Annotated in this window: 65 protein-coding genes and 1 riboswitch (2 of these 66 only partly in view); of the genes, 9 read left to right on the forward strand and 56 right to left on the reverse strand. The window is 33.7% G+C overall.

Annotated features, from left to right (window positions below; all coding sequences use genetic code 11):
* The 6 genes from ACM6F9_RS02155 to ACM6F9_RS02180 form a co-directional block, all read right to left on the reverse strand.
* Positions 1–927 carry the 5' portion of a GEVED domain-containing protein gene (locus ACM6F9_RS02155; RefSeq protein WP_414844195.1) on the reverse strand. 855 nt of this gene lie to the left of the window's left edge, so only the first 927 of its 1782 coding nucleotides appear in the window; the start codon lies at positions 925–927; its stop codon lies beyond the left edge, outside the window.
* 58 nt (positions 928–985) lie between these two features.
* Complete coding sequence (locus tag ACM6F9_RS02160) at positions 986–1600, reverse strand: class I SAM-dependent methyltransferase (protein WP_414844196.1); 615 nt, start codon at positions 1598–1600, stop codon at positions 986–988.
* Positions 1597–2190 carry a hypothetical protein gene (locus tag ACM6F9_RS02165; RefSeq protein ID WP_414844197.1) on the reverse strand — a complete coding sequence of 198 codons (594 nt, stop codon included), beginning with the start codon at positions 2188–2190 and terminating at the stop codon, positions 1597–1599. The genes ACM6F9_RS02160 and ACM6F9_RS02165 overlap by 4 nt, the downstream gene beginning before the upstream one ends.
* Positions 2180–2650: an RNA polymerase sigma factor gene (locus ACM6F9_RS02170; protein WP_414844198.1), complete on the reverse strand. Its 471-nt coding sequence runs from the start codon at positions 2648–2650 to the stop codon at positions 2180–2182. Before ACM6F9_RS02170 ends, ACM6F9_RS02165 begins: the two co-directional genes overlap by 11 nt.
* A complete protein-coding gene (locus ACM6F9_RS02175; RefSeq protein ID WP_414844199.1) occupies positions 2650–3501 on the reverse strand; it encodes an alpha/beta fold hydrolase in 852 nt (283 codons plus the stop codon). Before ACM6F9_RS02175 ends, ACM6F9_RS02170 begins: the two co-directional genes overlap by 1 nt.
* Positions 3502–3682: 181 nt before the next feature.
* Positions 3683–4357 carry a DUF4919 domain-containing protein gene (locus ACM6F9_RS02180; RefSeq protein WP_414844200.1) on the reverse strand — a complete coding sequence of 225 codons (675 nt, stop codon included), beginning with the start codon at positions 4355–4357 and terminating at the stop codon, positions 3683–3685.
* A 218-nt stretch (positions 4358–4575) separates the two neighbouring features.
* Between ACM6F9_RS02180 and ACM6F9_RS02185 the strand changes: the two genes are divergently transcribed.
* Positions 4576–4791 carry a hypothetical protein gene (locus tag ACM6F9_RS02185; RefSeq protein ID WP_034696179.1) on the forward strand — a complete coding sequence of 72 codons (216 nt, stop codon included), beginning with the start codon at positions 4576–4578 and terminating at the stop codon, positions 4789–4791.
* A 60-nt stretch (positions 4792–4851) separates the two neighbouring features.
* Here the strand turns inward: ACM6F9_RS02185 and ACM6F9_RS02190 are convergent, their stop codons facing one another.
* Both ACM6F9_RS02190 and ACM6F9_RS02195 read right to left on the reverse strand, forming a co-directional pair.
* Positions 4852–6144, reverse strand: coding sequence for an MFS transporter (locus ACM6F9_RS02190; RefSeq protein WP_414844201.1), 1293 nt, complete (start codon positions 6142–6144; stop codon positions 4852–4854).
* 112 nt (positions 6145–6256) lie between these two features.
* A complete protein-coding gene (locus tag ACM6F9_RS02195) occupies positions 6257–7009 on the reverse strand; it encodes a DUF3575 domain-containing protein (RefSeq protein ID WP_414844202.1) in 753 nt (250 codons plus the stop codon).
* A 167-nt stretch (positions 7010–7176) separates the two neighbouring features.
* On the opposite strand from ACM6F9_RS02195, the gene ACM6F9_RS02200 reads away from it, so the two are divergent.
* Positions 7177–9261: a TonB-dependent receptor domain-containing protein gene (locus ACM6F9_RS02200; protein WP_414844203.1), complete on the forward strand. Its 2085-nt coding sequence runs from the start codon at positions 7177–7179 to the stop codon at positions 9259–9261.
* Between the two features lie 61 nt (positions 9262–9322).
* Here ACM6F9_RS02200 and ACM6F9_RS02205 read toward each other — a convergent pair whose 3' ends face one another.
* From ACM6F9_RS02205 to ACM6F9_RS02385, 37 genes are all read right to left on the reverse strand, one after another.
* Entirely contained in the window at positions 9323–10324 is a 1002-nt protein-coding gene (locus tag ACM6F9_RS02205) for a T9SS type A sorting domain-containing protein (RefSeq protein WP_414844204.1), read from the reverse strand.
* A gap of 132 nt (positions 10325–10456) precedes the next feature.
* Positions 10457–11104: a 3,4-dihydroxy-2-butanone-4-phosphate synthase gene (gene ribB, locus ACM6F9_RS02210; protein ID WP_414844205.1), complete on the reverse strand. Its 648-nt coding sequence runs from the start codon at positions 11102–11104 to the stop codon at positions 10457–10459.
* A 92-nt stretch (positions 11105–11196) separates the two neighbouring features.
* A riboswitch (FMN riboswitch) is annotated at positions 11197–11322 on the reverse strand.
* Positions 11323–11447: 125 nt separating this feature from the next.
* Positions 11448–11888: a DUF1801 domain-containing protein gene (locus ACM6F9_RS02215; RefSeq protein WP_414844206.1), complete on the reverse strand. Its 441-nt coding sequence runs from the start codon at positions 11886–11888 to the stop codon at positions 11448–11450.
* A 43-nt stretch (positions 11889–11931) separates the two neighbouring features.
* Positions 11932–12708 carry an alpha/beta fold hydrolase gene (locus tag ACM6F9_RS02220; protein WP_414844207.1) on the reverse strand — a complete coding sequence of 259 codons (777 nt, stop codon included), beginning with the start codon at positions 12706–12708 and terminating at the stop codon, positions 11932–11934.
* A gap of 389 nt (positions 12709–13097) precedes the next feature.
* A complete protein-coding gene (locus ACM6F9_RS02225) occupies positions 13098–13871 on the reverse strand; it encodes a hypothetical protein (RefSeq protein WP_414844208.1) in 774 nt (257 codons plus the stop codon).
* A gap of 58 nt (positions 13872–13929) precedes the next feature.
* On the reverse strand, positions 13930–14433 hold the full coding sequence (locus ACM6F9_RS02230; protein WP_414844209.1) for a DinB family protein: 504 nt from the start codon (positions 14431–14433) through the stop codon (positions 13930–13932).
* Between the two features lie 32 nt (positions 14434–14465).
* Positions 14466–14849: a 5-carboxymethyl-2-hydroxymuconate Delta-isomerase gene (locus ACM6F9_RS02235; RefSeq protein WP_414844210.1), complete on the reverse strand. Its 384-nt coding sequence runs from the start codon at positions 14847–14849 to the stop codon at positions 14466–14468.
* Positions 14850–14980: 131 nt separating this feature from the next.
* On the reverse strand, positions 14981–16591 hold the full coding sequence (locus tag ACM6F9_RS02240; RefSeq protein ID WP_414844211.1) for a serine hydrolase: 1611 nt from the start codon (positions 16589–16591) through the stop codon (positions 14981–14983).
* An 87-nt stretch (positions 16592–16678) separates the two neighbouring features.
* Positions 16679–17113 carry a hypothetical protein gene (locus tag ACM6F9_RS02245; RefSeq protein WP_414844212.1) on the reverse strand — a complete coding sequence of 145 codons (435 nt, stop codon included), beginning with the start codon at positions 17111–17113 and terminating at the stop codon, positions 16679–16681.
* 1 nt (position 17114) lies between these two features.
* Positions 17115–17618, reverse strand: coding sequence for a hypothetical protein (locus ACM6F9_RS02250; RefSeq protein WP_414844213.1), 504 nt, complete (start codon positions 17616–17618; stop codon positions 17115–17117).
* Between the two features lie 15 nt (positions 17619–17633).
* Positions 17634–18149, reverse strand: coding sequence for a hypothetical protein (locus ACM6F9_RS02255; protein WP_414844214.1), 516 nt, complete (start codon positions 18147–18149; stop codon positions 17634–17636).
* A gap of 12 nt (positions 18150–18161) precedes the next feature.
* Positions 18162–18536 carry a VOC family protein gene (locus ACM6F9_RS02260; RefSeq protein WP_414844215.1) on the reverse strand — a complete coding sequence of 125 codons (375 nt, stop codon included), beginning with the start codon at positions 18534–18536 and terminating at the stop codon, positions 18162–18164.
* An 18-nt stretch (positions 18537–18554) separates the two neighbouring features.
* Entirely contained in the window at positions 18555–19094 is a 540-nt protein-coding gene (locus ACM6F9_RS02265; RefSeq protein WP_414844216.1) for a dihydrofolate reductase family protein, read from the reverse strand.
* A 271-nt stretch (positions 19095–19365) separates the two neighbouring features.
* Positions 19366–20001 carry a hypothetical protein gene (locus ACM6F9_RS02270; RefSeq protein ID WP_414844217.1) on the reverse strand — a complete coding sequence of 212 codons (636 nt, stop codon included), beginning with the start codon at positions 19999–20001 and terminating at the stop codon, positions 19366–19368.
* Between the two features lie 151 nt (positions 20002–20152).
* Entirely contained in the window at positions 20153–20812 is a 660-nt protein-coding gene (locus ACM6F9_RS02275) for a DUF2461 domain-containing protein (RefSeq protein WP_414844218.1), read from the reverse strand.
* Positions 20813–20978: 166 nt separating this feature from the next.
* Positions 20979–21695: a TauD/TfdA family dioxygenase gene (locus ACM6F9_RS02280; protein WP_414844219.1), complete on the reverse strand. Its 717-nt coding sequence runs from the start codon at positions 21693–21695 to the stop codon at positions 20979–20981.
* The gene (locus tag ACM6F9_RS02285; protein WP_414844220.1) at positions 21670–21996 is read right to left on the reverse strand and encodes a hypothetical protein; all 327 of its coding nucleotides are present in this window, start codon (positions 21994–21996) and stop codon (positions 21670–21672) included. The genes ACM6F9_RS02280 and ACM6F9_RS02285 overlap by 26 nt, the downstream gene beginning before the upstream one ends.
* A 190-nt stretch (positions 21997–22186) precedes the next feature.
* Positions 22187–22564 carry a hypothetical protein gene (locus tag ACM6F9_RS02290; protein WP_414844221.1) on the reverse strand — a complete coding sequence of 126 codons (378 nt, stop codon included), beginning with the start codon at positions 22562–22564 and terminating at the stop codon, positions 22187–22189.
* 109 nt (positions 22565–22673) lie between these two features.
* Positions 22674–23327 carry a DUF4919 domain-containing protein gene (locus ACM6F9_RS02295; RefSeq protein ID WP_414844222.1) on the reverse strand — a complete coding sequence of 218 codons (654 nt, stop codon included), beginning with the start codon at positions 23325–23327 and terminating at the stop codon, positions 22674–22676.
* Between the two features lie 51 nt (positions 23328–23378).
* On the reverse strand, positions 23379–24551 hold the full coding sequence (locus ACM6F9_RS02300; RefSeq protein ID WP_414844223.1) for a kelch repeat-containing protein: 1173 nt from the start codon (positions 24549–24551) through the stop codon (positions 23379–23381).
* Positions 24552–26959: 2408 nt separating this feature from the next.
* On the reverse strand, positions 26960–27502 hold the full coding sequence (locus tag ACM6F9_RS02305) for a hypothetical protein (protein WP_414844224.1): 543 nt from the start codon (positions 27500–27502) through the stop codon (positions 26960–26962).
* A gap of 31 nt (positions 27503–27533) precedes the next feature.
* Positions 27534–28250 (reverse strand): hypothetical protein, encoded by a 717-nt coding sequence (locus ACM6F9_RS02310; RefSeq protein WP_414844225.1) that lies wholly within the window; start codon positions 28248–28250, stop codon positions 27534–27536.
* Positions 28251–28372: 122 nt separating this feature from the next.
* The gene (locus tag ACM6F9_RS02315) at positions 28373–29080 is read right to left on the reverse strand and encodes a hypothetical protein (RefSeq protein ID WP_414844226.1); all 708 of its coding nucleotides are present in this window, start codon (positions 29078–29080) and stop codon (positions 28373–28375) included.
* Between the two features lie 62 nt (positions 29081–29142).
* Positions 29143–29550: an XRE family transcriptional regulator gene (locus tag ACM6F9_RS02320; RefSeq protein ID WP_414844227.1), complete on the reverse strand. Its 408-nt coding sequence runs from the start codon at positions 29548–29550 to the stop codon at positions 29143–29145.
* A 197-nt stretch (positions 29551–29747) separates the two neighbouring features.
* Positions 29748–30935 carry a putative phage abortive infection protein gene (locus ACM6F9_RS02325; protein WP_414844228.1) on the reverse strand — a complete coding sequence of 396 codons (1188 nt, stop codon included), beginning with the start codon at positions 30933–30935 and terminating at the stop codon, positions 29748–29750.
* Between the two features lie 322 nt (positions 30936–31257).
* Positions 31258–31908 (reverse strand): hypothetical protein, encoded by a 651-nt coding sequence (locus tag ACM6F9_RS02330; protein ID WP_414844229.1) that lies wholly within the window; start codon positions 31906–31908, stop codon positions 31258–31260.
* Positions 31896–32795, reverse strand: a complete 900-nt coding sequence (locus ACM6F9_RS02335) for a DUF4747 family protein (protein WP_414844230.1) — start codon at positions 32793–32795, stop codon at positions 31896–31898. The genes ACM6F9_RS02330 and ACM6F9_RS02335 overlap by 13 nt, the downstream gene beginning before the upstream one ends.
* 425 nt (positions 32796–33220) lie before the next feature.
* A complete protein-coding gene (locus tag ACM6F9_RS02340; protein ID WP_414844231.1) occupies positions 33221–33928 on the reverse strand; it encodes a hypothetical protein in 708 nt (235 codons plus the stop codon).
* Between the two features lie 80 nt (positions 33929–34008).
* A complete protein-coding gene (locus tag ACM6F9_RS02345; protein ID WP_414844232.1) occupies positions 34009–34209 on the reverse strand; it encodes a hypothetical protein in 201 nt (66 codons plus the stop codon).
* Between the two features lie 275 nt (positions 34210–34484).
* Positions 34485–35054 (reverse strand): hypothetical protein, encoded by a 570-nt coding sequence (locus tag ACM6F9_RS02350; protein ID WP_414844233.1) that lies wholly within the window; start codon positions 35052–35054, stop codon positions 34485–34487.
* Positions 35055–35389: 335 nt separating this feature from the next.
* Positions 35390–36013 carry a DUF6037 family protein gene (locus ACM6F9_RS02355; RefSeq protein WP_414844234.1) on the reverse strand — a complete coding sequence of 208 codons (624 nt, stop codon included), beginning with the start codon at positions 36011–36013 and terminating at the stop codon, positions 35390–35392.
* A gap of 148 nt (positions 36014–36161) precedes the next feature.
* Positions 36162–37787 carry a chaperonin GroEL gene (gene groL / locus ACM6F9_RS02360; RefSeq protein WP_414844235.1) on the reverse strand — a complete coding sequence of 542 codons (1626 nt, stop codon included), beginning with the start codon at positions 37785–37787 and terminating at the stop codon, positions 36162–36164.
* 103 nt (positions 37788–37890) lie between these two features.
* Entirely contained in the window at positions 37891–38169 is a 279-nt protein-coding gene (locus tag ACM6F9_RS02365; RefSeq protein WP_034696138.1) for a co-chaperone GroES, read from the reverse strand.
* A 115-nt stretch (positions 38170–38284) separates the two neighbouring features.
* Positions 38285–39076: a TerC family protein gene (locus ACM6F9_RS02370; protein ID WP_414844236.1), complete on the reverse strand. Its 792-nt coding sequence runs from the start codon at positions 39074–39076 to the stop codon at positions 38285–38287.
* Positions 39063–40271, reverse strand: a complete 1209-nt coding sequence (locus ACM6F9_RS02375; RefSeq protein ID WP_414844237.1) for a cation:dicarboxylate symporter family transporter — start codon at positions 40269–40271, stop codon at positions 39063–39065. The genes ACM6F9_RS02370 and ACM6F9_RS02375 overlap by 14 nt, the downstream gene beginning before the upstream one ends.
* 46 nt (positions 40272–40317) lie before the next feature.
* On the reverse strand, positions 40318–41604 hold the full coding sequence (locus ACM6F9_RS02380; protein ID WP_414844238.1) for a CitMHS family transporter: 1287 nt from the start codon (positions 41602–41604) through the stop codon (positions 40318–40320).
* Positions 41605–41631: 27 nt separating this feature from the next.
* A complete protein-coding gene (locus tag ACM6F9_RS02385; RefSeq protein ID WP_414844239.1) occupies positions 41632–42324 on the reverse strand; it encodes a DUF2490 domain-containing protein in 693 nt (230 codons plus the stop codon).
* A gap of 355 nt (positions 42325–42679) precedes the next feature.
* On the opposite strand from ACM6F9_RS02385, the gene ACM6F9_RS02390 reads away from it, so the two are divergent.
* The gene (locus ACM6F9_RS02390; RefSeq protein WP_414844240.1) at positions 42680–43588 is read left to right on the forward strand and encodes a sensor histidine kinase; all 909 of its coding nucleotides are present in this window, start codon (positions 42680–42682) and stop codon (positions 43586–43588) included.
* On the forward strand, positions 43581–44279 hold the full coding sequence (locus ACM6F9_RS02395) for a LytR/AlgR family response regulator transcription factor (RefSeq protein ID WP_414844241.1): 699 nt from the start codon (positions 43581–43583) through the stop codon (positions 44277–44279). The genes ACM6F9_RS02390 and ACM6F9_RS02395 overlap by 8 nt, the downstream gene beginning before the upstream one ends.
* 53 nt (positions 44280–44332) lie before the next feature.
* On the opposite strand, the gene ACM6F9_RS02400 is transcribed toward ACM6F9_RS02395, so the two are convergent.
* The 5 genes from ACM6F9_RS02400 to ACM6F9_RS02420 form a co-directional block, all read right to left on the reverse strand.
* Positions 44333–44467, reverse strand: coding sequence for a hypothetical protein (locus ACM6F9_RS02400; RefSeq protein ID WP_262484685.1), 135 nt, complete (start codon positions 44465–44467; stop codon positions 44333–44335).
* Positions 44468–44701: 234 nt separating this feature from the next.
* The gene (locus tag ACM6F9_RS02405) at positions 44702–44839 is read right to left on the reverse strand and encodes a hypothetical protein (protein WP_165790518.1); all 138 of its coding nucleotides are present in this window, start codon (positions 44837–44839) and stop codon (positions 44702–44704) included.
* Between the two features lie 156 nt (positions 44840–44995).
* Positions 44996–45718: a hypothetical protein gene (locus ACM6F9_RS02410; protein WP_414844242.1), complete on the reverse strand. Its 723-nt coding sequence runs from the start codon at positions 45716–45718 to the stop codon at positions 44996–44998.
* 56 nt (positions 45719–45774) lie between these two features.
* Positions 45775–48159: a M1 family metallopeptidase gene (locus ACM6F9_RS02415; RefSeq protein ID WP_414844243.1), complete on the reverse strand. Its 2385-nt coding sequence runs from the start codon at positions 48157–48159 to the stop codon at positions 45775–45777.
* Positions 48160–48227: 68 nt separating this feature from the next.
* Positions 48228–48806: a HupE/UreJ family protein gene (locus ACM6F9_RS02420; protein ID WP_414844244.1), complete on the reverse strand. Its 579-nt coding sequence runs from the start codon at positions 48804–48806 to the stop codon at positions 48228–48230.
* A 151-nt stretch (positions 48807–48957) separates the two neighbouring features.
* On the opposite strand from ACM6F9_RS02420, the gene ACM6F9_RS02425 reads away from it, so the two are divergent.
* The 4 genes from ACM6F9_RS02425 (at position 48958) to ACM6F9_RS02440 (ending at position 50138) form a co-directional block, all read left to right on the forward strand.
* Complete coding sequence (locus ACM6F9_RS02425; protein WP_414844245.1) at positions 48958–49086, forward strand: hypothetical protein; 129 nt, start codon at positions 48958–48960, stop codon at positions 49084–49086.
* Between the two features lie 164 nt (positions 49087–49250).
* Entirely contained in the window at positions 49251–49415 is a 165-nt protein-coding gene (locus tag ACM6F9_RS02430) for a hypothetical protein (RefSeq protein WP_414844246.1), read from the forward strand.
* On the forward strand, positions 49409–49540 hold the full coding sequence (locus ACM6F9_RS02435; RefSeq protein WP_414844247.1) for a T9SS type A sorting domain-containing protein: 132 nt from the start codon (positions 49409–49411) through the stop codon (positions 49538–49540). The genes ACM6F9_RS02430 and ACM6F9_RS02435 overlap by 7 nt, the downstream gene beginning before the upstream one ends.
* A gap of 82 nt (positions 49541–49622) precedes the next feature.
* The gene (locus ACM6F9_RS02440; RefSeq protein ID WP_414844248.1) at positions 49623–50138 is read left to right on the forward strand and encodes a DUF6702 family protein; all 516 of its coding nucleotides are present in this window, start codon (positions 49623–49625) and stop codon (positions 50136–50138) included.
* A 5-nt stretch (positions 50139–50143) separates the two neighbouring features.
* On the opposite strand, the gene ACM6F9_RS02445 is transcribed toward ACM6F9_RS02440, so the two are convergent.
* Both ACM6F9_RS02445 and radA read right to left on the reverse strand, forming a co-directional pair.
* Positions 50144–50737: an ACP phosphodiesterase gene (locus tag ACM6F9_RS02445; protein WP_414844249.1), complete on the reverse strand. Its 594-nt coding sequence runs from the start codon at positions 50735–50737 to the stop codon at positions 50144–50146.
* A gap of 126 nt (positions 50738–50863) precedes the next feature.
* Positions 50864–52213 carry a DNA repair protein RadA gene (radA, locus tag ACM6F9_RS02450; protein ID WP_414844250.1) on the reverse strand — a complete coding sequence of 450 codons (1350 nt, stop codon included), beginning with the start codon at positions 52211–52213 and terminating at the stop codon, positions 50864–50866.
* Between the two features lie 139 nt (positions 52214–52352).
* Between radA and ACM6F9_RS02455 the strand changes: the two genes are divergently transcribed.
* Complete coding sequence (locus tag ACM6F9_RS02455) at positions 52353–52922, forward strand: YceI family protein (RefSeq protein ID WP_414844251.1); 570 nt, start codon at positions 52353–52355, stop codon at positions 52920–52922.
* Positions 52923–53009: 87 nt separating this feature from the next.
* On the opposite strand, the gene ACM6F9_RS02460 is transcribed toward ACM6F9_RS02455, so the two are convergent.
* From ACM6F9_RS02460 to ACM6F9_RS02475, 4 genes are all read right to left on the reverse strand, one after another.
* On the reverse strand, positions 53010–54719 hold the full coding sequence (locus ACM6F9_RS02460) for a bifunctional alpha/beta hydrolase/class I SAM-dependent methyltransferase (RefSeq protein WP_414844252.1): 1710 nt from the start codon (positions 54717–54719) through the stop codon (positions 53010–53012).
* A 3-nt stretch (positions 54720–54722) separates the two neighbouring features.
* Positions 54723–56024, reverse strand: a complete 1302-nt coding sequence (locus tag ACM6F9_RS02465) for a phosphatase PAP2 family protein (RefSeq protein WP_414844253.1) — start codon at positions 56022–56024, stop codon at positions 54723–54725.
* Positions 56006–56761: an SDR family NAD(P)-dependent oxidoreductase gene (locus tag ACM6F9_RS02470; protein WP_414844254.1), complete on the reverse strand. Its 756-nt coding sequence runs from the start codon at positions 56759–56761 to the stop codon at positions 56006–56008. The genes ACM6F9_RS02465 and ACM6F9_RS02470 overlap by 19 nt, the downstream gene beginning before the upstream one ends.
* A 245-nt stretch (positions 56762–57006) precedes the next feature.
* A protein-coding gene (locus ACM6F9_RS02475; protein WP_414844255.1) for a patatin-like phospholipase family protein crosses the window boundary here: on the reverse strand, positions 57007–57367 show its 3' portion. It continues 680 nt past the right edge of the window; only the last 361 of its 1041 coding nucleotides appear in the window; its start codon lies beyond the right edge, outside the window; its stop codon occupies positions 57007–57009.

The following is a 57367-nucleotide window of genomic DNA, read 5'->3' on the forward strand; positions in this document are numbered from 1 at the left end:
GCAGTAGGTATACGCCATCACATTTCTTTCACCCCCGCTATATAACTGGTTGGTACAAGGGTTAATCTGTCCAGTCTGGCATGATTGAGGAACTGTTGGGTGGTAAAGACTTTTCATAGGTTCTGTATCACACACAAGATCTCCTTCTAATGTACAATCATTGTTAACAGGGCAGTCTCCTGTAGTTTCATTATATCCTTCATGGGTATGTCTAAGTCCTAAAGCGTGCCCGAATTCATGTGCTAATGTTTGTGCATTCACTGCAGAAGCACTGGTTGCCATAAACGCGTAATCGTTGCTCCCTCCAGGATAATAGGCGAAACCGTTCAGTCCTCCGGCATTGGAAGTCAGTTTTTTAACCACATAAATATTGTAATATTTTGAAGTATCCCACATCCCCATTGCAGTAATCTCAGAAGCAGTTACAGCATTGGTTGTATTATCATTATTAACCCCTCCGCTTACATATTTAGGAAGACCAGAGGCATTGATTCTGTTGATCCCGTTGGTTGCGTTGCAGCTAGGATCTTTAGTGGCAAAAACAAATTTTACAGGCAGAATAGCACTTGTTCCTGACATTCCGCTGGTAGAGTTTCCTGCAAAAACACCGTTGGTATAATTGACCCATGCAATGATATCAGCATCAGACTTATTATTGGTAGTTCCTACGGCACTTCCGTCTCCTACCACATGTACAACAATAGGAATTTCATACACCTGATTGGTAAGCTTGGAAGCCAGCTTTCCGCTTTTGATCATTTTTGATAATTTCAGGTTGAAAGCATCATCCTGAGCTTTCTCTTCCGGATACCTTTCATAATGTTTTTTCATTAATTCATCGGTTCCGCATTCCTGAAATTCCAAACTTTGTGAATGAAAATTGGAGCAAAATGCCCCTGAAATAAGCAGAAATAATAATTTTTTCATAGTATTTTTCATTTAAGAGTTGTGAATCTAAAAATAAATAAAAAATACTTATAAATAATTACTGTTTTTTAAAACTACAAAAAACGAAATTCTGAACCGTTTCAAAGGGCGTTATATGATCTTCTGTAATGCATTGTATTTTTTTGAAACCTCCTTCAAATTTTTCTGATAATGATTTCTCATCATACTGTTGAATATCCAATCCGCTGCATTTTGTAGGTCCGTTTTTAGAAAAAGTTCCGATAATCATAAATTGATTGACATTTTTTTCCGCAATATCTATGTATTTTGAAACCTGTTCTGGTGTGGTAAGAAAATGAAAAGCAGCTCTGTCATGCCAGATATCATAGGTTTCCAGAGGTTCAAAAGCTGTAATATCTGTAGCAATCCATTTTACTTTACTGGCTGTATCTCCAAGTCTTTCCTGTGCTTTTTCCAAAGCTTTGGCAGAAATATCAAGTACCGTAATGTTTTCATAACCTTCTTCAAGAAGAAAATCAACAAGGTTGCTGTCTCCACCGCCAATATCAATGATGCTGGCATTCTTTCCCAATCCTGAAGATCTGATAAAGTCAAGAGAGGTCTGAGGCTTTTTCTGAGTCCAGCTTACCTGATCAGGATTTTTGGTTTCATATACGTTTTCCCAGTAATTTTTGTTGTCAGAAGATATCATGATTCTTTTAATTGATTATTGATCTCTTCAAATTTATTAATTAATTCGTCAAGTTTTCCCTGCTGTTTCTTTATTGCTTTTGGTCTTAGATAAAACCAGTTGAAAGCAATCCAGGCAAATGTTATGGCATAGGCCAGAATACCGGAACTAAAGGTCATTCTTGAAGTATATTCATACATATAAAGAACGATTCCCAAAAACAACATGATGAAATATAGGTTGAGTATCGTTGTCTGCATAAACTTCTGCTTGCTTTTTACGATGTATAAGCTTTGGAGATATTCATTGTTAGACTGTGTCTGGTCTATTTTGTAAAATACCATAAACATTTTGTTATAGGCAAACAGGAAGATAACCATGGCTAGAATAACCAGTACAATGCCTATTTTTGTTGTAATCATTTCAGGCTGATACCAGTACCAGATGAAAAGAATGAATAATGAAGTAGTAATTAATCCAATATTAGTAAAGATCAATCTGCGCAGATTCTGGCTTCTGAATTTTTTCAGTTTTCCGAGAAGCTCTTCCATATTTGGTTTGTTGGAAGTCTGCTGCTTCCATATGTTTTTGAAATCTATATTAGTAGCCATTTTCTTTAAACTTTTGCGTTAGTTTTTCCTTTATCCTGTGAATTTTTACCCTGATGTTGGATTCTGAAAGTCCTACAATGTGAGCTATTTCAGCCTGTTTCACCTCTTCCAGTTCCAATGAAATAATGATTCTGTCTGTTTCAGGGAGCTCCGAAATAAACTGATAGAGCATTTGTATCTGAGGTTCCATAGATTCCTGTTTTTTCTCTTCCAGATTAACGGGCAGATCTGTTTTGGTAAATTTCTTTTCCTTTTCAATCTGTCGGAGGCAGTTATTAGAAGCAATTCTGAAAATCCAGGTTCCTATGCTGGATTCATTCCTGAATTTAGGAAGCTGCTGCCAGACAATAATAAAGGTTTCCTGAGCAAGATCCTGAGCAAGGTCAGCATCGTTCACATATCCCATGCATAAACGGAATATCCTTTGCCAGTAGAGTTCGTATATCTCTTCAAAAACCATTATTTCGCAGATAAAAAGTGAGTAAGCTGATTAAAATACCATTCTTTGTCATCATACATGATGAAATGTAAACCCTTTGAAGCGTACTGCATATTGGTGTTTTTCAGATTTTTATATTGTTCTTCGATCATGGGCTTTAAATTGGCGAAATAGGACTCCAGAAGAATAAGAGAAGGACACTGTATATTTTTTATTTTTTCTCTGAGATCGGTATTGGAAAAATCGCAGTACATTTTAGCAAACGTTTTTCGGTCAGATTTCATGCTCCAGTTAATCACCGTTTTCTGCATAGAAGTATCTGCCAGAAGACGTGGCATAGTCTGAGTCTGCATTTTGCGGAACTGTTCATCATTCATAGCTGTTAATTGAGCAATAGTAGAGGAGCAGTCATTATTTTCTTTGGATGTAAAATTGGGATCAGCCATTGCTGCCAGACAAGGCAATGCATCTACAACTATGATTTTTCCAACAAGTTCAGGATAGTCAGCTGCAATAGCCAGTGCAAGACCACCTCCCATACTGTGTCCAATGATTATAGGTTTGTCAATTTTATTATTCTTGATGTAGGCTGCTATTGCTTTCTCCCAATCTTTAAAACTGGCATCTGCCTGTGGTTTTGTTCCGGCAAATCCGGCCATCGTTAAAGTATAACAGGTGAAGTTTTTTTCAAATTTTTCTGTGGTTTCATTCCATACATCTCCTGAAGAGGCAAATCCCGGAATAAATAGTAGAGACTGATTTCCTTTTCCGGTTTTCTTTACTTCAAAAGGATATGCTGTTTCCTGTCCAAAAATATTACATACTGCTAAAAAGAATAACATGATGATCAAAAGGAATGTGAATTTTTTCATGATTTCTAAAGTTTTAAAGTTTATTTGTCTTTTAGAGACGAACCTTTAAAAAATGTTACACTAAAATTTATTTTTTTTGAAAAAAAATATTTCTCCTTCTCTGAAACCCTCATCATCAGGGCGAAATCATATGAAATTTATTTGAGCAATTAATTGTTAAATAGTAAAAATACCCGAAAAATTAATCTAATATTCTTCCGTAAAATCTGCTGATATCAAAATAAAACCCTGGAATTTTATATTTCCCTTTTTCAAATTCCTGATAATCACATTTTCCAGTGTGGCTTTGTGATTGGGTTTCCATTTGAAACCTGTTTAAAAGTACATATTCATCCGTAACGGAAATAATATGAAAGCCTGTTTCACATTGTAAACCATCACCGGAAGTAAGAATAGCATTTAATAATCCATGAAAATTCCCGGCAATTTTTTCTGCAGTGGCATCATCTTTATTTAAATGATACAAATAAGCCAGATAATTCATAGCCCTCAAATCCAGTGGATTTTCATCCAGAGCATCGAGAAATAACTGGATTCCTTTAGACAGGTCTTTTTGTGAAATACCTTCTCCGCGATAATATTTGGCTACCTCTTCAGCTTTCTTCCCTATTTTATAGGGTTTGTATTCTTTTTGAAAGGTAAAACCGAAGTAAAGATGACGGTATTGATTGCTTGTAAGAAGCGTATCGTTCTGTTTTAATCTTTTTAAAATCTTCGGATAATAGAATTCTGAATTTTTATCTTCAATATTTTTTTGAATCGCAGCATAATCCGGTGCTTTAAATTCCATTTTCTGAGCATGAAGGAAAGTAAGCAGAATTAAAAAGAATAAAGAGAAAAATGCTTTAATATTCATGGTTTGTATAAGGTTGTTACAATTTTTTGACAGGTTAAAAATACGGAATATGTATCAATCGAATAATATTGACTGACTATTTGTAAAAAAAATAATAAAATATTATCAAAGTGTTATTTTGTGTCAATAAATTTACTAACTTTATTCGGAATTTGAGAGATTACCCCTGGTAATTGAAGGGGTAAATGGAATTTTTAACTAAAAAACTAGAAATATTAATGAGCAGTAGTATCCAAGATGAATTTAAAGTCTTCAAAGACGAATTAAGAAAGTTGAATATCGAAGTACAGAAAGTTGTAAAAGTAGGAAACGGTAGTATGGATTTCCACGAGGTTTTCTACAAATCACCGAGGTATGAAGAGGTAAAAAGTATATACGTCCAGCGTCATAATCTGGATAGTATGATTGAAAAATTTAAACAGGCCTATCATTAAAAAATAGAACGCGCGCCGCAGATACTCTGCGGCGCGCGGTTTTTATAAAGTTATAAGAAATTAATCTTTATCCAGTGTAGAGGTCTTTCTTGTATCTTTCATCCCGATATAAACGACCAGGGAGAAAAGGATACAGCCGGTAATGTACCAATAAAAGTATTCTTCGGAACCAATCTTTTTAAACCAAAGAGCAATATATTCTGCCGTTCCTCCAAATACTGCAACCGTAATAGCATATGGCAAACCTACACCAAGCGCCCTGATTTCGGAAGGGAAAAGCTCTGCTTTTACTACGGCATTGATGGAAGTATATCCGCTTACAATAATTAAAGCTGCCATAATCAGAAAAAATGCACCCCAGATCGAAGTAGTTGTACTCAATGCTGTAAGAAGTGGAACAGTACATAAAGTTCCCAAAATACCAAAACCTAAAAGAAGCGGTCTTCTTCCGATCTTGTCAGACAATCCTCCAAATACAGGTTGAAGACAGGCAAAAATAAACAATGAAATAAATGATACCAACGTAGATTCTTCCTTTGTAAGATGTACGGTATTGACCAGGAATTTCTGCATGTAAGTGGTGTATGTATAAAAAGCCAGGGTTCCTCCTAAAGTTAATCCTACAACGGTAAGAAGAGCTCTTGGATGCTTCAGTAGTTCTTTTACGGTTCCTTTTTTCTTTTCATTCACTTCTTTTTTATTTTCAAAAGCTTCCGTTTCATGAAGATTGGCGCGAAGGTATAATGCAATGATGGAAAGCATTGCTCCAATGACAAAAGGAATTCGCCAGCCCCATTCTTCAAGCTGAGCTTCGGTGAGTAATAATTTCTGTAAAATAAGCTGAATTCCTAATGCTATAAGCTGGCCGCCAATCAGGGTGACATATTGAAAACTTGAATAAAATCCTCTTCTGTCCTGTGTGGCCATTTCGCTGAGGTAAGTTGCAGAAACTCCATATTCACCGCCAACACTCAATCCCTGAAGTAATCTTGCCAACAAAAGTAATAATGGTGCTAAAATTCCTATAGATTGGTAAGTGGGGGTAAGGGCAATCAGTAAAGATCCAAAAGACATCAGAAGAACAGAAAGAGTCATCGCTTTTTTTCTTCCGACTTTATCTGCAATACTTCCGAACATCCATCCGCCGATAGGGCGCATCAAAAAACCTACAGCAAAGATTCCTGCAGTATTCATCAATTGGGCATTCAGATCAGAATCCGGAAAAAATGAATGTGAAAAATATATGGCGAAGGCTGCATATGCGTACCAGTCATACCATTCAACAAGATTTCCGATAGATCCGCCAATAATGGCTTTGATTCTTTGGGCGGTAGTAATTGTGGATGAATTCATAATGATTGTTTTCCGGAAAAGTTTTTTAATAATGGCATCCAAGATACAAATTTCAGAAAAAAATAAACCGTTCTGAAAAAGAACGGTTTAATAATATATGAGAGTAATTTTTTTAAAATCTATAGCCTATTGAAAGTCCGCTTCTGAAGCCAGCCCAGGGACCATCCACTTTTATTCTGGCGCCATTGGCATTGGTTTCTACTGTATACTTTACAAAAGGAATATCCAGATTTTCAATTTCTTTTTTAAGCTGAGCCTGCATATCAGGGGTTAGTACATAATCTGAGGTCATGGTAAAATCACCTTTTCCGCTTCCGTAGTGTGCTCCCGCAATCCAGAAATCCAATACAAGATTCTGGCTTCTGGTCAGAAAGAATTGAACTCCGACCATTAATCCTCCACTGTTTCCATTAGTATCTCCCTGACCTCTAAGAGGAATTTGATAAGTAATTGAGTTAGGATCGTTGTAATCATAATAAAAATCAAAAGTATTAGAAGTAACACTTGAATATCTGTAGTATGGTGCAAAATAAAATCCTTTTCCATAGCCCTTCCCGATATAAAATCTTGGTTCTATCGTAAAGTTTGTAGCTTTTACTCTCAAATTCTGGAATCTTTTCTCGTCTTTATCTTTCAAAAAGGCATTGATGAAGGGGACTTTACCTTCCGGCATTGTTCCGAAACCGATGTTCAGTGAAAACCATTGGTTGATAGCCCGTTCATAAGACAGGTTAATGTTTCTGAATGCGTAGGCCGTGACATTAGTTTTGATGATATTCATCTTTTCGGCCGAACTGTTGTCAATCTCCTGAGCTCCCAATACGGAAAACAGGAAGCAGGGAATTAATATGAATGCTTTTTTCATGACTCTATATTTTGTGGTGTAAAAAGATACCAGCAAAAAACGGGCTGAATTTAACATAATAATTATAAATTAAAGAAAAATTATTGATAATCTTCTAATAAGTTGTGATTATAAATGTAATAAACATCGGAGATTGATTGTCCTAATGGTATAATTCATCTTCTGACATGAAAAAAACGATATATACCATCTTTTTCCTTTGTGGTGCTTTAGCATTTTCTCAGGAGAAAAAAAATGATACGGCTGATGTAGCAGCAACCAAGGAGATTCAGGAAGTTATTTTAAAATCCCAACGCAAAAAGCAGTTTGCAGATAAAGCAGTTTATACTTTTGATAAAGAAGCGCTGGAAAAAGCACGCTATGCAAAAGATTTACTTCGTACCCTTCCGGAATTACAGCTGGATCCTGTAGCTAATACAATTACCAGTACCAAAGGAGGAACTACATTATTTCTTATCAATGGTATTGAAGCTACCGATATGCAGATCCGAAGTGTTGCACCCAGTGAGGTCGTGAAAGTAGAGTATTATGATATTCCTCCCGCAAGATGGGCAACGAGAGCAGATACGGTAGTGAATATTCTGACAAGGTCTACAGAAACAGGATATGTTTTTGGGGCTGATGTTTCTACCGCGTTAAATACCGGATTTATAAATGGTTCTGCTTACGCGAATTATACAAAGGGGAAAAATAACTTCGGACTGGAATATTCCCTGAATCTCAGAGATTACAATGACAGAAGGGTCAACAGTATCTATGATTATCATCTGAATGGAAAACATTACCGCTCTGATGAAAACAGAACAGATCATTTCGGATATACTTTTCAGAATGTGGCCTTGCGTTATACCAGACTTGTTCCGGATGATTATGCTTTTCAGGCCAAGCTGAATATGGATATTTTCAGCAGATTTTCAAAAGGAGTGGGGCAGAGTGTCTTTACTGAAGATAATCTGATGGAAGAACATAATATGTTTAAAAATAATGGTTCTGATTATGTGATTCCTAAGCTGGACCTTTATTATTCTAAAAAAATCGGTGAAAAAGATGAGGTGAGTATTAATGTGGTAGGTTCTCATTATACAACAAATACAACGGAAAAAGCTAAAGAATGGATCGTAGGCTCAGGATTGTCAGTATACGATAATGATATGGTTCTGAAAGCGAAACAAACAAGTCTGGTAGGAGAGTTTGCCCATGTTCATGATTTTAAAGCAGGAAAACTTTCATCCGGATATCGCATTTCAAGATCTTCCATTTCTAATGATCTAAACAATCTTTCCGGATATTCTCAATACAGCGTCAATTATCTGGAGCAGTATTTTTATACAGAATTTTCCGGAAAAGTTGATAAGTTCAGTTATCGTATTGGAGTGGGGCTTACCAATATCCACAACAAAAGTGCAGAGAATACTTTTGATGAATGGACTTTCACTCCAAAGGTTATTTTGGCCTATCAGCTTAAAGGAAACCAGAATCTTCGCTTTACGACAAGTTACAGTCCGATAAGTCCGTGGAGTAATGCTTTAAGTAGTAATGTGGTGCAGCTGGCACCTAATATTGTTCAGCGAGGAAATCCTTTTCTGGAATCTCAGCAGGTCTTTTCTAACAACCTGACTTATTCTTTTAATAATAAATACTTTGATTTTAATGCAGGTTTGTTTTACAGATATACCAACAGGGTGATCAATCAGTATTATGTGCAGGATGATATCTTGGGAGGTTATGCACTGACTTATGAAAATGGAAAAAACGGGCAAAGGTATGGAGTGCAGCTCACAGGATCTTACAAACCTTTCGGAAATAGCCTGCTTGTTGTAAAAGCAGTCATCACTCCGACTTCTGAAACGGTAAGGACAAGTAAAGGTGCTCTGATTAAAAATGATTATTTAGGAAATTACTTTTCACTTTCTTCGGAATATAAATCGTTCTCAGTACAGTATCAGTTCAATATTCCTGTTTACAGCCTAAGTGGAGCATTTCTTAATACGAATGAAAACCAGAATAATATTTTTATGAGCTATAAACACAAAAACTGGACATTCTCCACCGGAATGTACTGGATCGGAATGCCTTCGGAGTACAAAACGAAAAGTCTGGATGAAAGTCTAGTAGATTATAAAGTGCATACACAGATTATGAACAATAAATCCATGTTTGTATTGGGGCTGAGTTATGATTTCTCCAAAGGAAAAAAAACAGAGATTCAGCGAAAGCTTAATAACGAAACAGCTCCCGCAGCAACTTTTTAGATACAAATTTGAATGTTAATAGAAATCCCCGCTCATTTGTAGGAGCGGGGATTTTGTTTTATTATTTCTTGATGAATTTTGTATTCTTTTTATCTGTAGTATTTTTTCCACTGACCTCAATAAAATAAGAGGCTGGCGGAAGGTCTGAGATCTGAATGTTTCCGGATTTTACATCTGAAGTTTTAATCAATTTTCCATCCAGGCTGTAGATATTTGCTTTGGAATAATTATCTGTATTTCCTTTGAAACCAATAAAATCCTGTGCGGGATTAGGATAAACCTCTAAATTTTCTTTTTTTGCAGCATTGCTTATAGAAAGGAATGTCTCGCTTAAAGCTTGTGCACTTGAAGTAGATTGGTTGATTCCCAATAAAGGAACACTGATGTTTCCGCTGGTGGAGCTAAGCAGCGCATATCTGTGAGAAGCATCGTAATAAGCATAAGCGGTATTGGTAACCGTTCCAATCGGGTTAGAATAAATGACATCAAAAGAGGAGTATAAATTAAAATTCTGTGTATACTTTACTCTAAGAACATTACTGTAAGTTTGGTTGCCTACAATTAGGGTTCCGTATGCATCAGCCTGAGTGGCCAATGTCCCACTAAACAGTCCGTTGGCAACAGATGATGTGAAAGTTCCCTTAGCATTATCATTTTGAGCCGGCCCGTAAGCTGTTGGATAATTGTTATAAGTACCATTATCAACATTAAAATTTAAAGTGGCCTGTGGATTTACAATTCCTGTAATTTCCAGTTTAGTGACAGTTGCTTTATAGTAAATAGTATTTGTGCCGTCTACCATCTTGATGGTTGATCCAGGAAATGTTGTGATTTCAGTTGAAGTTGGAACAGAATAAGTAGTTTGCGAAGAAGCGCCCATTGTAAGACTTCCGTTTGAAAAAGTAACATTAGCACCAGTTGCAGAGTTATCTACAGTTCCGTTTAACTGATTGTAATTAACAATGTCTCCAGAGACAGGATCGTTGGCTGCTTTTGTTAATGTGATCTGCGCAGAAAGCATAGCAGATGTTCCTAAAAGGAAAAAGAGGATAGATTTTTTCATAATAAACTTTTTTGCTAAAGTTAATTAAAAACACAATCCGAATTTTAATTTAATTTGTTTTCAGCCAGATATTTAATGAAATCGCCGGCTGATAAAATCAGCCGGCGATTCTGTACGTTAAAAAACTAAATTTTAGTTGCTCATAATCATTTTACGGTAAGCGTAGATGTCTTCAATAGTTACTACACTCATCCCTTTTTTGATAGCAAAGTCTACGATTTCTGGAAGTCTTGCCATAGAACCATCCTCATTAGTCAGTTCACAAAGTACGGCATCGTCTCCCAGATTGGCCATTTTTACAAGATCTACACTGCCTTCAGTATGACCACGTCTTTCAAAGACACCATCCTTTCTTGCGATCAGAGGAAATACATGTCCGGGACTTGCAATATGTTCGGCCTGAGCATTTGATGCCACAGCGGTTCTGATAGTCGTCACACGATCTTTTGCAGAAACCCCTGATTCTACACCTTCTCTGGCTTCAATAGAAATGGTAAATGCGGTTTGATTTTTTGAATTGTTGTCTTCCACCATCGGACGAAGGTTGAGGTGACGGCTTTTTTCCTCAGAAATACATAAACACACAATACCGCTGCATTCGCGGATAAGAAGTGCCATGTCCTGTTCTGTAATAGTGGAAGCGGGAAAGATGATATCACCTTCGTTTTCGCGGTTTTCATCATCTACTAATAGAATACCTTTTCCCTGTTGTAATGTCTGAAGTGCTTTTTCTACACGTTCTTTGGAGTTAGCTCCGAATTGTTCTAATAATTTTTCCATGTTATTTTACTTTTAAAAGTTAAAATAGTCTTCGGTACATGGAAATGAAATACAACGCAACAAGAGTCCATAAGGAATCTTATTGGTCATCTCATTTTCTTCTCCCATCCAGACTTTAACTGTCGGTTCCGGAATTTCACCAGATCAGTCCCTTCAAAAGAAAGGAGTCGCGGACTGTAACCGCCGGTAGGGAATTGCACCCTGCCCCGAAGAAAACTTATACTAAGTTTTGCTGTATGTTGTAATTTAAATTTTTATTTCATTGAATAGTATTTAACGCACAGACCGCTAATTTCGGGAAGTTTTTTGAATTGGAGAAGAAATTTATGACTAATCACTTACATTATTTTTCTTTACAGGCACATTCATGGTTTTCATTTAAATAAGCAATTGTTGCTTTGCACATTTTTTCTAAGGTACCAATATTGATATCAGCAAGTTTTTTAATGTAAATGCAGGATTTTCCCATTTTAAATTTTCCAAAATCATCCAATAAGTGTTTACTTTCCTCGGTAGGCGAATAAATATAGAGAGAAAATTCTGCTTTACGGGGTGAAAATCCAATAAGGGGCATATCGCCTTCGTGTCCGCTCGCATATTTATAATGATAACTGCCAAATCCTATAATGGTTGGTCCCCACATTTTAGGCTCAAACCCTGTCCATTTGCTCATCAATTGGATTAGTTGGAAGCTGTCTTCTTTCTTTTCATCTTTTTCTACAAATGAGTTAATAAAATCGGTTACGTTTACATCTGTTTCGGTAGTTTTATTTGCTTTAGCCATAGTAATTGTAGTCTTTAGTTGCTGCTTTTCTCACAATATAAATTTAACTCAGTCTTTTCAGAACATGATCTAAAATGATATTGAATTCATCCGGCTTTTCCAGCATAGGATAATGCCCGACTCCCTCAATAGTAACATAATCATAGTTTTTCAAATATTTACGATTGGCTTCCAGATCAGTAGGAGAAGCATCAGAATTGATGGCTATAACGGGTATTTGAACTTGCTTTGCAATAGTATTAAAATCAGTTTTATATAAAGGTCTGAGAAGGTTCATGGCCATTTCAGGTTCATTCTGAAGAAATTCGTGTTGTAGCCTTTCTTTTACAGCAGGAGGTGTTTTTTCAGAAAACAGATATTGTGGTAAAATGTTTTCTACAGTGTTTTTAAAATCAGCTTTGTACAGTGATAAAACTTCTTCAGTCTGTTCTTCAGTATAATATTCATCTAAGTTTTTCAAGGTATCAATAAGGATTAAAGCCTTTACCTGTGGAATTTTTAAAGAAGCTTCCAAAACATAGGCTCCGGACATTGAATGTCCCACAAGAATTATTTCCTGAGAATTAACAGCATCAGCAACTGCTTTAATATCATCTGCATATCGCTCGCTCGTCCATTCCTGTCTGGAAGAATCAGATTTTCCGTGTCCGGCAAGATCCATTAGTACAATGTGATACTGGCTGTTTAAATATTTTTGCTGAACTTCCCACCATTCAGTATTTCCGAGCCATCCGTGAATAAAAATAAGGGTAAGATTCCCGTTTCCGGATTCTCTATAATGAATTTTCTGACCGTCTGATGAGAGTGCGTAGTTTTCCATTTCAAATTTTGGTATTAGTGTATAATAACAAATTTACAAATCACTATGATCATATAAGAATTAAGATTGTGGATTAACACGAATTCAAAGTAAAAATGTGGATAAATTATCCACAAAACTTATCCACAAGATTTTCTATTGTGGAAAATTCACAAATAAGAATAGTTGCTGTAATTTAATGAAATATAGATGATTATAGTATTTTGTTTTATTATCTAAAAACTTATCCATAGTTTATCCACAGTGGGAAATTAGGAAATGAAAAGTTATCCACAAATAATTAAATATGTGGATAACTGAGATGTTTTGAATTAGATTATTTAAAATCAGTGCTTTAGTTTATTGTTGGCCGGTATTCTGAAATTTTCTTTCAGACTTATCCACAAAATTTATAATTCTAATGGATTAATGATTGTAAATGACTTTTTGTTGACCTGGTAGAATATTCCATTTTCGGTAGACTGCAGATTTTTAAATTCTGAATCTATTGGGCAGAGTTCATCTGATTGAAGATTCCAAATAAAAAAACTTGTTTTGTCTTTATAGGTTGAATGAAATATAATATTGCCTGCCTTTGCAGATACAGACTGAGCACCTATGCATAAAGGTGGAGTTTTATAGCTGACAAGATTAAAATTGTTTACATCCAACTCCTGTAATAGAAAATTTCCGTAACCATTAAAAACTATTTTTCCATTTCCTAAATTGGCAACACAATAGCAATCGATAAGCTGTCCTTGTATATTACTCGAATTAAAACCAAAAACTTGTTCTCCTTTATGATTGAATACAGCCAATGCATCACAGTCAGGTTTATCACCTCTTAAAACACCTTCATCAAAATATGATACTATTATCTTTTTGCCATTTATCTTAATGTCATTAATTGAAGTTCCAATATTAAATTGTACATAAGGCTTTCCTGTATAGTCAATGATTAAAGCATTTTCTATTGAGGTTGGACGATGAAGTACAATTAAAATTTTTTCATCATTAATTATTTTAGCCATTAAAATATCCACTCCTAATTCCAATGGTGTTGCTGTTTCAGAGATTATAATTCTGTTTCTGGAGGTTATGGCAATAAAATTTCCGACCTCATCAGCTGAAAGGTATTTGATGTTCTCCTGAAATAAATCAAGTTCTATGGTTTTAGTGGTCATAATAATGGAGTCAAACTATAAATTACTATCTTTTTAAGTAATAGAAAAGATAGGACTTTTATTGCTGATCTTTATAAATGTTCCAGAAATTAAAATCCGTCATAGGAGCATCGGTGATTCCGATATTTCTTCCCATTGTTACGATTTGTCCTCTGTGATAGGTTCCGTGAATAATAGCATGCTGGATATATTCATACTTAGAAAAGTCACACTGGAACCATTGGGATTCTATTTTTACATTTTTTGCAAGATCTTCTTCAGACAAGCTTTCTACATAATCTACCAGCATTTGTGAATTGTTTCTTATTGCATTGAAAACATCTTCTTTACTGGTGGTTTCTGTAGTTTTAGTAAAATCAAAATCATTCTTTTCAGAAATGTGGCTCCACCAGTATTCCTGAGTTTGCCAGATGTGATGTAATGTTTTTAAAATAGTTGGAAAACTTGAAATGGTTTCCTGATTCAACTGTTCGTCAGACTTTGTGGATAACCAGTCAATATATTTGTTGACTACCCAGTTGTTGTACTGTACGGTTTTGTTGACTAATGCTTTTAAGCTCATAATATTAGTATTTAGTTGGTGTCATAAGAAAATTATAATCCGAAATGCCGGTCTTTACCTGTATTTTCAGGATTGATGAGTGCTTTGTTACTGTATGTTGCCGCTTCGAAATCATTGATGTTCACAGAAAGAAAGGAAATGTCCGGCAGTAATTCTGAAAGTTGGGTACTGATCTGTCTGGAAAGCTCAGCTTTCTGTTCGGTAGTGCGTCCTTCCATAATATATCCAAACACATGCAAAAAATTTTTCTTGTCTGCACCTAATTTGTAATATTGATAGGGCTGAAGCCTTACTTTGATATCATTGGGGGCAAACAGACCTGTTGCATTAGCCACGTCATAAACGGCTTCCATTAATTCATCAGGCAGTCTCTGCTGAAGAATATCCTGCGAACAATCTATAATAAAATGAGGCATAGATTATATTTTGTGTTTTGATTTTGTGTAAGTTAAAAATAATAAAAAATATTAATGTATATTAAAAATAAAAACCGTTCTGAAAACAAAACGGTTTTAAAATATGTATTTTTTACTTTGTGAACTTCTATTTATGGATTTGATTTTTTAATGCTGTATTGCGGTTGTACAATATTAGTCATGTCGAGAATAATATCATAAACTCCATCTTCATTGATAGGAAAGTCGTAGGCATCAAAAGCAATACTTTTATTATCATTATTCAGTCCAAGACTGTATCCCCAGTCATTATTAAACCTGAATTTCAGATTGCCTTTTTTCAATGTATAGTTTTTCAGAAAATAAATATTTGGATTTTTAGGATCTGTCTGCAGCGGAATATCTTTTCCATCCCAGCCGTTCGGAGTGGCATTTCCAATGATTCCCCAGGTAATAGTATTGGTATTTCTTTTGGCTGTTTTTACAGTTCCGTCCCAGAAATGAATCACAACAGTATCTATTTTTCCATTTTTATCTGGTTGGAAAGTGCAGGAGAATTTTTCATCCAATTGAAATGATGTTTTGCTTTTCGGTAATAAAGCATTTCTTGGATAGCCGCCTTCTTTGAAAATAAGCTTTCCATCAATACTTTTTATATAAAAATTTGATTTTTCTGAAGAATAAACACCTTCCAGCTTGTTTAGATCTTCTGTACTCACTTTTGCAATAGCTGGAATGCTATAAGGTTTATTGTACAGTATTTTTTCTACCTGAGGAATAATAAAATCGGAATGCGAAAGTTCAGAATTTGAAATTACAATCACACAAATATCATCATCCAGAACTCTGTAATATCTGCTTCTGTAACCAGGTCCGCCTCCATCGTGACCCACTCTTTTTTTGTCAGAATCATTTGAAATCTGGAAACCTAAACCATAATGATCCTTAAGATAAGGAGTAAAAGCTTTGTCTATCGTTTCTTTTTTCAGAATAGTGTAATTCTTTAAAGCTTCATTAAATTTAAAAAGATCCTCCACCGTAGAATACATAGCCCCGGCTCCGAAAGGATGGTCGGTCCTGAAACGTAATGCTTCGTTGGATCTTTTATCAGATACAAATTCATATCCAAATGCTTTGTTTTTATCGGTCACATCATTAAAATGAAATCCGCTGTGATCCATTTTCAGAGGCTTCAGAATATTATTTTTAATGACTTCATCATAATTCAGACCTGTAACTTTCTTTATAATATAACTTAGAATATAATATCCGGAATTGGAGTAATCCCAATCTTTGCCAGGGGAAAAATTCAAAGGTTTTGCTGAGATATATTTTAGAAATGTTGCTTCATCTACAGTATACTCAGAATTTGTATCATTGGGAATTCCTGAAGTGTGGGAAAGCAGATGGGCAATGGTAATGCTGTCACCCTTCGGAAAGTCAGGATAGTATTTGGATAATTTGTCATTCAGGGATAGTTTACCCTGTTCTTCCAGCTGAAAAATAACGGTTGCAGTAAACATTTTTGTCGTAGAGAAAACACGATAAAGGCTGTTATTGGTATTTTTCTCTTTTTTAGGAGCATTTCTATAGCCGTAACTTTTTTCAAAAATAATGTTTCCTTTTTCAGCAATCAAAACAGAACCGCTAAACAAACCGGCTTTTTCATACGTAGAGAATAACTGTTCCAGTTTTTTAGATTTCTGTGAAAAAAGAGGATGTACCGAAAGCAATACCACGATACAGATTAAAATAGATCTCATGTAATTTTTTTTAAATAAGACACTTTTGGGTGTGATAATATTACATGGATTTAAAAAAAATAATTGATGGAGAGTAGAAAGTGTTTTTTATGTAATTTGAATTAAAGTCTTAATACCATTGATCATAATCATAGACGCTTTCCCTGTTTCAATAAAATATTTAACGATTTTTCCATTTTCCAGAATAATATTTCCGAAAGTAAGCTTCTCGTTTCCATACTCTTTAAAGTTTCCATACGATCTGTTTTTTGCATATATAATGGTTCCGGATTCTAAAACTCCGTTTTCTGATGTGATTAGTTTCTGAGTTGTCAGAATACTATAATTGTCAGAGTCGATAATAGTAGAACAGATCAAAAGTTCTTCTTTATTTAATTGGACTGAGATGCCAGGATACACATCAAAAAAAGAGAGATTGTCTTCATAAAACTTTGTAAATTGAAATACGTTGTAAGGCTTGATGGTACTTCTTTTTATCTTTGAGATACAAATTCGGTGCTTTAACTGATCAGTTTTTTTCATTTTAAGACCCTATTTTTTTTATTTCATCTACTATTTCACTGGCTTTGGTTTCGGTGATCCAGTTTACAATTCTTGTTTCATTGCCGTTTTGTATAAGAACAACAGAATAGGTTGAGCCACTCAGAGAAAAATGATAGCGGGTTCCAAACTTATATTTTTCTATCTGAAAATCTTTTATCTGAACCTGATCAATTTCTTTTTTCAGATAAACTTTAGGTTTTGTAAACAGTTTGTTTTTATATCGAACTGTTATTTGTTCATGTTCAATATTGAGAATTGTTTTTCCAAAAGTATTCCATAGCCAGAAATATAAGAATAATATAAAAAAAGCTGCAAAAGGAGTGGCAAACAAAAGATAGCTTAAAATAGTATAAAACCCTTCTGCCTGAAGACTAATAAGAGGAATAATGATCAGAATAATAAAAGAGAGCACCAATAAACCTAAACCCATTATAATAGCTACTGCCCAATTGGTTTTGTTCTTTATTTTAATAGTGACTGGCATGCATAAAAGTATTAATTATATAGTTTTCCTTTCAAACAACAAGGTCTTCTCAAGCCCAAAATTGTTCATCCTAACCGTTGGCGAATCCAGTTCCCAGGTTGGAAGATTCTCTGAAAGCTGATCTTTTAATTTTACGATTCCAGGGGTTACTTTATAATCAAATTCATAACTTTTTTCATGGATAATAATTTCCAGCCCGGATTGCCATTTATCAAACTTAGAAGGAATAGTAAATGAATACACTGAAATGACTTCATCCCATTTTATAAATTCCTTTCTATTATTTTGTTTGAAGTAAAATCCAGTATTTGTATATTGAAAAATTCCATCGAAATCATGCAAGCTGTCCATTTCTTTTTCAAATGACTCATAGTCTTTTTCGTCGGGAAAATAGAGCTTAGCTATTGAAAATACGAGAACTACAAAACACAGAAAAATAATGGCAAATGTAATTTTTTTGTCATCAAAAATAGGATAATTATAAAGGGTCAGAACTAAAACCAGACTGGTGGCTGCAATTATCTTTTTCATGGAGAATATTACTTACTTTTTGCTTCTTAGCTGAAATACATTTCCTTCAGGATCGGTTCCGTCACAAAGCCAGAAAGGGTAGTCTTGAAAAGTTTTGATGTCCCTCATATGGACTTTTTTTGACACTAGATCATTTTTTGCAGCTTCTATATCCATGTCGATATCAAAAACAATTTTGGTATTGTTATCAAAAGTATGATCTGCCTCTATTTCTTCAAGATACTGATCTCCGATTTTGTGTAAACCAATATGAATTCTTCCAGCATCAAGTAAAGCCCATACAGGATCTTCTTCAATTACTTTCAGATTAAAGTTTTCCACATAGAAAATTTTGAGTAACTGTACATCTTTTACATACAAAATAATGGTACTGAGCTGGACATTCATATCTTCTAGATTTTTAGTTTAAGCTTCATAAATAAGCTGTACGACACCGGATTTGAAGACATTGGTTTTGATAAGTTTTAGATGTAATCTTTCTTTTAAATCTTCAAAAAGAGGCTTCCCTTTTCCCAGAGCAATCGGATGTACGGATATTCTATAGGTGTCAATAAGATTGTGCTGAATAAACGTTTTAATAAGACTTGCACCTCCATACAGCCAAATGTCCTTTCCTCCCTGATTTTTTATTTCTGAAACTTTATCCACAATGTCAGAACTGATAAAAACAGCATTCTCATTTTCCCTGTTTTGGCTGGAAAAAACAAATTTGTTTTTTGAATGAACCGATTCCCAAAGTCTTTGTTCTTCCGGACTTGCATTTTCTTCGGGCTGATAATTTCCCCAGGAATCATAGCTTACTCTTCCGTAAAAAATAGTGTCTATCCCTGAAAGAAAGCCATCAAAATCCATATCATCATCCATGATACACCAATCGGTTTCTCCGTTGGGTCCTTCAATAAATCCGTCTAAAGTAGTGGCCAAATCTAATATTACTTTTTTCATGTTTAATAATTGATGATTTAGGTTTTTATCTTGTAAAATGAGAGGAAAGATAGATAATTTCAAAAGAAATATATTGCTTTGCGATCATTTATTAAGCAAGATTTATAATAATCAGCTTTTGGATTTTCTGTATGAAATGATTAAAGTTATCAATAGCATGATCATCATAAAAGTAGCAATGTAAATAATTATTTTGTACTGGTTATTTTGTTGATTGAGTCATGAAATTTCTTTTTTTTGCTCGTTGATTTTTCTATAGGATTGATTAAAATCAATGAATATTATTATTCAACTCTTTTATATTTTGAATAACGTGTTGCTTCCCAAATTCGCCTAATTTAGAAATATAATTGCCATTTTTATCAATAGTTGTAGAGCTGAAACATGGGTAGTGCATTTTGAAAAAAAGTTTTTCAATCACAGCATTTTCATCTTTTTGCCACTTGCTTGTTCTGGGATAATAGTATTTTAAATCTTCATTATTTTTATAAATCCAAAAGACATTATTGATAGACAGTCTATTAACTTCTTCTTTAAAATCTCTGTCAAAAATATTCCATCCTGATCTAGCATTTTGTTTATTGCATTTATCTTTTCCGGGATAGTATATAATGATAATGAATTCGTTTTTTAAAGGGGCAATTTTACTTAACATCTTTTTTAAAGAATCATATTCTTCAGAGTTTAGCTTTCCTTTTGTTGTTGGTTGATACAAAATATTAGCAATTTGATCTTCTGTTTCAAATTGGTTATAGCTGTACCCCCTTAGGTCGGCAATACTGTCAAATTTTTCTTTTGATATCTTTTGAAAATCATAGTTATAAAAACTTTCAACCTTAGATTGTGCGTTTAACGATTGAAACGAAACTAAAAGAAACGTAAATAAATATCTAAATGTGTTTTTCATATTATTTGCAGTATCCAAATCTACATATTATGCAGTAGAATTCATATATAGTTATGCTGATGTCTATCTATTGTTTTGCTTTATAAAGTGTAAAGTTTGAATAACATCCAAAAGTTCTGTTTAGCTTTTTTGATATCATTGGGTTCCGATTTTAAAACAAAGGTTCTCCATTCATATCCGTGGTAAGAATTTCACTCATATAATCAAAAAAAGGACGCATCGCAAGCAAGGTTAGAATCGCTTCTTTTTGAAAACCGTCAGATAAAACTTCCTGATCAGTGAACTTTCGCATTACGAGAAACTGTTTTCTTCTGATTAAATCTATTGCCGGATGATTTTTATCAAACCCCCGAGGTGCTGTTTTTACAGAATCTCCTTGAAGTTCTCCAAAATACTTTATAAAAGTTTTGTCCGAGATAATTTTTTCAATTTCTGTAGTGCTGATTTCAAATTCTTTACGAATGCGAAGTAAATCTTTGGCCTCAGGACCCCAAAATCCACCTCCTACAAAACTGTTGCCCGGTTCCAGCTGAATATAATATCCACCTCTCAGCATAGGTTTTGAACGGGAATATCCAACTCCGAAATTGGTTTTATATGGTGTCTTGTCTTTGGAAAAACGAACATCATTGTAAATCCTGAAAATATGAATTCCTTTGAGCTGATCATGTTCCTGAAGTTCATTATAGATCTGTGTAAAAAGAACTTTGTTTTCTTTTATAATGGCTTCGTATTCAGGCTTGTGTTTCGCAAACCATTCACGGTTGTTATTTTCTTTTAAATGGGTAAGAAATTCAAATGCTTTTTTCATATGTTTTATTAAATGAGGTTATGCTTTTGTCCATTGCAGCTCAATGTATTTCGTACATTGGTTTTTCATATCATCATATCCATCGAGTAAAATTGCTGAACCTCCTTTTTTCACAACTTCTTTTACCTTTTTATAAGTTTCTTTTGCTCCAATGGAATCCGGAAATTTAGACCTGATTGATTGTAAATCTTATTCTTTTAATTAATCTGTTAGAATTGATATCAATGGAGTTTCTTCCATGTAACATGAGATCATTCCTAAATAAAATTAAATCTCCTTTTTCTAATTTGATGCTGAAAGAAAGGCTTTTGAATAGTTTATCAAGATGGATAAGTTCTTCAATTTCAGTTTTAGCAAGCTGTGAAAAAGACTCCATGGTAATTCTGTCGTAACAGATTTTATAATTTCCATTTTCTATTTCTAAAATACTTCTTTCCTGGTTCCTGAATTTCCATTTTTTATTCAAAAGTTTCTGTTTTTCATCTTCTGACAAATGTTTTAACAGGCTATTCAGGAACATGAAATGATTAGTACCTTCATCTTCGTCCGCAGGTTCTACACATAGCAACCCAATGGTATTGGGAATGATATCAAAATCAGCACAGTCTGTATGTAGCGGGAAAATTAAATTTGAATTGGCAATAGATGTGAAAAAATGATTCCGGCGGGCTATTTTTACATCAAAAACCGCTTTGCCATTATTATTCCGTTTTTCATTTAGTACCATTCCTAAACGACTTATAAATGATTGTAGTTCATCATCACTTGGTGGAAACCCTTTTATAATTACCAAAGAATTTCCCAGCTGTAAATCTTCTGTTATTTTCTTGTGATTGAGAACCTGTTTCCAGTTATAATTAATTAACAAGTCTTGTGTTTCCATCTATAAATATGAATAATGATCCATCTTGACCGTGTTTAGGGAAATTGTAGATTTTTTCTTCTAAATCCGTAATCATAACATATTCTACATATTCTTTATTTTCTATAACATAATGCATGCAGGATATATTTTCAATTTGATCATCCCATTTTAGTTCTATATGGGTCGGGATTTTTGTCACTTCATGGATCTTAGAGATAAGTTCTCCAATTGATGATGAATTTTCATCAATATCGATTTCAAGAATTCGAGGAAACTCTTCGTGTTCGATTGAAAGTATTGCTTTTAATTCAATTTTCATATTGAGTGTTATTTTTTGTAAAATTAGGCTAAAAAATAGATTGTGAAAGTATGGCTTTATGATTAACGATAAATTTCACTTACTTTTTTAGGGAACTATTTTTCCCGTTTTTCAAAATGGCTTTAATGGCATCAGAAATTTTAAATAACTTTCCGCTGTGACTATTGTCCAGTAAAGTAATGGTGAAAATCTAATCTCTGATTCTTAGTTTAAGTCTGTTAAAAGTTTTTCTTGTGAAATAGAACTCTATTGCGAATAGCGAGTAAAAAAATAGTACTGAAAGTATAACAAGTGCAATATCTCCCTGGAAATCAGGCTCAATAATTTTTTTTATGATAGAGAGTAAAAATAATAGCAGAAGAATTGAGAACCAGATATATCCAAAAAAGCTTAATCTCAATCTGGGATTCTGAAGATTATTCTTTTTAAAAACAATAATTAAGGTCGGAAGAATTGTTAAGAAAGGTGTTTTTATTCTTGTCACTTCAATTCTGTTTTTAAACTCTCTGCCATAGAATAATTTTCCATCACTCGTCAATGAAGCGGTATTTGCTAAATCTAATATCATAGAACTTTTCTTTGAGTTTTGCCTGACTGCCTCCTCAATTTTAATCGGACTAAAATTTAAATTCATTTTAATCATAGTGTTTTTTTGTGCTTGATTACCAATTGTTTTTTTAGAAAAAATATCCACCCACTAATTTCACAAATACCTCTCTGTCTCCGATTTTATAAATTGTCAGTATACTGCCATCTGGAAGTTGTTTCATTTTTTGACTAAATTCATCTCTCGGTCCTGAAGTAGCCAGTTTTTCAAGTTGTTGTAGAACTTCTCCAGGGGTTAAAACACAAATTGCGGTCTCTTCGCTTTTCCCATCGCCACTTTTTTCTATCGTTTGAATGATTAAATCCTTTTGTTTGGAACACAATTCCTTTTTTTCATTATTATCAAGTGCACGATAAATATTCATCATATCATCCAGTAAATCTTTATTAAGGGGATTGATAGCATATTTTGATTCGGCTTCAGTAACCATTCTTTCTGCTTTACTCTTTGACAGTTTTTTTTGAGCAGGTTTCCAGAATGTTCCGGATTCACTGTTATAATTCCCAATGGTGTAATCAATTTTTATGAATTTACTTCCATAATACAATTGATTCAACTGCGCCTGAGTCAATTCAGAAGGATTTACTTTGAATACGTCTAAAAGTTTGTGAAAATTTTCCTTTGGATTTTCGGTGACATTCTTTTTAATAAGATCAGTGTTTATCTGTGCAGAGAATGCCTGAAAAATTAAAACTAAAATACCTGAAATAATATATTTTCTCATTATTTTACAATTGGAGCTTATTGGTTACTTATAAAATAAATATTGGTAAAGTTACCTGAAAATTTTAATCTGCTGTAAAACCCCTTTCTCATCTTTAAAACTAAAAATATAATTTCCAGGCTTTACTCTGGACAGATCTATCGTTTTGTTATAATAGGCAAACCCTCTGCTGATAACCTCTCCATTTGTGGAGTAAACCGTATATTCAAACTGATTGCTGTTGTTTTTATTGCTGATGATAAAACCATCTTTGGATGCATTGGTATGAACTTTTGTTTCCAATTTACGGTTCTCACTGGTTGTATTTGTAAGTGTACTGTCGCTAATATCTGCCACCTGGATGCTTTTAATAGCTGATTTGGTTGCAGACGTTGTACTTCCACCGATGATGTATAGTTTATTGTTATACACTTCCGCTGCAGCATGTCTTCTGGGAATCATATTGGATGACATCTGATATACCTTATTGGTTGTCGTATCAAAATAGGCCAGAAAAGTTTGATTATTATAACCCCCTGCAATAAAAATCTTATCACCGGATACCGCTAATGAATGTCCGGATATCCCTGCAGGCATCGTATATTGATTAGTCCAGAGATTAGTGTTGAGGTCGAAAACATTGATCAGACGGGATGATGTACCGTTAAAGCCGCCAATGACATACAATTTATCATTCACAATTTTGCCCTTGGCTTCTCTGGCTGTGGGCATATCGGGTAATGGATGCCATGTATCTGAAGCAATATCATAATATTGGAATCTGTTAGAAAATACAGTAGTTGCAGCCCCGTTGAGTCCGCTGCCGCCGAACACATATATTTTACCATTATGAATAGCAGAGCCTGCATTTCCTGTATAAGAACGGTTAACAGCTCCTTTCGTTACCTTGTGGGTGGCAAGGTCTACAATTTCAAGATGGCTGTTTCCCCAACCGTTAAAAATGTAAATCTTATTATCGTAAGTCTCTGAATTAGCAAATTTTTTGGGGCTCAGCGTAGCATTGAGAATACTCCACTTATTATCGGTAATATTATATTTTTCGATATAATTGGCGTTGCCTCCGCTTTCCTGGTATCCATTGCTCACATAGATGTTATTATCCACAATGACACTGGTTATGGCGCCTCTGCCTACAGACATATTGGCGAGAGTTTTAAACTGAAGTGTTTGTGCATGGGCTAGCAATGAGCACAAAAATGAAAAGAATAATAATTTTGTTTTCAATGGTATGAGTTTTAGTGTTTTTTTTGTGCCGGACTTTAATAGAATAATCGTGGTTTAAAGATAGGAAAAAGTTGAAGAAATTTTCTAAAGTTATTTTTAATCAGATGTACATAAAGTTATTTTTTCTTAAAACAGAACCGCTTTATTCAAGTTCTGTATTTCATCATCAAGTACAGCTATCCCTTTAGGTAAGAGATAGAGGGAGTTTTATAGGGATTTATGATAAACTGAAGGGGAAGTCAGGAGTGAATTTCTCAAAAAAAATTAGTTTAATATAATTTTTAGAAACCATATATTATACATGTTATTGTGTGTAGCAATGATGATACTAATGCAATGCTTAGTAATAGAAATGGACTTACATTTATTTTATTGGCTTTAATAAATACAAATATAGATAGAAGCAATGGTAAAGAAAAGCCTAATAATAATCTGGGACCTAAAATATCAATCCTTGTAAAGTATGCTGAAATTAATGTTAAAATTAAAAAAGAGAAACTATTGATGAGTAGAAATAAGTTGTATTTGGTTACATAACATTTACTTCTTTTCACTATTATAATCATCACTGAGATAAAGATTGAAAATGTGAATACAATAGGCAGCTGCCATATTCCAATGAATCTTTGAAAGTCTTTCATTTTACTTAAAGAGCTGCCGAATGGTTCTATTGCTGGCATTATACCAAATATAGACTGCCATAGATATATTTTGAAATCCAATTTTACTAGTCTGGCCCGATCACCGGTTATAAAACCAGTCAATTGATAATTTATAAAAAGATAAAAAGCCAGAAAAAACATGGCCCCCAGACAAGAAATGAAAGTATAAATGAATTTTTTGTTCGATCGGATATACATTAGACTGATTATTATACTTGGAAAAACAAAAAAAACCGAATTGTATTTTGTTAAAATCAGTAATATTAATGTTAGTATATTTTTTAATATATACTTTTTCTCATTTATTTTATTAACATAAAACAGATAATTCAAATGAAAGAATATAATAAGAAGCGGTAAAACTATATTTTCGCTCCATGCAAAAATGTAATTATACTGAAACGATGAAAACGTTAAAATAACCCAGAGTTCTTTCCAAAAGAATTTAAATTTATAGGTATAAACATAGCAAAATAATATAGAGAAAACATTAATTACTTTATAGGTAATCAAATAATTATTGATTATAATATTTGTTATTTTTAATAAAGCGGGATAAAATAATGGAAATAGGGAATCTTTAATTTTTGGCAGATCATTGGAAATTCTTATATAATCATGGGAATCAGGTGAAAGATAATCGCCGTTATACCATGCTATGATTAGGTTTATGAAAACTATAATGGGTAAGACGATAAAATATAAATCTTTGTGCTTATTAGACATTTTCCAGGAATTATTTAAGGGTTTACCCTAACTGGAAGATTACGCAGCAGGGTTGTAATAGGGGTATAATGGTTTTAAGAAAATTGATTCTTTCGTGGAACTCAAAATTCAGGAACTGAATCTGAGCTTCCTTAATTAAACTTTTATCAATTAAGGTAATCTGCTCGCGTGGGGGATTCAGGTATGTATGCACTATCTTGTAACCTGCGCAATACATTGTACTGACAGAATGAAATCTGAGTTATTTTCCTTATCATTTATGTTTTGTATTGGAAAGACAATATCAAAACTAGCAGACTCGCCGTTAGTTTCTTCATGTCAAATTAATTTTTAGGGAGCAAATTTGTATTTTTTTTAACAAATTAACAACTAAAGATGAATAAAATAACGAATAATACATTGATTAACATAAATAACAATTAAATTAATTAATAAAATACGTTGAAAACAAATTATTTAATAAAAAAAATAACCTCAATGTCTTAATTGGATTTATCAAAATTCACTACAGGGAATTGATTGTAACTAACTGGTTTTATGTAATATGTAAATTAAAAAATCAAATATAATTCACTATTTACTATAAAAAAATCATTACAAATAAAAAAAACCGCCATTTGGCGGTTTTAATAGGTGATGAGAAAATTTATTCTTTTCTGAAAACGAGAACTGCCTCATCATTTCCAGAGGTAGCATCCAGGTTTTTACTGCTATCATTAATTCGAAGTTTGGTAGAGGAATAGGAATCAATTTCTGTTTTTCAAAGTCTGACTCCACATAAGTAAGCGTTAACGTCTGATACATTTTAATAAAGATGAAAAATAAGGTGTTACGCTAGTGCGGCATATGTACTACATTTGAATATCATTTGTATAATGATGGAATTTCAAAATTGAAAAAGCCTGCGAAAAGCTGAGGATTTTGGGTGATTTGTTATCATAAGAAATCCGAAGCCTATTGACTTCGGATTTTATTTTTTTTGCACAAAAGTGGGCGGTTTTTTGGAGCAGGGTTATATTTTTATTTCAAATAGATCTTTTCAAGAAGTTCCACTGATTCTGCTTCAGTTAATAGGATCTTTTTATCGGTATTATTGGTTAAATTAAATGATATCAGATTGTTGTTTCTAACGGCATAGAGTAAATAAGAAGTTTGGTCTTTATGATCGTTCTGAGGCATATTTCTTACAATAATTTTCCAGATAATATAATTTTTTTCTTCGTTTCGTTTTACGTCGGAAACTTCAGCTTTCACTCCATTAGAAGAGGCCCAGTAATCATATTCCCATTTGTAAAATGCATTCAGTAATTCTTTTTCTGTTAAACCTTCTTTATAAAACTCAAATTTTTCAGGTTTTCTTACAGAAATTAATACACTTATTTTTTCGTCTTTATTGCTTAAGTGAAATTGTCCGGATTGTTTGAGGTGGTTTTTATATTCCCATTTTCCAGGGAATTCAAATAACTCTCCATTGATTTCAAAAGGAGTCTTCTTCTGTGCAAAAGAAGAGGTTGAAACCAGAAAAAGAATGAAGATGGAGAAAAGCTTAATGTTTAATTTCATTTGGGTATAAGTTTCTTGGATGATAGTTATTTTATTTATTGTTATCTATGATTTTGAGCATAAGTTCATTATTTCTCTTTTTGGCTTCTTCTATTGAATTGAAATTCTGATAAAACTTATTATAACTAGAAAAAAATAAACGGTTCTGCACAATAAACATATTTCCAATGGCAATCATATTTTTGGATGTATTTTTCTTTTTGATGGTTACTAATGTGACATATTGCATGGAATTTTTAGATAATGAATAGCTTTCTATTAGTATCGGTTTCTCAAAAACATTGTTTTCATTTATATTTTCCAGCCTTTTTTTTAATGTCTCCCACTTATCAGAATTTAAATAATTTTCGAGGTAATTTTTATTTACTTCAGTAAAATAGGAAATATCTACATCTTTATTTTCATTATGATTGGTAACATAGATCTGGAAAAAATCATCGAATTGATCTTCCCATAAAACTTGTAAATTTTTGTATAGTTTTTTATTTACATAGTAAGCAACAAAAGTATTTCCTGGAAAGTTCTTACTTTGTATATAATCTTTGGATTCTATATTATTAATTATATTATACATTCCTTCAATTTTGGGAATACATAAGTTTGCTTTTCCAAATTGGAAAATATTTTCACAACTTTTATCTCCGGAATTTATATTATAATTGTTACTGTATTTATCGGGATTAATGCTTGAATTAGACTTTGTACAGCTGATGGTAAGGACCAGAAAAAGTAGTTTTAAAAGTTTCATTGTATCATTCGACTTACACATATATTATTTGCTGATATCGTTTTCCAGTTATTTTTGTTATCCAAAATTAGATGGCTATGGAGGATTTATGTTGCCGGCTCAAAGTCGTGAAACAGTTGCCTTTATTTTGTATAAATTATCGGCCCTGGTTTATAATTTTTAATTTGTTCTGGGGTTCCAGTAATTTTAACATTAGGATCGATATAAAGAATATCCATTTTAAGATTCACATTCTTAGTAATATCTAAAGTTTGAATGTTATTTTTACGGATGTTAATTTGAATTAGGTCAGGATTATGACTCAAGTCCAGTTTCTCAAAATGATTATTGTCAATAGTTAAATATTTTAGTTTTTTAAAAGGCTTAAAATCAAAATTATTAATTTGATTATCCATCATATTTATTGATTCTATATTGGGACAATTGATTATAGAAACTGTTTTTAACTCGTTTCTGCCAATAGCAAAATCTTTCAACAATGGCATATTGCTTATTTCGAATTCAACTAATTTATTTCTTGCGCAATAGAACTCTTTTAATTTTTTTAAATCACTAAGTTTTAATTTTGTAATATCATTGATCGTTAATGAAAGATATTCAAGATTCTTGAAGTATTGTATATCATCTACATTGGTGAGATTTTGTTTCATTAAATCCAATCTTAAAATTGATTCAGCCTCTTCTTTTTCTATTTTTCCATTCTTGTTAATATCTATTTCAGGATATTTTAATAAAATAGTTTTTTCTAAGTCTGGATTTGTAAAATGTATAGATTGTGCTAATGTTGATTGGATGAAGAAAAATGAGATAATAAGTATGAACTTTTTCATTTAGTATTTGGCTTTTTTACAGATATTATTCAGTTTTGCGGAAAAATAATTACAGGAGTGTTTTATTTCTGAATCAACTGCTCCAGTCTGGCCATCATTTCATCTTTTTCTTTCAGCATTCTTTCGTATAGCGCAATTTTTTCTTCGTGCAGTTGCAAAACCTTATCTATAGGATGAAATGAAGGATTGTAATTGATACCATTAAGTATGGCTCCATTATCAAATGTGTTAGCAATAATATTGATAGCTTGTTCGTCATCCATATTCTCAATAGCTTCCACAGGAACTTTCAGAATCTCGGAAATCCTTTCTAAAATATCCTCTTCTACAGTTTCCTTCTGCTCCAAAAGCGAAATCTTCTTCTGGTTCCAGTCTTCACCAAGATCAAAAGCCAAAGCCTCCTGCTTGATGCCCAACATCTCACGAAAACGCTTGATATTTCTCCCCTGATGTATTTTTTTGTTTTGCATATTTGTGTACGTTATAGAAACAAATATAAGTAAAAGTTGGGGGATAGGAAATGGGGGAGTGGGGGTATTTTAGATAGGTGGGAATATAAAGAATCCGAAGTGGGAGACTTCGGATTTTGTTTTTTTGAACACAAAGTTTCCTGACTTTGCGGAGCAGGTATATTTGTTTATTTATGTATGCAGTGAGAGGCTCATTTCTACTCTTCATTTTCATATTTTACCTTAGGATAGTAATCTTTAAAATTAATACCAAATAAATGTGAACCGGGTACGTTCTTGATTAGGTTGTAGTTAGTGATTAGTTTTAATGATTTTTCTCTATTTATATTGATAAAAGTTATACCACTTTTTTTATACTTGGGTTTTAATTCCCAAGTTAAACCTAGAAAAGATAGACTATTGAGAAAAAGTAATTCTTGTTCATAGGTCGAGAGCTGCGCTCTAAATGTTTTTACATAAAAATATTTTTCTTCAAAGTTTAACTTTTTTTGAGAATTAATATATTTTATAGACTGATATAGATGTCTGTAATAATGACCTAATCTGTGTTGATGTCCACCGTAAAATTTAATGTAAGCATTATCATAAAAGTATTCATAAGCGATACTTTCGCTTGGATCTAATTTTCTGAATTCGATAATTTTTTTGATCTCTGTGATTCTTTCAACAATTTTTAATTCTTTGAGTTTTTTCCATTTCCCCCATTGTTTGCTACTTTCGATGGGTTTCATGGTTATATATAATAAAAGTTCTTCGATAAATTCATTTTTGAATTTTTTCTTAAATAAATTTTTTAAAATAATGCATCCCTCTCCACTCACACCATAGAAAATAATACAATATGATAAATTTATTCTTGCATATGATTTTATTCTTATATGTTCTTTATCAACACCTAAAATACTAATAGTTTCTGCGAGATAATCGGATTCATAAATTTCATCTGTAGAATAAAGATTCATAAATGGATTTAATTCATTCCTACAAGATATAAAATCACTTACCATTACTTTAAATGCTCTTCTGTTGGGGAATTCAATTTCAGTAATCTCACCATTATTATCGATTATTTTTCTTTTAATATTTATTTCACTTACATTATCTCTATGTAATTTTATAAGTTCAAATACTTTACTTTCTAATTGTTCAAGGTAGGTGGATTTCGTTTGTGAATTGAAGGTCATTAATAATATTATAAATCCAGCTAAAGAAAATATTGTCCCAACAACCCCTCCAATAAAATCTCCAACTTGGCCAGTTTCTGGTAAAAGTATAGGATTTTCACCAAATGTATATTCTAAGTATAAAGATTTAAAGAAAACGAATGATATTATTAACCCTGAAATTGTCAAAAAAATAGCAATAATCCATAAAATTGCTTTCATATATTATATATTGGTTGAATTAAGGAGAAGGGGAAAGTATTGACAGAGAACAGAACACTAATTCAAGAAAGTCTGAAATTAATCGATACTTTTTAATATTGTGAATTTACAAAAAAAAGAAAACACAACTGAAAAGCGACGGAAGTTTTTCATTCATTATTATCTTTTTTTAAATTGCTAATATAATTCTTGTTGGGATCCTCATAAAATTTTTGTTTACATATTTCTTTTTATCATTTGCGCACAAATCTTTTCATGATTATAACGTGTAAATGTTACAATTTAACTCCGCGTTTTGCCAATACCATTTTATAAGAAGTTTTTATTTGCCTTTTGTTAGTTTTTCCAGTTCTTCTTTATATATCAACTTATTCAGAGATTGGCTTAATGTAAAAATATTTACAATGTTATATACAATTAATATAAAGCTATAATTAGTTAAAAGTATAAGAATTAGTAAATTTATAGCATTAAATACTTCTACTAATTTGCATTCGATTTCAAATTGAATTTCAGTAGTAAATTTTACAACTAGAAAATAACAAACAGTAAATAACAATACTAAAATTGCCAAAGCAAATAATGCTATTGCTTGTTGATAAACTGAAAACTTAGGAAGTTTATTATCATTTCCAAATTGTTCAGTACGAATTTTTAAACTATAAAATTTTTCAATTGTAGATTTGAAGACTCCATAATTTAAAAAACCTACAACTAGAGAATATGCAGTCATTGTAAATCCACAAAATGTTACAAATGCAGGTAAGAATGTGGTAACATAAATTTTTAATAGATCAAAGTACTCTCTGTCTGTTATAAAATTTTTGAAAAAAAAGAATAAAACATTAATACAAATGATTAATAATCCAGAAACTCTATATACAGGTTTTTTGTATAATTTTCTATTCCAAATTATACTGAATAAACCCTTAAAAGAATTTTCAAATTCTTCTTTTTTATTTAAAGTCTCCATTTCCTTAGTGAATCTCGTAAAATAGAAATTAGTGGATTAATTTCTTTTTTAACTTTAATTTTAAAATCTTCAAATTCATTTTTTGTATTTATAATCACCTTGTTATCAAAAGAATTTGTTCCAGTTGCTTTTAGAGTGCCATTCTCTTTACTTAATTCAATTCCTCCTTTTATTAACTTAGAATCTAAATTTAATGATTCCTTTTTTTCAGAATCGAATTCAGCTTTGTATTTATTGGCATTTGATTCTTTTAATAAAGTATCCATAAATAATTTTTCATCATCTCCCAAATCATCATTAGTATAACTAATTTCTAATTGTAGTTTGTCTAAGGTTTTGAAATTGAATATTTTGTCAATTTCATCTACACTTTTTGCGATATCTATATTGAAGTAGCTTTCAGTTTCATAAATTTTAAGTAATGCTTCCTTAAAAAATAATTCAACTTGTTTTGGAGTGACTTTTGATTTTATTGGAAGTAACAGTCTATGAATTGCTGGTATAAAATAAAAAGGTATTTCGTATGCGTTTGGTTTTACAACAGCATTTGGGTTACCTGGTTTTATTTCTTTACGTTTAGTATCATAATGTTTGTCTTTTTCATCTTCAATTTTATACTTAATAAATTCACATTCATAAATTTCATAACTTTTATACTGAAGTTCATCAAATTCACTGCCTAGTAATGATTTATTAATTGGGTTTTTATCAATTTTTTTTAAAACTAACCCATTCTTATTTCCAATTTTAACATTGAAATCTGTAAAATTAAAAATCTGATTAATCATTTGAGAATATAAAGCTTGTTTATTTTCCTCTTTTGAGTGAATTTTAATATTAATAATGTTGAATTGCTCTTCAGTGTAATCTTTTTTAATTGGTGACATGGTATTAACTAATTTATTGAAAATATTAAAATTTTATTTTATGTATATTTTTGGAAAATTGCGTATATCAACCAAATTTACTCATTGCAAGGATACATAATTGTGCTAATGTTGTTTTGGTTTTAGAGATCTATTTTTTAATTGTTAAATATAAAATATAAATATGCTATTTCCTTACGGGAAACCGTATCCAAACAAAAAAACCGCTCTGAAAAACAGAACGGTTAGTATATTAAATTGCCTCGGTCGCTGACCTTTACATCATTCCTGGCATTCCACCACCCATTGGCATAGCTGGTTCAGCGCTCTTCACTTCAGTGATAACACACTCAGTAGTAAGAAGCATTCCAGATACAGAAGCTACATTTTCAAGGGCTACTCTTGTTGCTTTAGTGGTCAGGAGACTTTGCTTCGCAGGGTTTTCCTTAACTTCTTGGATTAATTATAAGTTTGTATTCTGATAAATCTGTAATGTTGAATTTTTGAATAAACTCATCAGCAGTAGCTAAATAGTGTATTTTATTTTCACTAAAGCTGTAATATTTATCAATGAACTTACCAAAGCCGTCAACTGTTGGCATAAAAAGATAATCCCAAGTTTGTGTTTCAAAATTAGGATATAACTGTACAATATGAGGCTCGTCAAGTTCTAGAAGTCTAAGCGAAATGATAGAATATGTATTACATAATGCTTCGGGGAATTGATTAAGTAATTCTTCAGTCATTCTTTTTTCGTTTAAAGAAACATATAAACTGAAATTTTCAAAGTTTTCAACAAGTGAGATACTTTCTTGTTGATCTTTTTTTGAATTTAAGAAATTTAAGTATAAACCGTTGAAATATGGAAAGATTTTTGAGGTTTTATCAATTATTTTTTTTCGATGATCAGTTCCTAATTTTTGAAAATACTCTTCATTTATAAGTCCTTTATTATAACTTTCAAAAATTGGTTTCGCTAAATAATTTATCAAATATCCGCCCAAAGAAAATTCTATAAAAGAAACTAAATCAATACTTCCACTTCCTCCTGATTTTTTGCTTAAAGTTAACTCACCATATCTTTTGGTAAATTCTGATATAGCATCAACTTCAGAGTTATCTAAACTATTTTTATATTTAATATGTATTTTCATATGTAATTTCATTTTAGGGTAGCCCAAGTTTCTAATTCCAAGATAGTTTGTTTTTTCAGTTTGATGAAAAAAAAATTGATTTATCTTTTTTCAATCAAATATATATCTTGTATTTTTAGAAAAATTTTATCTTTTGCTCCCATTTCATCAATCTCGATTTCAATAGTATTTTCATCATAAATAGAGATAATTGTCCAAAATAAATCATAATTGTTTTGCCATTTAACCTTAAAATAGACTCCATCACCTACTTTAATATCTGAAATTGTATATTTTCTCATAATAGATTGTATTTTGTTGTTTAATTTTTTCTTACTAAGATAAGATATTAGAATAATTATTCCTTGCGGGAAACCATATTCCATAAAAAACCGCCCTACAAAGTAGAACGGTTAGTATATTAATTTGTCTTAGCTTACGCTATTACATCATTCCTGGCATTCCACCACCCATTGGCATAGCTGGTTCAGCGCTCTTCACTTCAGTGATAACACATTCAGTAGTAAGAAGCATTCCAGATACAGAAGCTGCGTTTTCAAGGGCAACTCTTGTTACTTTAATCTTTATAAATTGCTAATCTTATTTGATCGAACCCACCTTTTCCCTTAAAACGAAATAGATAGGCATTCAATTTTTGACTCTTCCATTTTATATCGTCTCTTACTGTTTCTTCTTTAGATTTTTCTAACTCTTCATATACTTCCAGGTATGGTTGTCCAAGGTTTTCAGTTAAATATTTTTTGATTTCGTGGAATTTTTCATTAAACTGATTAGTAGATATTTCAGCTTTTTCATTTTCATTCCATTCATAGAACTTGAGTTGGGTTTGGTCATCTTTTGTAAAAAAATAATCTACTTTAAGAATGAAGTTATTTTCATTTCTTTGATAAGATTTAGGAATTTCAAATGTATGCTTTTCAAAAGTTGGATAAATATCCTCTCCAATTCCCCAAAAATATCCCAGCGTGATATCTTTTGATTTTTTACTTATTTCTTCTTTCTTAATTTCGGTGAATTTTTTAAAGGAAAGATCAATTTCATTTTGAACAGGAACATTATTGAATCTACCTAATGAACAGCTATAAGATATTAGTATAATAAGGACAAAGAGAATTGTGTTTTTCATTATTGCCTATGTTATTTTGATTTTATGTATAGTTTTTTGCACCTATAATTAAAGTTACTCATGATAACCCAATATACAAAACAACTTAATATAAATTTAAAAATAAAAAAATCGCTCCACAAAAGTAGAACGGTTAGTATATTAATTTGCCTCGGTCGCTGATCGTCCTTGCATTTCTTCACCACCATTGGCATAGTTGGTTCAGCGCTCTTCACTTCAGTGATAAGACATTCAGTTGTAAGAAGCATTCCAGATACAGAAGTTGCATTTTTAAGGAAAAGTCTTTCAAACACGAATACATGTTCTGTTTTTCGACGTACAGAAACCTAGAAACCTTATCTTCTCCTTCCAAAATTCAAAAGTATTTCCTCATCAGTTTTTTCGTTTTGAGGATATAAAGAATAGCAGAAGCTAATTGTACGTTCTTCTTTAAATCGTGCATATAATGCAGGTCTTAATAATTGAGTTTTATTATCGTTAAATGGGGATCTTTTTTCATTATTAGAATTTCGTTTTACTGTATAACAATATATTTTATCAGGATTTTCACTGTCGCTTTTAGATAGTGAAGAAATCATTAATTTCTTTATATTGTCTGGCTTGTTGGGATTTACTTGAGTAGGAATAAAACCAGAAAAATATTCATAAAACTGCTGTAAAATGTCTCGTAGATTGGGTGAGAAATTAATATTGAAGAACTCTCTTAATATTTGAGCGGAGATCATAATTTGATTTGAGTTGGCATGAACAGTTAAAGTATAAGCAGAGTCATTTGCTTTTATAAATTCAAGTTTTAAAAGTGCATATTCAGGCCTTTTTTCATTTTCAACATACAACTTAACAAGAACTATATAACTTATGCTTTTATAATTGAATGTAAAGGCTTCAATAACCCAGCCTTTGTTTTCCATATCTTCTTTAAGCAATTTCAGATTTTGTAAAATAGGTGTACTTTTCATATGCTATTCGTTTTTAGAGTTTTATTTTTATATTTTCACCAAGTTAAAATATAAAAATAAGATTTAATTACGGGAAACCATACTCCACAAAAAAACCGCCCTACAAAAGCAGAGCGGTTAGTATATTAATTTGTCTTAGCTTACGCTACTACATCATTCCTGGCATTCCACCACCCATTGGCATAGCTGGTTCAGCGCTCTTCACTTCAGTGATAACACACTCAGTAGTAAGAAGCATTCCAGATACAGAAGCTGCATTTTCAAGGGCAACTCTTGTTACTTTAGTTGGGTCAATGATTCCTGCTTCAAGCATTTGAACATACTCGTCAGTTTTCGCGTTGTATCCGAAGTCTCCTGTTCCTTCTGCTACTTTAGCAACAATTACAGAACCTTCACCCCCTGCGTTAGCAACGATTTGTCTTAATGGCTCTTCGATTGCTCTTTTCACGATTTTGATCCCTGTAGTTTCGTCAGAATTGATTCCTGTAAGGTTGTCTAAAGCAGAGATTGCTCTTACTAAAGCAACACCACCACCTGCAACGATACCTTCTTCTACAGCAGCTCTTGTAGCGTGTAGAGCATCATCTACTCTGTCTTTTTTCTCTTTCATTTCTACTTCAGAAGCAGCCCCTACATAAAGAACAGCAACACCACCAGCTAACTTAGCTAATCTTTCCTGAAGTTTTTCTCTGTCATAGTCAGAAGTTGTAGTTTCCATCTGAGCTTTGATCTGAGCTACTCTTCCTTTGATTTTCGCTTCGTCACCACCACCGTTTACAACAGTTGTGTTGTCTTTGTCGATCGTTACTTTCTCAGCAGTTCCAAGCATATCCAAAGAGATGTTTTCCATAGTGAAACCTTGCTCTTCAGAGATCACCTGTCCACCTGTAAGGATAGCGATATCTTCTAACATTGCTTTTCTTCTGTCTCCGAATCCTGGAGCTTTTACAGCAGCAATTTTAAGAGAACCTCTTAATTTGTTAACTACCAAAGTAGCTAAAGCTTCCCCTTCAACTTCTTCAGAGATAATCAATAGAGACTTACCACCTTGTGCAATTGGCTCAAGAACTGGCAATAGTTCTTTCATTGAAGAGATTTTTTTCTCTACTAAAAGGATATATGGGTTTTCTAGTTCAGCTAACATTTTCTCAGGGTTAGTCACGAAGTAAGGTGACTGGTAACCTCTGTCGAATTGCATACCTTCTACAACATCTACTGTTGTATCGATACCTTTAGCTTCTTCTACAGTGATTACTCCTTCTTTTCCAACTTTTCCAAAAGCTTCAGCGATCAAAGCACCGATTGTTTCGTCGTTGTTAGCAGATACAGAAGCTACTTGCTTTACTTTATCTGTAGAATCTCCAACAGCCTGAGACTGTGTTTTAAGGTTTTCAACAACTGCAGTTACAGCTTTGTCGATCCCTCTTTTAAGATCCATTGGGTTAGCACCAGCAGCTACGTTCTTAAGACCTTCTCTTACGATAGCCTGTGCCAATACAGTAGCGGTAGTAGTACCATCTCCTGCGATATCATTAGTTTTGGACGCAACTTCTTTTACCATTTGCGCTCCCATATTTTCTACTCTGTCTTCAAGTTCGATTTCTTTTGCAACAGACACACCATCCTTAGTTACGTGTGGAGCACCGAAAGATTTTTCGATAACTACGTTTCTCCCTTTAGGACCTAAAGTTACTTTTACTGCATTAGCCAATGCATCTACTCCTCTCTTTAGAGCGTCTCTTGATTCAATATCGAATTTTATTTCTTTTGCCATTTTTGATTAGATATTAGATGTTAGATGTCAGATATTAGACAACTAACGATAGTTTTTTAATTTGATTTTTTAATCTTAAATCTGCTGTCTTTGATCTGAGATCTTAGCCAATAATTCCTAATAAATCAGCTTCTCTTACGATTAAGTAATCTTTACCTTCCAACTTCAATTCAGCACCTGAATATTTTCCATAAAGAACTTTGTCACCTACCTGAACAGTTGTAGGCTCATCCTTTTTACCAGGGCCTACTGCTACTACAGTACCTTCTTGCGGCTTTTCCTTTGCAGTGTCCGGGATAATAATACCTGAAGCTGTTTTAGTTTCTGCAGCGATAGGCTCTACTAGAACTCTGTCTGCTAATGGTTTAAAGTTTACTGACATAATATGTTTATTTATTAATTATTTCTGCATTGTATTTCTCTAAATGTATGCCATGCGACACTGGTGGATGAAATGGCAGACTTTTATTTCCGAATGTGAAAATTTGGCAGAAAAATTATTTTTTGCGGGCTGGAAATCCCAAAAGATAGCTGGTAGCTACAGGTACTACAAACAATAGAACGGTAATGGCGGAAACTAAAATTTCCATGGTATGGCTGGCTAAAAATTGAGCGAATGCCGTAGCGGGGTAGAAGTGCTCATATAACGATAAACTTAGTTTAATTCCTAAAATAGCAATGACAGCAAAAGCGGCAGTTTCCAAAAAAGGAAAAATCTGCATAAGACGAACGAACCACTGTGCAATAAACCTCATGGCTAAAATTCCTATAAATACACCCAGCGTAATCAGTAGCAAATTGTCTGAAAAAGCCACTGCAGCAAAAACATTATCTATAGAAAAAGCAAGATCCATTACTTCTACAATAGCAACCGTTGCCCAGAATTGCCCTAGTAGTCCGATAGAATTTTTATACAGCCAGCTGGATTCTTTGTCCGGGTTTTCCTCGGCACCTTCATCATCCTCTTTATTTTTAACCTTTTTGATAAACCAGTCAAAAGAAATATAGAGAAGGTATAATCCTCCCAATGGTTTCAGCCACCAGACGGAAATCAGTACGGAAGCAAAAATAAGAGCCAGTCCGCGAAACAGGTATGCTCCAAGGATTCCATATTTTAAGGCTCTTTTTCTTTGATGCTCTGGTAAATCCATCACAATGGTTGCCAATACCGCTGCATTGTCTACAGAGAGAAGACTTTCGATAAGGATAAGATTGCCTATGATGGCTATTGATTTTGCTGGGTTTTCTAATATGTCATTGAATAGGTGTGTGAAATCAGGAAATATCATTTTTTAAAGGAATAGTATTTTGGTTAAGTTTTGAAATAATGGCAGCAGAAACTGTAATGCCTATGAAGTTGGTAACAGATCTGGCTTCATTCATAAAGCGGTCTATGCTGTATAACAGAGCAAGATCTGTGGTGGGAATTTTTCCAAATCTGCTTAAAGTAAACATAAGGGCAAGGAAACCTGATCCGGGTACTCCCGAAGCTGTTTTTGAAGCAATTGAAATGGTTATAAAAAGCCAGAAATAATCTTTTATGGTAAGTGGAATATTATAAAACTGGATAAGGAAAATACATGAAATTGAAAGGTAAATACACGCTCCTGCCAGATTAAAATTGTATCCGAGAGGGATTAAAAGACGAAGTATTTTGCGGTCATAACCTTGGGATTCCATTTTATCAAAGATCATCGGGAATGCGGTCTTTGAAGAGGAAGTTGCTACCACAAGAATAATTTCTTCTTTGATGCTGATCAAAAAGTCCCAAAGGTTAATCTTAAAGTAAGCCGTTATAACACCCAATATCCCGAAAATGAAAAATACACAGGTGAGATATACCGTGGCAACAATTTTACTTAATGGCAGCAAAGTATTAATTCCATACACTGAAATTCCATAGGCGATATTAGAAAAAATGACAATGGGAAGAAAGATGTAAACATACTTGATGAGTTTGAAAAACAGATTTCTTCCCAGGTCAATGGTTTTAAGAATGTTATTCTTTTTCTTTGAAAGACCAATCAGGATACCTGCAGTTATTGATATTAAAAGAAAAAGTACATAGTTGCTAATATGTAAAGGATTTGTTGTTCTTGTTAAAAATCTTTCCGGAAGTGCTTTGTGGGAAGAAATAATAATTCCTGTATTGGCACCCGGTTTTAAAAGAAGACCGGAACCGATGCCCAATAAAATACTGATGGATGTGATGATTAAAAAATACAGAACCATCTGACTTACAATTTTAAAAGCATTTTTGGTACTGAAAATATAGCTTACTCCATAAGTGACTGCAATGAAAATAACAGGAATAATCAAAACCTCAAGAAGCGTGAAAAAGTAACTGCTTACTGTTTCCAGATGTTTACTGACTTCCGGAAAATAATAACCGGTTAATGCTCCACAGATAATGGCTGTGAACACATACAGAGTAAGGTTTCTTAAATAGGAGTCTGTAAACGTTTTTTGCTTAGAAGGTTTCATCATTCACTTTTTATAAGGTAAGATTACAAAATTCAAAGATATAATCTTATATAATACCAAGAGCTAATGCACTCAGCAACATTACAATTGATGATCCTATAGCCCATTTTAAAGTGAATTTCAGATGGTCAGAGAATTCAACCCCTGCCAGTGAAACCAACAGATAAGTAGAAGGAACCAAAGGGCTTAATAAGTGAGAAGCCTGCCCTACAAGACTGGCACGTCCCAAAATATCAGGAGGAATATTCAACTGGCTGCCCGTTGCTGTGATGACAGGTAGTATTCCAAAATAATAGGCATCATTGGTCAAAAAAAAGGTAAGCGGTACACTGAATACTGCGGTGATGACATTCAGATAGCCGCCCCAGGTTTTAGGAACAATACTGATAATGCTGTTTCCCATAGCATTCATAATTCCGGTACCATTCAATATTCCTGTGAAAATTCCTGCTCCGAAGATCATTCCTGCTACGGATAAAGCATTTCCAGCATGTTTTGAAATGATTTTCTGCTGGTCTTTCAGCTTCGGATAATTAATCAGAGAAGCTATACAGAAGGCAATCATAAAGGCAATTCCCAAAGGAATAATGTCCAGAATCATCACACAAAGCAAAATAATGGTCAGGATTAAATTAACAATAATAAGTTTCGGACGTCTTAATGCAGGGTCATCTTCACCGGCAATATCCTGCCCGCTGTATTTGGTATATTTTCCATGTTTGCTTATCCTTTTTTTCTCTCGAACTCCCAAAATATAGGCTACAAAAAATACCCATACCAGCCCGATCAGCATGACCGGAATCATAGGAACAAATATTTCAGTATGCCCCAGTTTAAGAGAGCTCATTACTCTCGCGGTAGGACCTCCCCATGGTAGAATATTCATAATACCACCTGCGAGCATAATAATACAGGTTAAAATCAGAGGATTCATTCCCTGTTTTTTATAAAGTGGGAGTAATGCTGCCACCACAATAATGTAAGTGGAAGAGCCATCGCCGTCTAAAGAAACTAAAGTGGTGAGAAGGGCAGTTCCGATGGTTGTTTTTACAGGATTATCTCCTACAGCTTTTAGTATAACATTCACAAGAGGTTCGAAAAGCCCGGTGTCAATCATCAGACTGAAATACAGGATGGCAAAAATCAGCATAACCCCCGTAAGTGCTATTTCTTTGACACCATTTTTCATCATATCTCCGAGTTCAGGTCCGAATCCTGCCACTACAGCTATAAGGACCGGCACAAGAACTAAGGCGGTAAGCGGAGTCATCTTTTTGTTCATGATGAGAATCATGAAGATGAAAATCATTAAAAAACCAAGAAATGTAAGCATAGTTTTATGTAAATATTAATGGGGTTATTATTGTTTCTTTTTTCTCCAGTCAAAACTGTTTCTGAAACCTATAAACCCATAATTGCTTGTTTTTTGGGTTTCCAGCTGATTGATAAAGGCAAGTTCCAAAGCCGAGTTTTTCCCCAGTTTTATTCCAAGGCCTGCAGTAATACGATTGCTGTCGAAAGGTTCTAATTTATCAACATTCATTCTTATTTCATTTTTAAGAATACCGTAGAGCTTTTCTTTTTCTCCTTTTTTATTAAAAGGGATTCTGACAGAGATCAGATACCGGATTCTTACTTCAAATTCATCAGGATTGCTGATAAAACGTTCTTCTACTCTAAGACGGTTCGAAATTGACGTTCTGCCAATAAAATAATCAGCAGTTACCTGTTGGAAAGGTCTTTTTTCATATCTTATCTTTTTAGAATCGTCAGCATTATAAGATTCAAGGATCAGAAACATGGCTCCTGCAGCAGGTCTGATATTTTCTGCCACTTCATAATCTACATATGCATTCACAAGGAAAAGCCTTGTATCGTAAGCCAGGTCAAAAGATCTGTATTGGGTAAGTGCAGTTAAAGTACTTTTATCGGTTAATTTTGCCGACATGAGGTACTGAAACCACATATTATAGTTGTCTTTACTCTGGCTACGTAAAAGACCAGTTATCAAGCAAAATGATAAAATAAGCGTTAATTGTATATTAAGTTTCATGTAATATTTGATTAATATTGCGGTTTCTCAAATATATTTATTCGGGAGAGCGGGCTTGAATTTTTTCAATCAATGACAGTTTTTCTCAACGAACTGCATTTTGATACAAAAAGATATTATATTTGATGCGTTTCAAAATAAGGTATGGACTATGTTTTTAATCATTAATTTTATAATTATATTATTGATTATCAGGATTTTATTTAGCGGTAAGATTCTGGAAAGTCTTATGAAGTACCGTTGGAAGTTTTTGTTGAGGTTTCAGCATATATTTTTCCTTTTCATCTTCATTTTGATGACTTATTTCACCGAAAACTACTTCTTGGATTCCACTCAGCTGGTGATAAGCATAATTTTGAATACAGTTTTCAATATTGGAATTTATTATCTGGTGTACTATTATTTGGTTCCCCGATTCTATCTATCCAATAAGTATCCGGAGTTTATTCTCTATGCTTTAATCTGTTTTTTAGTGTCCAGTCTTTTCAGGATTCTATGGGAGCCAGCCGTTTTTCAGATAGACTTCAGTGAAAAGGGTTACCATGTTGGTTTTCTGTATAATGTGTACATTTCGCAGGGAATAATAATCCTGGTAGGTTCTTTTTTGGGAATTACCAAAGACAAATTTTTAATAGAACAGGATGTGATCAGCCTTGGAGAAGAGAAAGATCAGCTTTACCTTGATTTGTTGAAATCTAAGCTAAATCCTCACTTTTTGCTGAATACCCTTAATAACATCTATGCGAACAGTTTTACCCATTCGGAAAAAACATCGGATTCTATTTTGCAGCTGAGCAAACTTTTGAAATATATTATTTATGACAGTGGAAAAGAAAAAGTAACCGTTTCTCAGGAGTTTTCTTCCCTGAAAGCGCTTGCTGCTTTGTACCAGCTTAAATATAATAACGAGCTTGATATTGTGATGGATATTGAAGATCAGGAAGAATTTGATATTGCTGAAATTCCGTCTGCTATATTGCTTACCTTATTTGAAAATGCTCTAAAACACTCGGCAATAGGGGAGGATGCTCATGGTTTTATAAAACTGTTCTGTAAAATTGAGCGGTCTGAACTGTATTTTGAAATTATTAATTCCGTTGGAAAAGATCGAATTCATGAAGTGGAATCCAATTATCACGGGTTGGGTAATGAAGCAATTATTCATATATTGGAAAAATTTTATTTGGATCAGTATGAATTTTATTCCGGACCGAAAGAGAATGATCAATATAAAATTGCTTTAACAATTACTATTAATGGCTAATCTGACTATCGTCAATGTAGATGATGAATATCCTGCATTGCAGCTTGTAAAACAATATTGCAATCAGCTTGAAGAAGTTGAATTACTGGCTTCATTTCAGAAACCGGAAGAAGCATTGGCTTTTCTGAAGGCAAATAAAGTAGATCTGGTGGTTTTCGATATCAATATGCCTGGAATTAATGGGGTAGAGCTTTTGCAGCAACTTTCAGATCCGCCGCTGTGTATTTTCCTTACTTTGGAAACAAAATATGCAGTGAAAGCATTTGAGCTGGATGTTGTTCATTATCTTATCAAGCCTGTAGATTTTGATACTTTTAAAAAAGCAGTCAATAAAGCAAGAGATTTTGTTCAGTTTAAAAGTTCGGCCAATAATCAACAGCAGGAAGACTATATCATGTTCAAATCCAATTATGTGATGAATAAAGTTTTCCTTAAAGATATCCTATGGATACAGGGATTCGGAGAGTATATTGTCCTGATGACACCTCTGAAAAAGTATATGATTCTGGAGAGGATGTCCAATTTTGAAGAAAAATTTCAACATTTCGGGTTTATCAGAATTCACAAGTCTTATATTGTGTTATCAGAGCATATCAATTCTTATAACTCCGGACATGTTTTTTTGAAAAACGGAGATGAACTTCCGTTGGGAAGAACCTATAAAAAGAATTTAAAAGAATATTTAGGATAAAAAATAAAGCCGGAAATTTCCGGCTTTATCTTAAATTGTTATCTGAAGACAGACTATGGGCAATATTGTCCGGGTCCAATCCACAGAATACACTGTCCTTTGTAATTGTATTCACAGCAAAAACGTCCTGCTGCTCCGCCATTGATAGATTTCTGAGCATCTCTGCTTAATAATTTAGCATTTTTCATAGTTAGAAATATTTTGATTTGTACGTTCCTGAGCATTTAAAGTCAATCAGGATTTTGACATTTGGTGTAAAAGAAGTAAATCAAATATACTATTTTTCCTAATAATGTGATATATTTTATTGCTGTTTTTTTTAAATAAAATTCTGATTATCAGATTGTAAATATGGTGAAAGATATAAAAAGAGAAAGCCGGGAACTTCCGGCTTTATTCAAAATTGTTATCAGATGATAGAACTAAGGGCAGTTTTGTCCCGGTCCGATCCATAAAGTACATTTTCCATTGTCGTCGCGTTCGCAGCATACAAGTCTGGCAGCAATTCCGCCATTGATTGTTTTTTGAGCATCTCTGCTTAATAATTTGGCATTTTTCATAAGTAATATTTTGATTGATACGTTCCTGAACATTTTAAAGTCAATCAGGTTTTTGACATTTGGTGTTTATGGTGATTCAAATATAAAGTTTTTTAAGTCAGGTTGTTATGTTTTTTGTAGACGAAAATGAGATATTGGTATCTGGATTTAAATAATTTATGGAGCTGTCTCTAAATACATTTTTCTTCCTGCCATTTCTATATCCTGTTTTACAATTTTCCTTGTTGCTGCATCAATATAATAGGTTACTGTGGTTGCTCTGTTGCTGATGTCATCATTGGTTTTTACTGCCCAAACCAGTTTTCCTTTATATTCTGTCTTTTGAGTATCCAGAATATAGGCTTTCATCATTCCCTTTTTCTCAGATTTGGGGTTATAATCGAAAATAGAAATCTCGGCAGTATAATGTTCTTTCAAAGGAAGATATCTGATCAGCATAGCATAGCTGCTGCTGTCGAAATAATGATCTGCAGGAATTTCAATAACGTCTTTTTTCTGAGATTTCTTATCCAGATAATATCCGGTGACTTTATCTTTTTCAGACTTGAGAACCATATCTCTCATTGAATTGTAAGAAGAGTGGTAGACTGGATTGAAATTTGAAGTTTTTACAAGAGTAGAATCCGTCCATTGAGCATCCGGAGCCTGTTTCATTTTTACAGTAGTTTTGATAAGAAGATCTGCTTTGTTCAGCTTTTTAATCTCTGTAACAATTCTTCCTATCTCTATTTTTGTGCCTGCATTTTCAGCAAACCATACGGCTTCAGAAGTTTCATCCTGAATAAGTTTTGAATTGATCCCGGAATTTTCAGGAGTAAGTAGCTTCTGGGAAAAAAAATTAGCACTACTTAGTATTAAAAGGAAAAGAATGGTTTTCATGATCTTTTTAATAATAAGTAGTGCTGTATTTGTTAAAAGTTACAACATTTTGATTTTTAACTCTTTCCGGCGGCCTGCATTGGATTAACCTTTCCGGTGGATCCTCCTCTTACAGAACCTGCTTCCTGTTTTTGTTTAAAGAGCTGGAATTTTGAAGTTTCAGCACCCGATCCGGCACTGGTCCATAAATTATTAGTTGTATCAATATCAGCCGTTTCTCTCATCGGATCAAGCTGAATAGATTTTACTTTTTTATCAAAATAATAGGTTTTGGAAACCTTTTGTTCGTTCAGTCTCCAGATTTGTGCAGCAGACTTGTCATATAATTTGGAACCATCTTCAAAAGTAAACTCAAGGATGATAGGCATTACCAGTCCGCCCTTGTTCACAAAATCGATCTGATAGCCTGTAATATTTTTGAATTTCTCTTTATCCTTGACATCTAAAGGAAGACCAGCTTCTGTTTTGATGGTGTATTCCTTATTACTCACTTTTTCCTGACCTCTGTCATATCTGTAATAGAAATCCTGAGCATCCTTATCACTGTCTACATAGAATTTAATATTCTTGTCTTCTCTGTTTCTGATTTTTGAAAGGTCTTCAAAACTATTTACCAAAGGTTTCTCAACCTGATATTTTACTTCAGCAGTAGCTTTTGGATCCGTTTCAAGGTTTGGAACAGCTACCGTTACTTTATCAATAGCGATATCGACAGGATCTGTACCGTAAAACCATCCTCTCCAGAACCAGTCAAGGTCTTCACCGCTGGCATCTTCCATCGTACGGAATAAATCCGCAGGTTCAGGATGTTTGAATGCCCATCTTTTAGCATATGTTTTAAAAGCTTTATCGAAAAGCTCTCTTCCCATGATTGTTTCACGAAGAATATTCAATCCAGTAGCCGGTTTTGAATAGGCATTCGGACCATACTGAACTATATTTTCAGAGTTACTCATGATGGGTTCCAGCTGGTCTTTCGGTAGCTTCATGTAATCTACGATAGTCCATGCCGGTCCTCTTTTAGATGGGAATTTATTATCCCATTTTTCTTCTGTAAGATATTCTGTAAATGTATTCAAGCCTTCGTCCATCCATGCCCACTGTCTTTCATCAGAATTGATGATCATAGGGAAGAAGTTGTGACCCACTTCGTGGATGATTACTCCAAGCATTCCATTTTTTGTTCCTTCAGAATAAGTTCCGTCTTTCTCCGTTCTTCCAAAATTGAAACAGATCATAGGGTATTCCATTCCGCTTGCTGCTTCTACAGATTGCGCTACGGGATAGGGATAAGGAATCGTAAATTCCGAATAAGTTTTGATGGTATGAGCAACAGCCTTTGTGGAAAACTTTCTGTAAAGACCATAAGATTCCTTTGGATAGAAACTCATTGCCATTACTTTATTATTGTTTTCAGGAATCGTTACACGCATTCCGTCCCAGACAAACTTTCTGGAAGAAGTCCATGCAAAATCACGAACATCTTTTGCTTCGAAAACCCATGTTTTTCTTTGTTTTGAATGATTTTTCTCTGCTTTTTTAGCTTCATCCAAGGTTACAATTTCAATAGGTTCAGACGCATTTTCAGCTTTTCTGTATCTTGATAGCTGATCAGACGTTAATACCTGATCGTAATTTTTACACTCTCCGGTTCCTCCTACAATATGATCTGCAGGAACATTCATAGAAACTTTAAAATCTCCGAAAACCAAAGCAAATTCACCTCTTCCGGTAAACTGATGGTTTTGCCATCCCTGGAAATCACTGTACACACACATTCTTGGATACCATTGTGCCATCGTATACAGATCATTCCCGTCTTCAGCGAAGTTTTCATAGCCGCCTCGGCCTCCCATTTTGATTCTGTCGGAAATATTGTAGTTCCAGTCTACTTTGAAAACAAATTTCTCCCCTTTTTTCAAAACTTTAGGAAGATCAATACGCATCATCGTCTTGTTGACTGTATACTTCAAAGGATTACCTGTGGCATCCGTTACTTTTTCAAGACTTACTCCATACCCATTGTCTTTCACAGGAAGCTCAGAAACTTTAAGCTGCTGATCTGTAGTGGAAGGACGAAGAATTGATGAAGCGTCATATCCTGCATTTCTGATGCTTGAATGTTCATTTTCATCAAGCTGCAACCAGATATAATCCAGATCGTCCGGAGAATTGTTGTAATAAGTAACGGTTTCCGAACCTTTCAGATTTCTTTTATCCTCATCCAGATAAGCGGAAATGTTATAGTCGGCTCTGTTTTGCCAGTATCCGTGTCCCGGAGCTCCTGAAGCCGTTCTGTAGATGTTGGGTGTTGGTAGAATAGTCCCCAGCTGCTCAAACTTGTTGCCATGGTTGCTGCCTGGGTTATTCTGAATATTTTGTGCGGTGAAACCTGTATATGCAAATACAGAAAGTGAAAGTATAACAACTTTTAGTTTCATAACCGAAAATGATTTATTAATGATCAAATATAGGAATAAGCTATTGAAATAATACCAATATTTAACTTTTAAAACGGAATTCTTTCCAAAGTCATTTTTAAGGAAAGTGCAAATACTCCGGAAGAGACAAAAAGAATCCAGTCTTTCTTATTCACTTTAAAAATATTAAGCAGTATAAACAGAATGATTAAAATAGCAGAAACAATTACAATCTGCCCAAGTTCGAGACCTATATTGAAGCCTAATAGCGGTAATGCAATGCTTTGACTTTTTGCGATCATTACTCTTGCTGTATTGGCGAACCCCATTCCATGAACAAGCCCGAATATGAGAGCAAGGTAATAATTGGCGCGCATCAAAGTCTGCTTCTGGTTTTTCATAATAATATTATCCAAAGAAGTCACCACAATAGTCAGAGGAATTAAAAATTCTACCCAAGAGGACGGAACTCTGAAAACATCAAGAATACTTAAAGCTAACGTAATGGAATGCCCAATTGTAAATGCAGTAACAAGAATCAGAATTTTTTTCCAGTCATTGTAAGAATAAACAGCGATCAAAGCCAATACAAACAGCTGGTGATCTAAGGCATCCAGAGAGATTATATGTTCCCATCCAAGGTTTAAATAAAAAAGAAAATCCTGCATTTTGATTAAGAAAATTTATATTTTGAATATTTTGTTAAAATGTTATTAATTTAATTGTTGTTTTCATCTTTTAGCTTTATTGATTGTCAATATTGTTAATTATTTATTTATAAAATAAAAATTGTATAATTGTGTATCTGAAAAAATGAAAATGGATATTAAAAAATTATTCTTTACAAAAGTACAAATTTCGCCCGGAGGAACGAAGCTTCTGCGAAATGCTACTGTAGCATTTTTAGGGTTGTATTCCTTGCCTTTTATGGGCAAGTACAGAAATTAGACTCCAGATTTGATATTTTATTGAAAAATATACAGGAACAAGTACAACAGGTACTACGGCTTCTTTTGGAGGAACAGCAACAATCATTACTCCTGATATTGCAGATATTATCTGGAATGATACCTACCAGTATTGGGAAGTAAGCTTTCAGGCAACAGGTTTTGGTGGATATTTTTGTTAAAACAGGTACAACACTGGGAACAGCCGATGTTAAGATCAATTCAGAAGTGAATATCACTCCGAATCCTGCGAAAGACTTTGTAAATGTAGTTTTGGGTAGACATTCTAAAGGAACGGTAACCATTTATGATGTTCAGGGAAATTGGTAAAAACGGTAAATGTAGATACCAACTCAGGTAGAATTAATGTTTCAGAACTGGTAAAAGGAACTTATCTGTTTACCATTGTACTGGAGGATAATACAAAAATTACGAAAAAAGTAATTAAAGAATAAGTCTCTATTAAACAAATTCAAATAAAAAAGCAGCAGTTTCTATAACTGTTGCTTTTTTTATATTTGCTGTAAAATAAAATTCATGTCGGGTAAGTTTTTTTTGAGTTTTCTTTTATTATTAACGGTGGTTTTTCAGAGCTTTACGAGCAGTGAAGCTTTTCACCCCTATCATGTAGGTTCTGTAGAAATTAACTATAATTCGAAATCCAGAACATTTGAAGTGACGGGAAGATTCTTCCTTGATGACATTGAAAATGGTTTAGGAAAGAAATATGGAGGAGCTTTTCATTTTAATGATGAAAAATACAAGACAAAACTGAATGATGCATTACAGAAATACTGTGCGGAATATTTCAAATTGAAAGCTGATAACAAATTTTTAAAGGTTAATTATATTGGCTACGAAGAAGATCAGGAATCTGTAAACGTCTTCATGGAATCTGAACCTGTAGCCACTCCAAAAAAAGTAGAAACTGCAGTAAGTTTTCTGTATAACCTTTTTGATGATCAGATCAATATCGTTCATATCATTGTGAATGGGCAAAGAAACAGTGAGAAACTTACTTATCCTAACCGTTATCTTTATAAGCAGTTTTAAGAATATTAATTTTCTAGCTGAATCAACTTATTAATTCCTTTCGCATGAGCTAGCAAGTCAGGGAAAAAGTCATCATAACATTGCTGAAGATGATCTTTGTTTTGTAAAAAAGCTTCAAAAACAGGAATATCTTTATCAAGATACTTTGCTTTATTCAATACATTCTGAATACTGAATTTAATTCCCCAGTCTTCGCGGTAATTATAAAGCCAGTCATCATGCTCCATTTTGATAAGCATTTTTTTGAAATTTTCCGGCAGCCATTGTTTGTTAGCATTTAAAACACTGTAAACCTTAAGAGAATGTGCTTTCCATTCTGCGAGAGTGTTTAAAGAAAGATCATTAGCCACAAAATAATCCATAGAAACATCTACAAATGCACCTGCATACAGTCTTACCAAAGGGGCAAATACTTTTTTGGCTTCATGAATGGCAGGATGAGAATCTGTAAATGTATCAATAGCTCTATGAAGAGTAATTCCGTCCTGAATATCTTTCGGGAAAGAGAAACGATCTCTGTTGCGGATAAAATCCTCGAGAAACTGTCCCACGATTTGCCCGTCGGTAAAAGAAAGAAAGGAATGCGCCAGATAATTCATAACTTAAAGGTATGAATTAAATGCTAATGTTGCGAACAATAGTGAATAGTGAATTCGCTTCGCTTGTGAATTTTTATCCACTCTCAATTGACTATTGATTTGCGTAGCAGAATTGACCCCTCACATTTAGAAAAGCCTCTCGTGAAAATCTTCAATTTTACTCACTTCTTCGATCTTGATACCAAATTTTCTCTTCGGAATTTTATTAAGATTGGAAACAAATATTTTTTCATACCCCAGCTTTTCAGCCTCAGTAATTCTTTGTTCCACCTGGGCTATAGGACGTATCTCTCCGCTTAACCCGATTTCTCCGGCAAAGCAGTAATGTTCTGAGATCGCAATATCCTCATTCGATGAGAGAACAGAAGCGATGACTGCCAGATCCAGTGCCGGATCATCAGTCTTTATCCCTCCGGTAATATTCAGGAAAACGTCTTTAGCGCCCAGCTGAAAACCAGCTCTTTTTTCAAGAACAGCCAAAAGCATATTCAACCTTTTTGAATCAAAACCTGTACAGCTTCTTTGAGGGGTACCATACACAGCCGTACTTACCAATGCCTGAATTTCCAGAAGCATAGGTCGGTTTCCTTCCAGAGTTACCGCTACGGAGTTACCGGAAAGTTCTTCAAATTTTTTAGTGATCAGAATTTCAGAAGGGTTTTTAATCTCTTTTAACCCTTGGGAAATCATTTCGTAGATACCAATTTCGGAAGTAGATCCGAAACGATTTTTATTCGCTCTCAGCAATCTGAAAAGATGATTTCTATCTCCGTCGAAATTCAGAACAACATCCACCATGTGCTCCAGTACTTTTGGTCCGGCAATTTGCCCGTCTTTCGTAATGTGTCCTACCAGAAATACGGGGGTGTTATTTTCTTTGGCAAATTTGATGATCTCATTGGAGCATTCCCGGATTTGGGATACTGTTCCTGGAGAACTTTCGATCAACTGGGACTGCAGCGTTTGAATGGAATCAATAATCATAAAATCCGGTTCCAGCTTCTTGGCTTCATGAAGAATTTTCTCCAATGAAGTTTCGGTAAAAAGATAGCAGTTTGGATTTAAAATATCCGTAAGTCTGTCCGCTCTCATTTTAATCTGGGATGCACTTTCTTCCCCGGAAACATAGAAAACTTTCTTTTTCATTTTCAATGCAAGCTGAAGGAGCAGAGTAGATTTTCCTATTCCTGGCTCACCGCCAATCAACGTAACGGATCCTAAAACAATTCCGCCTCCTAAAACGCGGTTCAGTTCTTCGGAAGGGGTTTTTATTCTCGGTTCCTCACTTGTTTCCACTTCAACAATATTGATCACATGTTGTTTGGTTTTTGAGAAAGGAGGTGTTTTATGAGAGGGTTTTTCAACCACTTCTTCCACCAATGTATTCCATTCTCCACAGTTTTTACATTGCCCGAGCCATTGTGGATATTGAGTTCCGCAGTTTTGACAGAAATATGCTGTTTTCAGTTTTGCCATACTGCGAAGTTATAAAAAAAGCATTTTTATTTTAGGGTCTAAATGGATTTAATATTAAAAACTAATCCATCAATGGTAGAGATTTCTTTCATATCTTAGCTTTGTTCAATTTAAAATAGTAATGTAAAATATAATTACAATGAAAAAAGTATTTTTATCTTTTGTATTTGTGCTTTTAAGTGTTGTTGCATTTGCACAAGGTACCTGGGAAGCAGACCAGATGCATTCTTCTGTCAACTTTAATATTAAGCACATGGGAATTAGCTTTGTACAAGGAAGATTTGATAAATTTGACGGAAGAGTAGCCACTAGTGGTGCTAGTCTGGATAAGGCTGATTTAAGCTTCTCGGTAAGTGTTGTTACCGTTAATACCGGAGTAAACGTAAGAGACAGGCATCTTGTAAGTGAAGATTTTTTTGATGTGGAGAAATATCCTACCATTGAATTTAAAAGTTCTTCCGTTGCAAAAGATAAGAACAATAATTATATCGTTAAAGGGAAGCTGACTATGAAAGGAGTGGAGAAAGAAATAACGGCTCCGGTTACCTTTGGTGGAATTACGAAGAATAAAGATGGAAAAGAAATCATGGGGATTCAGACAAAGTTTACACTAAACCGTCTGGATTATGGAATCAAATATGATCCTACAGCCGCTGGCATTGCAAAAGATGTTGAAGTAACAGCTTACTTTGAACTGGTTAAGCAATAACATTTCAAAAAATAAAATTAAAAAAGGTTTTCCGATCAAATGGAAAACCTTTTTTTGTAAAAGCTGATGAAAAAATCTGAATGAAATTTACAAGGATTGGTTTGAAACATTTACTTTTCCAGAAGAAACGGTAAAAATTCCAAAGTCATCGATCAGCATATTCTCTTTCTGAACAGTGTTAAAAGCCATCATTCTGTCCAGTTCCTTTTGTGAGCGTCTTCTCATAATCCAGTCTTTATTCTGATGGTTATTCAGTACATAGGCAATCATTTTTAATTGAGGATGCCATGGCTGTCCGGTATAAACGATGTAAGCATCTTTTTCCGAAATAGAATTCACTCTCTGAATTGCTTTGCTTGCCATTTCATTATCCCCGAAGAGTTCAAGAATTCCGGAAACAATGGTGATGTTGGGCTCAAAATTCAATTTCTGATAGGTCTGTGGATCGAAACAGTCGAAATTCGTAAAACGGATATGCTGATAATTCTTTTCTTTTATGATTTTTTCTCCAATCTCAATATTGGATTTTACAAATTCATTGATCACGATTTCCGCATCCGGATATTTTTCTTTAATGTCAAATAAATAATTTCCTGTTCCGCCGGCAATATCCAGTATTTTAACAGATCTTCCCTGTTGTTTTAAAGCTTGTATATTGTGTTCTAAAAGCTGCAATAAATGTTGTTTTCTAATGCGGATTCCCTTCCAGCCGATTGCGTTGAGGTAATTCTTATCCATCATTTTTCCGAAACCCAATTTTCCTTTCGGCTGATTCTGGTAAACATAATCCAACGAAGCTCCGGAATCGAAGCCATATTTTAAGCCGATCGCCATTCCGTTGCTGATTTTTCCGATCTTTCCCAAAGACAATTTCTGCATTTTAAAATTCAGGTTATTCCCGATATTATTTTGCAAATCTTTATATTCTTTTACAGAAAATTGATCAGGGGAAAGAGAGGCTTGCTTTATAGGTCTGTTGAAGCATTTTTCAACAAAATCCACAACTTTATCATAGACTTTTTCCTTTCCGGTATCGAATAGAATACCATGGAAAAAATCAGGAAGAACTTCATAGTGTTTCAAATCGGTATCCAGTTTTTCATGGAATGTTTTCTGTTCTTTATTAAAAACCACATGATCTTTTTCTGCAGCCAGAATCAAAGTCGGGGTGTCTATAGCTTCAGCATCTTCTACCAGACGTTTTCCGGCTTTTGCCAGATCAATAAGAAGTTCGGCATCAATAGATCTTGAGATCAGCGGATCTGTGTCATAGGCTTTTTGCTGTTCGGGATCATGAGTAAGCATTTTGGATTTTACATAACTTTTAATGATCAGCCCTTTCTTAAGCTTTGTTCCCAACGTAATCATTTCATTAGCGAGAGGAACAATGAGATTGATTTTAAATGCTGGCGCCAGAAGAGCCATTCCCGCGATAGAAGGGGCAAAATCATGTGCCCAGGCAGAAGCCACAACTCCGCCTATACTATTGGCAAGAACAAAAATATCTGAAGTTTTTATATGGTAGTGAGAACATATAAATTTTGAAAATGCATCAAGATCTCTCACGTAATCCATAAATACAGATGAGGTTTGGGTTTTTGTATGGCCATGTCCCCGAAGGTCGAATGCGAAGATATTGTATTTTGAAAACTGAGGAGATTGGGCAATATCATTCAGCCTTTCAGAATGCTCGTGTCCGCGATGGATCATGATGATACTTTTCTGGTGGGCCTGATAATTCCACTCACGATAAAAAATTTCACTGTTGTCAAAACTTTTAAAATGTCCGCTGTTCATAGTTTAAAATTTTTTTAGAAAATCCTCCAGATAAGTATGAATCATAGCATGCTTATTGTGGGTTTTCATCATGGTTATTGCTTCTGTAAGAGGTAAAGATAAAATATTTTTGATTACTAAAATCCCGATTACTGAACTTCTGGTGAATCCCATAGTACAGTGCATCAGAATCTTTCCATCCGGTGGAAGCTGTTGATAATGTTCTGTGATTACCGAAATCAGTTTTTGCGTTTCCTGAATATCGAGCGTTCCTATATCCAGAAATGGGAAAGAATAGTAATTCACTTTATCTTTTATAATGGTAGGTTCTTCCATTTCGGCTGATAGATCATAAACAATGGTTGTTTTGTCAATCTGGAAACCTTTCAGGCTTTCATGATCTGGTCTTGATGAAATATATAACCCGGGAATAACTTCCACGGGCATTCTGTTTTTTCGGAGAAATTTCCAGAATATATGATACATGAACAAATATGGGAAATAGAAAATTTTTTTAAGCCATGGAATATCTCCTGTTTTATTTTTTAAAAAGAAAATATTGTTTTTCTGATAATGATACCCGATCAGAAGAATCATGACAGCTGACCAAAGTAGAACCAATCCTATATTTCCATAGAATCGATCAACAAGAGTTGCTGCTAAAATGATTATCCATCCTGATAAAAAATAGAGGTTGGCTACATGGAAATTCCTGTACAGAAAATCATTTTTTTGATATGGAAAGATGATGAAACTTAAATGGGCAAGAATACTTCCGGTGACGATGTCAATAAAATGATGCTGATAAGTTGTCAAAGTAGAAATTCCCAGCAGAATAAGCCAAAACATTATTAAAGTTCTTCCTCTTTTTAAATTCCTGAAAACAGACCAGAAAATAAAAGCATAGGCAATATGAAGCGACGGAGCCTGATTGAACGGAGAATCAAATACTTTTAAAAACTGAAAAGAATATCCCAAAATAAAGCTGTTGACCTCGGGTTTTGGCAGAGAAAATTTTAAGGGGAATAATAAGAAACAAATCCCTGCAACAACAGTTACAAAAAGCATTCTTTGGGTCAAAACTTTCAGCTGTTCTTTATTCTGACAGAAAAAAAATACCAGACAGAAAAAGATCCCGCTCGTCATATAAGGAATGATGCTCCACAAAATAAATGGGACATATTTTTCAAAATCAAAAACAAAAGACGGAACATTTGTCAGTCTTGAAGTATACCATGCCGCAAAATTGTAAACCATCATAAATACAATGGCACAAAGGATCAGGGCGTACAGCTTCTGTTGTATTGTTAGTCGTTTTTCATCCATTTGGCTTTTCTGAACATGATGATATTTAATAATGAAGAAGGAAGCAGGGATAATGACTGCATCATCCACTTCATTTTTGAAGGAAAAATAATGAGTTTTTTCTGTTTTTCAATGGCTTCTGAGATTACATTGACTGCAGTTTCTACATCCGTGAGAAATGGTTTTTTGCTTAAATCATTTTGATTAAGCTGTCTTAATTTCTCAGTGTCAATGTATCCCGGTGCAATTGTAGTGACCGAAATTCCAAAAGGTTTTAATGCCCGTCGATAAGCATCCGAAATCTGAATAACAGAACGTTTGGTCTTCGTATAAAGACTGGAGTTTTCATATTCCAGTATCCCGGAAACAGAAGCAATAACAGCAATACTTCCTTTTTGCTGGTTTTTCATTACTTTTCTTGCCACCTCGAAGCAGTTTACGGTTCCCAGAATATTAATTTGAAGCATTTCCTCGGCTTCTTCATAGGTAATTCTTCCTGCCACATCTTCAGCATAGCTCCCGGCACAGTTAATGAAAATATCAAGACCGTTTTTATCCACAAGAAAAGATTTCAATGTGGATAACATGGCGTTTATATCGCAAACATCCGTCTGAAATTTTTTTAAACCCTTTGAATTATTTTCAGTGATTTTGGTAAGATCTCTTCCGCAGATTCCTACACTATATCCTTTAGAAAGATAATGTTTGGCCAATGCATAGCCAATACCCGAAGTTCCGCCTGCGATAAAAACGTTCATAAGTGATTGGTGGTTTTCATTTTTGTAAAAATAGATTTTAAAAGTGAAAATTGGGTGAATGTTTTTAATGATTGAAACATTAATTCAATAGAAATGGGCTTTAGCCTATTTAATAAAAAAAAATATTTCCATTGGTCTGAGCCGAAACCTAAAATTATGTATTAAAACCACCCCGTCAAAAATTCTTTGAATTTTTGTCACTCCTCCGGAGGAAGGGAATTCTCACGTCTTCAGTTAAAATATTGTTATCTGTTTTTGATACTTTTCATCGTTTGATCAAATCCATACTGCCATTGTATTTCCATATCTTTTACAAATTGCGGGTAACTTTTCGGGAATGAAAAACTGACTTCAAATTTTCTCCAGTCAATTCCTTTTTTCAAATAATGACCTTCCAGTTCTTGTTTTATATTCATAGTGTCAATCTGTAAGCCGGTTATAAGTTGGTTGGTTTCTGCAAGTCTTTCATTTCCACTGAATCCAAGGACAGAACGGACAAGTGCTTCTTCTACCGGATTGTAAGACTGTTTTTTTTCGGTAATGATTTCCTGTGCAAGATGTTGGCTTATTTCAGCCGGAACAAGATCTATAGCTCCGCCGGCAAAA

The sequence above is a fragment of the Chryseobacterium sp. IT-36CA2 genome (assembly GCF_949767875.1).
Classification (GTDB): Bacteria; Bacteroidota; Bacteroidia; order Flavobacteriales; family Weeksellaceae; genus Chryseobacterium.

Bases quoted from the DNA above. Each gene is read 5' to 3' on its own strand.
- ACM6F9_RS02415 (WP_414844243.1), bottom strand. From the start codon at position 48,159: ATGAAACTAAAAGTTGTTATACTTTCACTTTCTGTATTTGCATATACA.
- ACM6F9_RS02320 (WP_414844227.1), bottom strand. From the start codon at position 29,550: ATGCAAAACAAAAAAATACATCAGGGGAGAAATATCAAGCGTTTTCGT.
- ACM6F9_RS02270 (WP_414844217.1), bottom strand. From the start codon at position 20,001: ATGAAAAACACATTTAGATATTTATTTACGTTTCTTTTAGTTTCGTTT.
- ACM6F9_RS02265 (WP_414844216.1), bottom strand. From the start codon at position 19,094: ATGAAAAAAGTAATATTAGATTTGGCCACTACTTTAGACGGATTTATT.
- ACM6F9_RS02245 (WP_414844212.1), bottom strand. From the start codon at position 17,113: ATGAAAAAAACTGATCAGTTAAAGCACCGAATTTGTATCTCAAAGATA.
- ACM6F9_RS02305 (WP_414844224.1), bottom strand. From the start codon at position 27,502: ATGAAATTAAACATTAAGCTTTTCTCCATCTTCATTCTTTTTCTGGTT.
- ACM6F9_RS02180 (WP_414844200.1), bottom strand. From the start codon at position 4,357: ATGAATATTAAAGCATTTTTCTCTTTATTCTTTTTAATTCTGCTTACT.
- ACM6F9_RS02290 (WP_414844221.1), bottom strand. From the start codon at position 22,564: ATGATATTAGATTTAGCAAATACCGCTTCATTGACGAGTGATGGAAAA.
- ACM6F9_RS02185 (WP_034696179.1), top strand. From the start codon at position 4,576: ATGAGCAGTAGTATCCAAGATGAATTTAAAGTCTTCAAAGACGAATTA.
- ACM6F9_RS02365 (WP_034696138.1), bottom strand. From the start codon at position 38,169: ATGTCAGTAAACTTTAAACCATTAGCAGACAGAGTTCTAGTAGAGCCT.
- ACM6F9_RS02340 (WP_414844231.1), bottom strand. From the start codon at position 33,928: ATGAAAATACATATTAAATATAAAAATAGTTTAGATAACTCTGAAGTT.
- ACM6F9_RS02190 (WP_414844201.1), bottom strand. From the start codon at position 6,144: ATGAATTCATCCACAATTACTACCGCCCAAAGAATCAAAGCCATTATT.
- ACM6F9_RS02395 (WP_414844241.1), top strand. From the start codon at position 43,581: ATGGCTAATCTGACTATCGTCAATGTAGATGATGAATATCCTGCATTG.
- ACM6F9_RS02260 (WP_414844215.1), bottom strand. From the start codon at position 18,536: ATGAATGTCCAGCTCAGTACCATTATTTTGTATGTAAAAGATGTACAG.
- ACM6F9_RS02280 (WP_414844219.1), bottom strand. From the start codon at position 21,695: ATGGAAACACAAGACTTGTTAATTAATTATAACTGGAAACAGGTTCTC.
- ACM6F9_RS02465 (WP_414844253.1), bottom strand. From the start codon at position 56,024: ATGGATGAAAAACGACTAACAATACAACAGAAGCTGTACGCCCTGATC.
- ACM6F9_RS02215 (WP_414844206.1), bottom strand. From the start codon at position 11,888: ATGGCTAAAGCAAATAAAACTACCGAAACAGATGTAAACGTAACCGAT.
- ACM6F9_RS02410 (WP_414844242.1), bottom strand. From the start codon at position 45,718: ATGAAAACCATTCTTTTCCTTTTAATACTAAGTAGTGCTAATTTTTTT.
- groL (WP_414844235.1), bottom strand. From the start codon at position 37,787: ATGGCAAAAGAAATAAAATTCGATATTGAATCAAGAGACGCTCTAAAG.
- ACM6F9_RS02225 (WP_414844208.1), bottom strand. From the start codon at position 13,871: ATGACCACTAAAACCATAGAACTTGATTTATTTCAGGAGAACATCAAA.
- ACM6F9_RS02470 (WP_414844254.1), bottom strand. From the start codon at position 56,761: ATGAACGTTTTTATCGCAGGCGGAACTTCGGGTATTGGCTATGCATTG.
- ACM6F9_RS02205 (WP_414844204.1), bottom strand. From the start codon at position 10,324: ATGAAAAAATCTATCCTCTTTTTCCTTTTAGGAACATCTGCTATGCTT.
- ACM6F9_RS02420 (WP_414844244.1), bottom strand. From the start codon at position 48,806: ATGCAGGATTTTCTTTTTTATTTAAACCTTGGATGGGAACATATAATC.
- ACM6F9_RS02455 (WP_414844251.1), top strand. From the start codon at position 52,353: ATGAAAAAAGTATTTTTATCTTTTGTATTTGTGCTTTTAAGTGTTGTT.
- ACM6F9_RS02440 (WP_414844248.1), top strand. From the start codon at position 49,623: ATGTCGGGTAAGTTTTTTTTGAGTTTTCTTTTATTATTAACGGTGGTT.
- ACM6F9_RS02370 (WP_414844236.1), bottom strand. From the start codon at position 39,076: ATGATATTTCCTGATTTCACACACCTATTCAATGACATATTAGAAAAC.
- ACM6F9_RS02310 (WP_414844225.1), bottom strand. From the start codon at position 28,250: ATGAAACTTTTAAAACTACTTTTTCTGGTCCTTACCATCAGCTGTACA.
- ACM6F9_RS02335 (WP_414844230.1), bottom strand. From the start codon at position 32,795: ATGTCACCAATTAAAAAAGATTACACTGAAGAGCAATTCAACATTATT.
- ribB (WP_414844205.1), bottom strand. From the start codon at position 11,104: ATGGAAAAATTATTAGAACAATTCGGAGCTAACTCCAAAGAACGTGTA.
- ACM6F9_RS02285 (WP_414844220.1), bottom strand. From the start codon at position 21,996: ATGAAAATTGAATTAAAAGCAATACTTTCAATCGAACACGAAGAGTTT.
- ACM6F9_RS02355 (WP_414844234.1), bottom strand. From the start codon at position 36,013: ATGAAAAGTACACCTATTTTACAAAATCTGAAATTGCTTAAAGAAGAT.
- ACM6F9_RS02445 (WP_414844249.1), bottom strand. From the start codon at position 50,737: ATGAATTATCTGGCGCATTCCTTTCTTTCTTTTACCGACGGGCAAATC.
- ACM6F9_RS02330 (WP_414844229.1), bottom strand. From the start codon at position 31,908: ATGGAGACTTTAAATAAAAAAGAAGAATTTGAAAATTCTTTTAAGGGT.
- ACM6F9_RS02220 (WP_414844207.1), bottom strand. From the start codon at position 12,708: ATGGAAAACTACGCACTCTCATCAGACGGTCAGAAAATTCATTATAGA.
- ACM6F9_RS02380 (WP_414844238.1), bottom strand. From the start codon at position 41,604: ATGCTTACATTTCTTGGTTTTTTAATGATTTTCATCTTCATGATTCTC.
- ACM6F9_RS02250 (WP_414844213.1), bottom strand. From the start codon at position 17,618: ATGCCAGTCACTATTAAAATAAAGAACAAAACCAATTGGGCAGTAGCT.
- ACM6F9_RS02165 (WP_414844197.1), bottom strand. From the start codon at position 2,190: ATGGCTACTAATATAGATTTCAAAAACATATGGAAGCAGCAGACTTCC.
- ACM6F9_RS02425 (WP_414844245.1), top strand. From the start codon at position 48,958: ATGGATATTAAAAAATTATTCTTTACAAAAGTACAAATTTCGCCCGGA.
- ACM6F9_RS02325 (WP_414844228.1), bottom strand. From the start codon at position 30,935: ATGAAAGCAATTTTATGGATTATTGCTATTTTTTTGACAATTTCAGGG.
- ACM6F9_RS02295 (WP_414844222.1), bottom strand. From the start codon at position 23,327: ATGAGAAAATATATTATTTCAGGTATTTTAGTTTTAATTTTTCAGGCA.
- ACM6F9_RS02275 (WP_414844218.1), bottom strand. From the start codon at position 20,812: ATGAAAAAAGCATTTGAATTTCTTACCCATTTAAAAGAAAATAACAAC.
- ACM6F9_RS02230 (WP_414844209.1), bottom strand. From the start codon at position 14,433: ATGAGCTTAAAAGCATTAGTCAACAAAACCGTACAGTACAACAACTGG.
- ACM6F9_RS02255 (WP_414844214.1), bottom strand. From the start codon at position 18,149: ATGAAAAAGATAATTGCAGCCACCAGTCTGGTTTTAGTTCTGACCCTT.
- ACM6F9_RS02405 (WP_165790518.1), bottom strand. From the start codon at position 44,839: ATGAAAAATGCCAAATTATTAAGCAGAGATGCTCAAAAAACAATCAAT.
- ACM6F9_RS02240 (WP_414844211.1), bottom strand. From the start codon at position 16,591: ATGAGATCTATTTTAATCTGTATCGTGGTATTGCTTTCGGTACATCCT.
- ACM6F9_RS02350 (WP_414844233.1), bottom strand. From the start codon at position 35,054: ATGAAAAACACAATTCTCTTTGTCCTTATTATACTAATATCTTATAGC.
- ACM6F9_RS02160 (WP_414844196.1), bottom strand. From the start codon at position 1,600: ATGATATCTTCTGACAACAAAAATTACTGGGAAAACGTATATGAAACC.
- ACM6F9_RS02385 (WP_414844239.1), bottom strand. From the start codon at position 42,324: ATGAAACTTAATATACAATTAACGCTTATTTTATCATTTTGCTTGATA.
- ACM6F9_RS02200 (WP_414844203.1), top strand. From the start codon at position 7,177: ATGAAAAAAACGATATATACCATCTTTTTCCTTTGTGGTGCTTTAGCA.
- radA (WP_414844250.1), bottom strand. From the start codon at position 52,213: ATGGCAAAACTGAAAACAGCATATTTCTGTCAAAACTGCGGAACTCAA.
- ACM6F9_RS02460 (WP_414844252.1), bottom strand. From the start codon at position 54,719: ATGAACAGCGGACATTTTAAAAGTTTTGACAACAGTGAAATTTTTTAT.
- ACM6F9_RS02175 (WP_414844199.1), bottom strand. From the start codon at position 3,501: ATGAAAAAATTCACATTCCTTTTGATCATCATGTTATTCTTTTTAGCA.
- ACM6F9_RS02195 (WP_414844202.1), bottom strand. From the start codon at position 7,009: ATGAAAAAAGCATTCATATTAATTCCCTGCTTCCTGTTTTCCGTATTG.
- ACM6F9_RS02170 (WP_414844198.1), bottom strand. From the start codon at position 2,650: ATGGTTTTTGAAGAGATATACGAACTCTACTGGCAAAGGATATTCCGT.
- ACM6F9_RS02345 (WP_414844232.1), bottom strand. From the start codon at position 34,209: ATGAGAAAATATACAATTTCAGATATTAAAGTAGGTGATGGAGTCTAT.
- ACM6F9_RS02235 (WP_414844210.1), bottom strand. From the start codon at position 14,849: ATGCCTCATTTTATTATAGATTGTTCGCAGGATATTCTTCAGCAGAGA.
- ACM6F9_RS02375 (WP_414844237.1), bottom strand. From the start codon at position 40,271: ATGAAACCTTCTAAGCAAAAAACGTTTACAGACTCCTATTTAAGAAAC.
- ACM6F9_RS02315 (WP_414844226.1), bottom strand. From the start codon at position 29,080: ATGAAAAAGTTCATACTTATTATCTCATTTTTCTTCATCCAATCAACA.
- ACM6F9_RS02400 (WP_262484685.1), bottom strand. From the start codon at position 44,467: ATGAAAAATGCTAAATTATTAAGCAGAGATGCTCAGAAATCTATCAAT.